The 57,671-nt window shown below is 72.6% G+C and carries 42 protein-coding genes, 1 tRNA gene and 2 pseudogenes (2 of these 45 cut by a window edge); 22 read left to right on the top strand and 23 right to left on the bottom strand.

Features of this window, described 5'->3' with window-relative positions; genetic code table 11:
* The 4 genes from trpB to lgt form a co-directional block, all read left to right on the top strand.
* Nucleotides 1–1,088 carry the 3' portion of a tryptophan synthase subunit beta gene (gene trpB, locus ACWDD7_RS15865; RefSeq protein ID WP_351873753.1) on the top strand. Its footprint begins 196 nt before the window's first position, so the window shows 1,088 of its 1,284 coding nt (coding positions 197–1,284); its start codon lies off the left edge, out of view; it ends in the stop codon at nt 1,086–1,088.
* Nucleotides 1,085–1,903, top strand: coding sequence for a tryptophan synthase subunit alpha (trpA, locus tag ACWDD7_RS15860; protein ID WP_450457724.1), 819 nt, complete (start codon nt 1,085–1,087; stop codon nt 1,901–1,903). The genes trpB and trpA overlap by 4 nt, the downstream gene beginning before the upstream one ends.
* 98 nt (nt 1,904–2,001) lie before the next feature.
* Nucleotides 2,002–2,778 carry a DsbA family protein gene (locus ACWDD7_RS15855; protein ID WP_450457723.1) on the top strand — a complete coding sequence of 259 codons (777 nt, stop codon included), beginning with the start codon at nt 2,002–2,004 and terminating at the stop codon, nt 2,776–2,778.
* Nucleotides 2,779–2,860: 82 nt separating this feature from the next.
* Nucleotides 2,861–3,823 (top strand): prolipoprotein diacylglyceryl transferase, encoded by a 963-nt coding sequence (gene lgt, locus ACWDD7_RS15850; protein WP_450457722.1) that lies wholly within the window; start codon nt 2,861–2,863, stop codon nt 3,821–3,823.
* 97 nt (nt 3,824–3,920) lie between these two features.
* Here lgt and ACWDD7_RS15845 read toward each other — a convergent pair whose 3' ends face one another.
* From ACWDD7_RS15845 to ACWDD7_RS15815, 7 genes are all read right to left on the bottom strand, one after another.
* Entirely contained in the window at nt 3,921–4,727 is an 807-nt protein-coding gene (locus ACWDD7_RS15845; RefSeq protein WP_450457721.1) for an HpcH/HpaI aldolase/citrate lyase family protein, read from the bottom strand.
* Nucleotides 4,724–5,851 carry a CaiB/BaiF CoA transferase family protein gene (locus ACWDD7_RS15840; protein ID WP_450457782.1) on the bottom strand — a complete coding sequence of 376 codons (1,128 nt, stop codon included), beginning with the start codon at nt 5,849–5,851 and terminating at the stop codon, nt 4,724–4,726. Before ACWDD7_RS15840 ends, ACWDD7_RS15845 begins: the two co-directional genes overlap by 4 nt.
* A gap of 77 nt (nt 5,852–5,928) precedes the next feature.
* A complete protein-coding gene (gene rbsK / locus ACWDD7_RS15835; protein WP_450457720.1) occupies nt 5,929–6,825 on the bottom strand; it encodes a ribokinase in 897 nt (298 codons plus the stop codon).
* Nucleotides 6,822–8,183: an ADP-ribosylglycohydrolase family protein gene (locus ACWDD7_RS15830; RefSeq protein WP_450457719.1), complete on the bottom strand. Its 1,362-nt coding sequence runs from the start codon at nt 8,181–8,183 to the stop codon at nt 6,822–6,824. Before ACWDD7_RS15830 ends, rbsK begins: the two co-directional genes overlap by 4 nt.
* Nucleotides 8,171–9,349 (bottom strand): ADP-ribosylglycohydrolase family protein, encoded by a 1,179-nt coding sequence (locus tag ACWDD7_RS15825; protein ID WP_450457718.1) that lies wholly within the window; start codon nt 9,347–9,349, stop codon nt 8,171–8,173. The genes ACWDD7_RS15830 and ACWDD7_RS15825 overlap by 13 nt, the downstream gene beginning before the upstream one ends.
* A gap of 7 nt (nt 9,350–9,356) precedes the next feature.
* A complete protein-coding gene (locus ACWDD7_RS15820; protein WP_450457781.1) occupies nt 9,357–10,451 on the bottom strand; it encodes an ADP-ribosylglycohydrolase family protein in 1,095 nt (364 codons plus the stop codon).
* A 20-nt stretch (nt 10,452–10,471) separates the two neighbouring features.
* Entirely contained in the window at nt 10,472–11,950 is a 1,479-nt protein-coding gene (locus ACWDD7_RS15815; RefSeq protein WP_450457717.1) for an ADP-ribosylglycohydrolase family protein, read from the bottom strand.
* 273 nt (nt 11,951–12,223) lie between these two features.
* On the opposite strand from ACWDD7_RS15815, the gene ACWDD7_RS15810 reads away from it, so the two are divergent.
* From ACWDD7_RS15810 to ACWDD7_RS15800, 3 genes are all read left to right on the top strand, one after another.
* Nucleotides 12,224–12,955 carry a VIT1/CCC1 transporter family protein gene (locus ACWDD7_RS15810; RefSeq protein WP_450457716.1) on the top strand — a complete coding sequence of 244 codons (732 nt, stop codon included), beginning with the start codon at nt 12,224–12,226 and terminating at the stop codon, nt 12,953–12,955.
* Nucleotides 12,956–13,473: 518 nt separating this feature from the next.
* Nucleotides 13,474–17,985 (top strand): glutamate synthase large subunit, encoded by a 4,512-nt coding sequence (gltB, locus tag ACWDD7_RS15805; protein ID WP_450457780.1) that lies wholly within the window; start codon nt 13,474–13,476, stop codon nt 17,983–17,985.
* Nucleotides 17,978–19,441, top strand: a complete 1,464-nt coding sequence (locus tag ACWDD7_RS15800) for a glutamate synthase subunit beta (protein ID WP_351876078.1) — start codon at nt 17,978–17,980, stop codon at nt 19,439–19,441. The genes gltB and ACWDD7_RS15800 overlap by 8 nt, the downstream gene beginning before the upstream one ends.
* Nucleotides 19,442–19,598: 157 nt before the next feature.
* Here the strand turns inward: ACWDD7_RS15800 and ACWDD7_RS15795 are convergent, their stop codons facing one another.
* On the bottom strand, nt 19,599–20,465 hold the full coding sequence (locus ACWDD7_RS15795) for a rhomboid family intramembrane serine protease (protein WP_450457715.1): 867 nt from the start codon (nt 20,463–20,465) through the stop codon (nt 19,599–19,601).
* Nucleotides 20,466–20,613: 148 nt separating this feature from the next.
* Here ACWDD7_RS15795 and ACWDD7_RS15790 point away from each other — a divergent pair, with 148 nt between their 5' ends.
* Nucleotides 20,614–21,339 (top strand): vWA domain-containing protein, encoded by a 726-nt coding sequence (locus ACWDD7_RS15790; protein ID WP_450457714.1) that lies wholly within the window; start codon nt 20,614–20,616, stop codon nt 21,337–21,339.
* 10 nt (nt 21,340–21,349) lie between these two features.
* Here the strand turns inward: ACWDD7_RS15790 and ACWDD7_RS15785 are convergent, their stop codons facing one another.
* The 3 genes and pseudogenes from ACWDD7_RS15785 to ACWDD7_RS15775 all read right to left on the bottom strand — a co-directional run.
* Nucleotides 21,350–21,550: an acyl-CoA dehydrogenase family protein gene (locus tag ACWDD7_RS15785; RefSeq protein ID WP_450457713.1), complete on the bottom strand. Its 201-nt coding sequence runs from the start codon at nt 21,548–21,550 to the stop codon at nt 21,350–21,352.
* Nucleotides 21,551–21,641: 91 nt separating this feature from the next.
* Nucleotides 21,642–22,523 (bottom strand): hypothetical protein, encoded by an 882-nt coding sequence (locus ACWDD7_RS15780; RefSeq protein ID WP_450457779.1) that lies wholly within the window; start codon nt 22,521–22,523, stop codon nt 21,642–21,644.
* Nucleotides 22,512–23,225 (bottom strand): annotated as a pseudogene (locus tag ACWDD7_RS15775) (beta-galactosidase); the annotation flags it as partial. The pseudogene ACWDD7_RS15775 and the gene ACWDD7_RS15780, both read right to left, overlap by 12 nt.
* 256 nt (nt 23,226–23,481) lie before the next feature.
* Between ACWDD7_RS15775 and ACWDD7_RS15770 the strand changes: the two are divergent.
* From ACWDD7_RS15770 to ACWDD7_RS15760, 3 genes are all read left to right on the top strand, one after another.
* Entirely contained in the window at nt 23,482–23,814 is a 333-nt protein-coding gene (locus ACWDD7_RS15770) for a chorismate mutase (RefSeq protein WP_392211267.1), read from the top strand.
* 96 nt (nt 23,815–23,910) lie between these two features.
* The gene (gene pepN / locus ACWDD7_RS15765) at nt 23,911–26,403 is read left to right on the top strand and encodes an aminopeptidase N (protein ID WP_450457712.1); all 2,493 of its coding nucleotides are present in this window, start codon (nt 23,911–23,913) and stop codon (nt 26,401–26,403) included.
* A gap of 113 nt (nt 26,404–26,516) precedes the next feature.
* On the top strand, nt 26,517–27,341 hold the full coding sequence (locus ACWDD7_RS15760; RefSeq protein ID WP_450457711.1) for an SDR family oxidoreductase: 825 nt from the start codon (nt 26,517–26,519) through the stop codon (nt 27,339–27,341).
* Between the two features lie 518 nt (nt 27,342–27,859).
* On the opposite strand, the gene ACWDD7_RS15755 is transcribed toward ACWDD7_RS15760, so the two are convergent.
* Entirely contained in the window at nt 27,860–28,456 is a 597-nt protein-coding gene (locus ACWDD7_RS15755; protein WP_450457710.1) for a GNAT family N-acetyltransferase, read from the bottom strand.
* Nucleotides 28,457–28,604: 148 nt separating this feature from the next.
* On the opposite strand from ACWDD7_RS15755, the gene ACWDD7_RS15750 reads away from it, so the two are divergent.
* The 3 genes from ACWDD7_RS15750 to pyk all read left to right on the top strand — a co-directional run bounded on the left by ACWDD7_RS15750 (nt 28,605) and on the right by pyk (nt 32,994).
* Nucleotides 28,605–29,963: a pyridoxal phosphate-dependent decarboxylase family protein gene (locus tag ACWDD7_RS15750; protein ID WP_450457709.1), complete on the top strand. Its 1,359-nt coding sequence runs from the start codon at nt 28,605–28,607 to the stop codon at nt 29,961–29,963.
* A complete protein-coding gene (locus tag ACWDD7_RS15745) occupies nt 29,960–31,414 on the top strand; it encodes a lysine N(6)-hydroxylase/L-ornithine N(5)-oxygenase family protein (protein ID WP_450457707.1) in 1,455 nt (484 codons plus the stop codon). Before ACWDD7_RS15750 ends, ACWDD7_RS15745 begins: the two co-directional genes overlap by 4 nt.
* 140 nt (nt 31,415–31,554) lie before the next feature.
* A complete protein-coding gene (pyk, locus tag ACWDD7_RS15740; protein ID WP_392211276.1) occupies nt 31,555–32,994 on the top strand; it encodes a pyruvate kinase in 1,440 nt (479 codons plus the stop codon).
* 94 nt (nt 32,995–33,088) lie between these two features.
* Here the strand turns inward: pyk and ACWDD7_RS15735 are convergent.
* Nucleotides 33,089–33,163, bottom strand: a tRNA-Leu gene (locus tag ACWDD7_RS15735).
* A 100-nt stretch (nt 33,164–33,263) separates the two neighbouring features.
* Between ACWDD7_RS15735 and ACWDD7_RS15730 the strand changes: the two genes are divergently transcribed.
* On the top strand, nt 33,264–33,917 hold the full coding sequence (locus tag ACWDD7_RS15730; protein ID WP_351876050.1) for an ANTAR domain-containing response regulator: 654 nt from the start codon (nt 33,264–33,266) through the stop codon (nt 33,915–33,917).
* Nucleotides 33,918–33,983: 66 nt separating this feature from the next.
* Here ACWDD7_RS15730 and ACWDD7_RS15725 read toward each other — a convergent pair whose 3' ends face one another.
* The 7 genes from ACWDD7_RS15725 to ACWDD7_RS15695 all read right to left on the bottom strand — a co-directional run bounded on the left by ACWDD7_RS15725 (nt 33,984) and on the right by ACWDD7_RS15695 (nt 43,111).
* A complete protein-coding gene (locus tag ACWDD7_RS15725; protein WP_351869588.1) occupies nt 33,984–34,700 on the bottom strand; it encodes an ABC transporter ATP-binding protein in 717 nt (238 codons plus the stop codon).
* Nucleotides 34,697–35,638, bottom strand: coding sequence for an ABC transporter ATP-binding protein (locus ACWDD7_RS15720; RefSeq protein WP_450457706.1), 942 nt, complete (start codon nt 35,636–35,638; stop codon nt 34,697–34,699). The genes ACWDD7_RS15725 and ACWDD7_RS15720 overlap by 4 nt, the downstream gene beginning before the upstream one ends.
* Before the next feature lie 6 nt (nt 35,639–35,644).
* Entirely contained in the window at nt 35,645–37,417 is a 1,773-nt protein-coding gene (locus ACWDD7_RS15715) for a branched-chain amino acid ABC transporter permease (protein ID WP_351869706.1), read from the bottom strand.
* Nucleotides 37,418–37,422: 5 nt separating this feature from the next.
* Complete coding sequence (locus tag ACWDD7_RS15710) at nt 37,423–38,352, bottom strand: branched-chain amino acid ABC transporter permease (protein WP_351869594.1); 930 nt, start codon at nt 38,350–38,352, stop codon at nt 37,423–37,425.
* A 108-nt stretch (nt 38,353–38,460) separates the two neighbouring features.
* On the bottom strand, nt 38,461–39,669 hold the full coding sequence (locus ACWDD7_RS15705; RefSeq protein ID WP_351869709.1) for a branched-chain amino acid ABC transporter substrate-binding protein: 1,209 nt from the start codon (nt 39,667–39,669) through the stop codon (nt 38,461–38,463).
* A gap of 590 nt (nt 39,670–40,259) precedes the next feature.
* Nucleotides 40,260–40,748 carry a hotdog fold thioesterase gene (locus ACWDD7_RS15700; RefSeq protein WP_351869596.1) on the bottom strand — a complete coding sequence of 163 codons (489 nt, stop codon included), beginning with the start codon at nt 40,746–40,748 and terminating at the stop codon, nt 40,260–40,262.
* A gap of 59 nt (nt 40,749–40,807) precedes the next feature.
* Nucleotides 40,808–43,111 (bottom strand): FdhF/YdeP family oxidoreductase, encoded by a 2,304-nt coding sequence (locus tag ACWDD7_RS15695; protein ID WP_450457705.1) that lies wholly within the window; start codon nt 43,109–43,111, stop codon nt 40,808–40,810.
* Between the two features lie 957 nt (nt 43,112–44,068).
* Between ACWDD7_RS15695 and polA the strand changes: the two genes are divergently transcribed.
* From polA to ACWDD7_RS15675, 4 genes are all read left to right on the top strand, one after another.
* Nucleotides 44,069–46,795, top strand: a complete 2,727-nt coding sequence (polA, locus tag ACWDD7_RS15690; protein WP_450457704.1) for a DNA polymerase I — start codon at nt 44,069–44,071, stop codon at nt 46,793–46,795.
* A 254-nt stretch (nt 46,796–47,049) separates the two neighbouring features.
* The gene (locus ACWDD7_RS15685; RefSeq protein ID WP_450457703.1) at nt 47,050–47,460 is read left to right on the top strand and encodes a hypothetical protein; all 411 of its coding nucleotides are present in this window, start codon (nt 47,050–47,052) and stop codon (nt 47,458–47,460) included.
* A gap of 303 nt (nt 47,461–47,763) precedes the next feature.
* A complete protein-coding gene (locus ACWDD7_RS15680; RefSeq protein ID WP_450457702.1) occupies nt 47,764–49,527 on the top strand; it encodes a lytic transglycosylase domain-containing protein in 1,764 nt (587 codons plus the stop codon).
* Nucleotides 49,528–49,690: 163 nt separating this feature from the next.
* A complete protein-coding gene (locus ACWDD7_RS15675) occupies nt 49,691–49,891 on the top strand; it encodes a hypothetical protein (RefSeq protein ID WP_450457701.1) in 201 nt (66 codons plus the stop codon).
* On the opposite strand, the gene ACWDD7_RS15670 is transcribed toward ACWDD7_RS15675, so the two are convergent.
* Both ACWDD7_RS15670 and ACWDD7_RS15665 read right to left on the bottom strand, forming a co-directional pair.
* The gene (locus ACWDD7_RS15670) at nt 49,881–52,760 is read right to left on the bottom strand and encodes an ATP-dependent helicase C-terminal domain-containing protein (protein ID WP_450457700.1); all 2,880 of its coding nucleotides are present in this window, start codon (nt 52,758–52,760) and stop codon (nt 49,881–49,883) included. The two genes, ACWDD7_RS15675 and ACWDD7_RS15670, sit on opposite strands and share 11 nt — an antisense overlap.
* A 90-nt stretch (nt 52,761–52,850) precedes the next feature.
* Nucleotides 52,851–53,696 (bottom strand): class I SAM-dependent methyltransferase, encoded by an 846-nt coding sequence (locus ACWDD7_RS15665; protein ID WP_351869712.1) that lies wholly within the window; start codon nt 53,694–53,696, stop codon nt 52,851–52,853.
* Between the two features lie 364 nt (nt 53,697–54,060).
* Between ACWDD7_RS15665 and rpsA the strand changes: the two genes are divergently transcribed.
* Nucleotides 54,061–55,551, top strand: coding sequence for a 30S ribosomal protein S1 (rpsA, locus tag ACWDD7_RS15660; RefSeq protein ID WP_180331553.1), 1,491 nt, complete (start codon nt 54,061–54,063; stop codon nt 55,549–55,551).
* A gap of 141 nt (nt 55,552–55,692) precedes the next feature.
* Here rpsA and ACWDD7_RS15655 read toward each other — a convergent pair.
* A pseudogene (locus ACWDD7_RS15655) lies at nt 55,693–56,150 on the bottom strand (right-handed parallel beta-helix repeat-containing protein); the annotation flags it as partial.
* Nucleotides 56,151–56,345: 195 nt separating this feature from the next.
* Here ACWDD7_RS15655 and ACWDD7_RS15650 point away from each other — a divergent pair.
* Nucleotides 56,346–57,284 (top strand): PAC2 family protein, encoded by a 939-nt coding sequence (locus tag ACWDD7_RS15650; protein ID WP_351869618.1) that lies wholly within the window; start codon nt 56,346–56,348, stop codon nt 57,282–57,284.
* Nucleotides 57,285–57,380: 96 nt separating this feature from the next.
* Nucleotides 57,381–57,671: the beginning of a dephospho-CoA kinase gene (gene coaE / locus ACWDD7_RS15645; protein ID WP_351869621.1), read on the top strand. 336 nt of this gene lie beyond the right edge of the window; only the first 291 of its 627 coding nucleotides appear in the window; its start codon is at nt 57,381–57,383; its stop codon lies beyond the right edge, outside the window.

Raw genomic sequence — 57,671 nt, 5'->3', positions numbered from 1 at the left:
GACGCCCCTCGGCGCTCACCGAGGTGCCCCGGTTCGCCGAACACGCCGGTGGCGCCCGGGTGTTCCTCAAGCGCGAGGACCTGAACCACACCGGTTCCCACAAGATCAACAACGTGCTCGGCCAGGCGCTGCTCACCAAGCGCATGGGCAAGACCCGCGTCATCGCCGAGACCGGCGCGGGCCAGCACGGCGTCGCCACCGCCACCGCCTGCGCGCTGTTCGGCCTCGACTGCACCATCTACATGGGCGAGATCGACACCGAGCGCCAGGCCCTGAACGTGGCCCGGATGCGCATTCTCGGTGCCGAGGTCGTGGCCGTGAAGTCCGGCAGCCGCACCCTCAAGGACGCCATCAACGAGGCGTTCCGCGACTGGGTCGCCAACGTCGACCGCACCCACTACCTGTTCGGCACCGTCGCGGGCCCGCACCCCTTCCCGGCCATGGTCCGCGACTTCCACCGGGTCATCGGCGTCGAGGCCCGCCGCCAGATCCTGGAGCGCGCGGGGCGCCTCCCGGACGCGGCCGTCGCCTGCGTCGGTGGCGGCTCCAACGCCATCGGTCTCTTCCACGCCTTCATCCCCGACCCGGATGTCCGCCTCATCGGCTGCGAACCGGCGGGCCACGGCATCGAGACCGGCGAGCACGCGGCGACCCTGACCGCGGGCGAGCCCGGCATCCTGCACGGCTCCCGCTCCTACGTCCTCCAGGACGAGGAAGGCCAGATCACCGAGCCGTACTCGATCTCGGCCGGTCTGGACTACCCCGGCATCGGGCCCGAGCACGCCTACCTCAAGGACTCCGGGCGCGGGGAGTACCGCGCGGTCACCGACGACGCCGCCATGCAGGCCCTGCGCCTGCTGTCGCGCACCGAGGGCATCATCCCGGCCATCGAGAGCGCCCACGCCCTCGCCGGCGCCCTGGACGTCGGCAAGGAGCTGGGTCCGGACGGGCTGATCGTCGTCAACCTCTCCGGGCGCGGCGACAAGGACATGGACACCGCGGCCCGCTACTTCGGGCTGTACGACACCGACGCCGAGGTGGCCGCGGACGCCGCCGCCACCGCCGAGATCGAGGGGGACGCCAAGTGAGCGGGAATCTTCAGCTGTTGACGGACACCCTCGCCGCCGCCAAGGCCGAGGGCCGGGCCGCGCTCATCGCCTACCTGCCGGCCGGGTTCCCGACCGTGGACGGCGGCATCGAGGCGATCAAGAACGTCTTCGACGGCGGCGCCGACGTGGTCGAGGTGGGCCTGCCGCACAGCGACCCGGTCCTGGACGGCCCGGTCATCCAGACCGCCGACGACATCGCCCTGCGCGGCGGCGTCAAGATCGCGGACGTGATGCGCACGGTCAGGGAGGCCCACGCGGCCACCGGCAAGCCCGTGCTCGTGATGACGTACTGGAACCCCGTCGACCGCTACGGCGTCGAGCGGTTCACCGCCGAGCTGGCCGAGGCGGGGGGCGCGGGCTGCATCCTGCCCGACCTGCCGGTGCAGGAGTCGGCGCTGTGGCGCGAACACGCCGAGAAGCACGGCCTCGGCACGGTCTTCGTGGTGGCGCCGAGCAGCAAGGAGGCGCGGCTCGCCGAGATCACCGCGGCGGGCAGCGGCTTCGTCTACGCCGCCTCGCTCATGGGCGTCACCGGCACCCGGGAGTCCGTCGGCGCGCAGGCCCAGGACCTGGTGGAACGCACCCGCGCCACCGGCACCCCCCTGCCCGTCTGCGTCGGCCTCGGCGTCTCCAACGCGGTCCAGGCCGCCGAGGTCGCCTCCTTCGCCGACGGTGTGATCGTCGGCTCGGCCTTCGTCAAGCGGATGCTGGACGCCCCGGACCACGCGTCCGGCATGGCGGCGGTGCGCGAGCTGGCCGGGGACCTGGCGAAGGGCGTGCGCGGGCAGGCGTAACCGCTCGGGACGTCGCATACCAGGTCATTACGGTCACTCGAACGGGTGGACCTCGGGTCGGGGAGGCGCGCTGCGCCTCCCCGGTTCGTTCTGGGGGTGTGAGCGAGAAGAACCGTGACGGAAAGCGGACCGCCCGGGAGCGGCTGGCGGTCGAGCGCGAGAAGCAGAAGTCCGCGGAGAAGCGGCGGCGCACCCTGATCGTGGGCGCCGGCGTCTTCTGCGTGCTGGCCCTGGCGGCGGTGATCGGCGTGATCGCCGCGAACGCGGGGAAGAACAAGTCGAGCAGTGACGCCGGCCCGGTCGTGGCCCCCTCCGGCGCCCAGGGCAAGGACAGCCTCGCGATCCCGGTCGGCCAGGACGGCGCAAAGTCGACGCTCACGGTCTGGGAGGACTTCCGCTGCCCCGCCTGCCAGGCCTTCGAGGCGGCGTACCGGCCCACGCTGCATGAACTGGTCGACTCCGGCAAGCTCCGGATCGAGTACCACCTGGTCCGGCTGATCGACGGCAATCTCGGCGGCACCGGCTCCCTGCGCTCGGCCAACGCGGCGGCGTGCGCCCAGGACGCCGGGAAGTTCCGTGACTTCCACGACGTGCTGTACTCGAACCAGCCCAAGGAGACCGACGACGCCTTCGCGAGCAACCCCAAGCTGATCACGCTGGCGGGCAAGGTCGGCGGCCTGGACACGCCGGTGTTCCGCACGTGTGTGAACACGGGGACGCACGACGGCTGGGTGGACCGCTCCCAGAAGGCATTCCAGAGCGGCGGCCTCACCGGCACGCCCACGGTGCTGCTCGGCGGGAAGAACATCTACCAGGACCAGACGATGACCCCCGCCAAGCTCAAGCAGATGGTGGAGTCGGCGGCCCGCGGGTAAGCGATTCTCACGTCCCTGTTACGGACCCGTAGCCAGGCGGCTTGGTGTCGCCGGGGCCCGGCACGGTAGCGTCGGACCTGCCATGGAACTTGCCTACATCCCCAGCCCGTCCCGCGGGGTGCTGTATCTCGGCCCCATCCCGCTGCGCGGTTACGCCTTCTGCATCATCATCGGCGTCTTCATCGCCGTCTGGCTCGGCAACCGGCGCTGGATCGCCCGGGGCGGCCAGTCCGGCACGGTCGCCGACATCGCGGTGTGGGCCGTGCCGTTCGGTCTGGTCGGCGGCCGGCTCTACCACGTGATCACCGACTACGAGCTGTACTTCAGCCCCGGCCGTGACTGGGTGGACGCGTTCAAGGTGTGGCAGGGCGGCCTGGGCATCTGGGGCGCGATCGCGCTGGGCGCGCTGGGCGCGTGGATCGGGGCGCGGCGGCGGGGCATCCCGATGCCCGCGTACGCCGACGCCGTCGCCCCCGGCATCGCCCTCGCGCAGGCCATGGGGCGCTGGGGCAACTGGTTCAACCAGGAGCTGTACGGCAGGGAGACCCACGTCCCCTGGGCCCTGCACATCACCTCCTCCGAGGGCGGCCGGGTGCCGGGCTACTACCACCCGACCTTCCTCTACGAGTCCCTGTGGTGCATCGGCGTCGCCTTCCTGGTCATGTGGGCCGACCGCCGCTTCAAGCTGGGCCACGGCCGCGCGTTCGCCCTCTACGTCGCCGCGTACTGCGTCGGCCGCGGCTGGATCGAGTACATGCGGGTGGACGACGCCCACCACATCCTCGGCCTGCGCCTGAACGACTGGACCGCCCTGATCGTCTTCCTCCTGGCGGTCACCTACATGATCGTCTCGGCCCGCCTCCGCCCCGGCCGCGAGGAGATCGTCGAACCCCTCGCCTCCGAAGCCTCCGAAGCCTCCGAAGCCTCCGGCGGTTCGGCGGAGGGCGCGAAGACGGACGCCGAGCCCGGGGAGTCCGCCCCGGAGCCGGCGGACGAACCGGAGACGGCCGCCGAGGAGACCGAGTCGGCGACGAAGAAGAGCTGACGAGCGGTTCGTACGACGCGGAGGGCGCCCGGAGATCCCCGGGCGCCCTCCGCGCGTGTCCGGCGGTGTCCGACCGGCGTCGGCCCCGCCGGAGCCCTCATCCGCGCCGGGCCAGCGAGAGCGTCCGGCGGGCCATGGCCACCACCGCCGCGTCGATGAAGCGGCCGTCGGGGAGCGCCTGGGCGCCGGGGTCGGTGGCGGCGGCCTCGACGACGGTCTCGGCGTGGTCCAGCTCCGCGGGGGTGGGGAGGTAGGCGCGCTCGATGACCGGGAGCTGGCGCGGGTGGATCGCGGCGCGGCCGAGGAAACCGAGGGCCCGGCCGTGGGCGCAGGAGGCGGCGAGGCCGTCGAGGTCGCGGATGTCGGGGTGGACCGTCTGCGGGGGCGGCGGCAGCCCGGCCGCGCGGGCCGCGACGACCACCCGGGAGCGCGGCCAGTCGAGCCCCGCGTCGGCCCGTACCCCGAGGTCCGCCCGGAGATCCGCCTCGCCCAGGGAGATGCCCCGCAGGGACGGATGCGCACCGGCGATGGCGTACGCGTGCTCGACGGCCAGCGCCGACTCCAGCAGCGCGTAGAGGGGGAGGGGGACGGCGGCCGCGACATGGCGCACCTCCGACGGGCCCGTCACCTTCGGCAGCCGCAGGCCCGACAGCCCCCGCAGACTCCTCAGTGCCGCCAGGTCCGCCGCCGCCCACGGCGTGTCCAGGGCGTTCACCCGCACATGCACCGGCACCGGCTGCGGCTGTACGAGGAGGTCCGCCGCGACCGCGCGCGCGTACTCCTTGCGGTCGGGCGCCACCGCGTCCTCCAGGTCGATCACCACCACGTCCGCGCCCGCCACCAGCGCCTTGGCGATCACATGCGGCCGGTCCCCGGGGACGTACAGCCAGGTCAGCGGGGTCACAGGGCGCCCTCCGCGCGCAGGGCGGCGATGTCGGCCGGGGCGAGGCCCAGCTCGGCGAGGACCGCGTCGGTGTCCGCGCCGTGCGGCCGCCCGGCCCAGCGGATCGCGCCCGGAGTGGCGGACAGGCGGAAGAGGACGTTCTGGAGTCGCAAGGGACCCAGCTCGGGGTCCGGCACGGTCGTCACCGTGTCCAGCGCCTGGTACTGGGGGTCCTCGAACACGTCCCGCACGTCCTGCACCGGCGCCACCGCGGCCTCCGCCTTCTCGAAGGCCGCCAGCACCTCCGTACGGGTGCGGGCGGCGATCCAGGAGCCGACCGCCTCGTCCAGCACCTCCGCGTGCGCGGCCCGCTCCGCGCCCGTGGCGAACCACGGCTCCTCGATCAGCTCCGGCCGCCCCACCAGCCGCATCACCCGCTCCGCCACCGACTGCGCGGACGTGGAGACGGCCACCCATGTGCCGTCGGCGGTGCGGTAGGTGTTGCGCGGGGCGTTGTTCGCGGACCGGTTGCCGGTGCGTTCCTGGACGTAGCCGAGCTGGTCGTACCAGGTGGGGTGCGGGCCGAGCACCGACAGGATCGGCTCGATGATCGCCATGTCCACGACCTGTCCGGCGCCGGTGCGCTCCCGTGCGGCCAGCGCCGTGAGCACGGCGTACGCCGTGGCGAGGCCCGCGACCGAGTCGGCGAGCCCGAACGGCGGCAGGACCGGTGGCGCCTCCGGCTCCCCGGTGAGCGCGGCGAACCCGCTCATCGCCTCCGCGAGCGTCCCGAAGCCGGGCCGGTGCGCGTACGGCCCGAACTGCCCGAACGCGGTGACCCGGGCGAGCACCAGCCGCGGGTTGGCCGCGGACAGCTCCGCCCAGCCCAGGTCCCACCTCTCCAGCGTGCCCGGCCGGAAGTTCTCGACCACGACGTCGGCGGTGGCCGCGAGCCGCAGCAGGGTGGCGCGGCCGCCCGGCCGGGACAGGTCCAGGGTCATGGTGCGCTTGTTGCGGCCGAGCACCTTCCACCACAGGCCGACCCCGTCCTTCGCCGGACCGTGTCCGCGGGACGGATCGGGGCGCGACGGGTGTTCCACCTTGATCACCTCGGCGCCGAAGTCGCCGAGCAGCGTCGCGGCCATGGGCCCGGCGAAGAGCGTCGCCAGGTCCAGCACCCGCAGCCCGTCCAGCGCCGCCGTGCGGGCCGCCGTGCCCCCGCTCACGAGGTGAACCGGGCGTCGATCTCCGGGCGGTACGGCATCGACGCCGACGCCCCGGCCCGCTCGACCGAGAGGGAGGCCGCGGCGGCGGCCCAGGACAGGGCCTCCCGTACGGGTTTCTCCTCGGCGAGGGCCACCGCGAGCGCCCCGGTGAAGGTGTCGCCCGCGCCCGTGGTGTCCACCGCCTCGACCCGGGGCGCGGGCACCACCAGCGGCTCGGCGGCGTCCCGGGCCACGTACAGACAGCCGGTCGCGCCCAGGGTGACCACCGCGCGCGGCACCAGCTCCAGCAGCGCGGCGGCGGCCTCGCGCGGGTCGGTGCGGCCGGTGAGGGTGATCGCCTCGTACTGGTTGGGCACCAACAGATCGGTGGCGGCGAGGAGTTCGGGCGGCAGCGGCTGGACCGGGGAGGGGGTGAGGACCGTACGGACCCCGTGCCGACGGGCGGCCTCGGCGCCCGCGACCACCGCGCCCGCCGGGATCTCCAGCTGGAGCAGCAGGGTGTCGGCGGAGGCGATCAGCCCCTCGTCGCCGGGCGAGAGATGGTCGACGGTGCCGTTGGCGCCCGGGATGACGACGATGGAGTTGCCGCCCTCGTCGTCCACCACGATGTGCGCGGTGCCGGAGGGGCCCTCGACCGTGCGCAGGAAGTCGGTGTCGACGCCGGAGTGTTCGAGGGTGTCCCGCAGCCGCGTCCCGAACGCGTCGTTGCCCACCGCGCCGATCATCGAGACGGTGGCGCCGGCCCGCGCGGCGGCGATCGCCTGGTTGGCACCCTTGCCGCCGGGGATCGTGCGGAACTCCCGGCCGGTCACGGTCTCGCCGCGCTGCGGGGCCTTGGCGACGAAGGTGACGAGGTCCATGTTCGTGCTGCCGAGGACGGTGATGTGGGTCATGTGCGGTTCGCCTCCAGGCGGGTGAGGTGGGCGAGGGTGTCGAAGCCGGTGCCGTCGAGGTCGGCGACGGTGGTGGCGAGCCGGTTCTTCAGCGGGGCCCGCCAGTGCTCGGGAAGCGCGGCGGGGGAGCCCGCGAGCAGCCCGGCGACGCTGCCCGCGGTCGCGCCGACCGAGTCGGTGTCCAGACCGCCCGCCACCGCCCGCCGGATCGAGCCGGTGAAGTCGCCGTCCGCGTGGGTGAGCGCGGCGGCCAGCAGGGCGGTGTTGGGGAGGGCGTGCACCCAGTGGTGGGTGGGGGCGTAGACGGCGTGGAGTTCGTCCACCACGGTGTCGAAGTCCTCGTGCGCCGCGGCCAGTCGGACGGCGTGATCGACGGCCCGGGCCAGCCGGGAGCGGTGCGGGACGACCGACCGGCCCGCGCGCAGGCAGGTGTGGACGTCGTGGTCGCCGGTGGCGGCCGTGGCGAGGGTGGCGGCGGCGAACATGGCCGCGTAGACGCCGTTGGCCGTGTGGGTCAACACCGCGTCCCGGTAAGCCTGTTCGGCCGCCGCGGCCGGGTCGCCCGGGTTGGTCCAGCCGTGCACGTCGGCACGGATCAGGGCGCCGATCCACTCGCGGAACGGGTTGCGGTGGCGCGCGGTGTGCGGGGGTTCCACGCCGGTGAGGAGGTTGCGGTAGGCGAGGCGTTCCGCGGTGAACGTGCGGCCGGGCGGCAGCTCCTCCAGCCACAGCCGGGCGACGTCCGTCGTGGTGAAGCTCTTGCCGTGCCGCTGGAGCAGCAGCAGGTTGAGCAGCGGGTAGTCGAGGTCGTCGTCCTCGGGCATGCCGTCGATGTTCTCGGCGAGCGAGGTGGCGGCCGAGCGGCGGTTCCACGGGTGCGCGGCGAGCAGGTCCGCGGGGACGCCCCGAGCGGTGAAGTAGCCGGTGAGCGGCCAGTTCCCGCTCGCGCGGGCGAGGGCGCGGACGGCTTCCAGGGGCAGCTTCTCGACCGGCTTGCCCAGCAGGCAGCCGATGGCCCGGCCCAGCCAGGACGCCTCGAAGGCGAGCGCCCCCGGCGTTCCGGACAGCCGTGTGGTGGGCCAGTCGGGGCAGGCGGCCTTGATCGCGGCCAGATCGGTCGGCTCGTCGTCGGCCAACCGGCTGGGCAGATCGGCGAGTTCGTCCAGCAGGTCCTCGGCGAGCAGCCGCAGATAGCGCGAGACGCGATGCGGGGAGGCGCCCGCGCGCTCGGGGGCGTCCGGGCCGCCCGCCGCGCGCCAGCGCTCCTCGATCCGGGACGGCTCACGGCCGTCGAGGCGGGCCTGGCGCAGTTCGTGGCCGAGCAGGTCCTCGGGCTGGACCCAGGTCAGTCGGAGCACGGCGCACCTCCCAGGACGGCGAAGGCCCGCTCATGGGCGCGGCGCCGGCCGCGGTCGAGGGCGAAGACCTCCCGGGCGACCTGGGCGAGGGTGCGGGCCGGCTGCCACAGGTCCAGGCGGCTGGCCTCCGCGACCGCCTTCGCCCACTCCTCGGGCACCGGCGAGCCGAGCGCGCCCGCGAGGGCACCGGCCATGGTGGCGATCGAGTCGCAGTCGCGGCCGTAGTTGACCGAACCGAGTACCGCGTGCCGGTAGTCGCCGCCGGACACCACCAGCATGCCGAGCGCGACGGGCAGTTCCTCGACGGAGTGCAGCCGCGAGGGGCGGCGGGCGCCGAGCGAGGGGGCGCGGTAATCCGGGCCGACGGTGTCGTACGGCGCGACCGCGGTGCGCAGCGGACCGAGCGCCGACTCGAAGTCGTCGTGTTCGTAAGCCACTTCGCAGACCCTCTCGATCGCCTCCCGGGTGCCGTCCTTGGCCAGCGCCAGGCACGCGGTCACCACCGAGTCCGGGGTCGCGTCCGGCGCGGTGGCGGCGGCGACGGCCGCGGCGAGGACACCGGCCGCCTCCCGGCCGTACGAGGACTGGTGGGCGCCGGCGATGTCCAGGGCCTCGGCGTAAGCGGCCTGCGGATGGGCGGCGTTGACCAGGCCGACGGGGGCCATGTACATCGCGGCTCCGCAGTTGACGATGTTGCCGACGCCCGCCTCCCGCGGATCGGCGTGCCCGTAGGCGAGCCGGGCCACCAGCCACTTCTCGGCGAGGAAGAGGCGGTGCAGCGGCAGCGCCTCCGCCTCCAGCTCGGGGATCCAGCGGGGGTTGGTCATCAGGTCCGGGACCAGGTGCTCGGCGAGCGCGTAGGCGTCGAGGTGGTCGCGGACGCGGTCGTAGACCCGGATCAGCGCGTGCGTCATCAAGGTGTCGTCGGTGACGTGGCCGTCGCCCTTGTGGTACGGCGCGAGGGGGCGGGCGGTGCGCCAGGCGTCGCCGTGCCAGGGGCCGACGATGCCGTGCACGGGGCCGCCGTGGCGCTCGGCGATCTGGTCGGGGGAGTACCCCTCGACCGGTCCGCCGAGGGCGTCGCCGACGGCGGCGCCGACGAGGGCGCCGGTGATCCGTTCGTCCAGATCGGGTTGTCCGGTGCCTTTGAGTTGCTTGGGCGTCATGCCCGAATCATCCTCCCGGGTGGGCCGGTTGCGCGGCTTCCAGGAGTCCGGCGAGTTCCACCAGGTCGGTGCCGGTGAGGCGGGGCAGGGCGCAGCCGGGCAGGATGCGGCAGGCGTCCCGCCAGGGCTCCGGGATCGCCGCGGCGCCGCCGAGCGCGCCGGTGAGGGCGCCCGCGAGGGCGGGGGCGGAGTCGGCGACCCGGGACAGGCACGCGGCGGCGGGTACGGCCTCGGCGAGGCGCCCGCCGGCGGCGGTGGCCAGCGCGAGGGTGACGGGGACGGTCTCGGCGGCGGCGATGCCGTAGCTGTAGACGTGGTCCACGATCTGGTGTTCGAGGAGCGGTACGAGGGCGAAGGCGGAGGCGCCGTCCTCGGCGAGGGCGAGCGCGTGCCGGGCGTTGCGGCCGATCTCCGTGTGGGCCGGGAGCTGGGCCAGGGCGGCGGTGACGCAGGTGTCGGTGTCCGCGCCGGAGAGGGCGAGCGAGACGGCCGCCGCCATGGCCCGGGCGCCGTGCACGCCGTCGCCGTCCTGGGTGTAGCGGGCGTCGAACTCGGCGAGGGCGGCGGCGCGTTCGGGGTCCCCGGGGTGGGCCACGGCGAGGGCGCAGGCGCGGACGCAGGCGGCGTCGTCGAAGTAGTGCGGGTTGTCGTGGCCGGTGGCGGGCGGGCGCAGGCCGGTGGCGAGGTTGCCGAGACCGGCTCGCACGGAGATGCGGGCGCGCAGCGGCAGTACGGCGGACTCGATCTCCGGCGCGCGGTCCGCGGCGGCGGCGACCTCGCAGGCGACGGCGGTCCAGGTGAGGTCGATGGCGGCGCGGGTACGGCGGTCGCGGCTGAGGTCGTCGAGGGCGTCGTCGGCACCGGCGCGCAGCACCGCCTCCGCGGCGAAGGCCGCCCATTCCGCGTCGTCGGAGGGGCCGAGGCGCAGGGGCTCGGGGGGTTGGTTGAGGGCGATCGGCACGGGGAGGGTGGTGGTCGCGTTCTGTTCCGCGAAGGTGTCCAGTTCGCGGGTGAGACGGCGGGTCCACTCGGGCATGCGGGCGGCGCGGTGCCGGGCGGCCGGCCAGCCCGCGGCGTCCCCCGCGGCGAGCCCCAGCAGCATCCCCTCCACACGTCCCGCCCTCACGCCCGCGCCTCCCTGTCCGCCCCGACCAGGGGACTTTGCCCGCCGGACCCCCGCTCCACCGGCCGCCCGCCGCCCGACTCCGTCGGCTTGAGGGGTGGGACGGAGGGCGGCGGCGGGTCCATCGGCTGGAGGGACGGGGGAAGGGATGAGGGCGGCTCGGTGGGCTGCGGGGTGAGGTCGAGGGGCGGGGGCGGCTCGGTGGGCTGCGAGGCGAGGCCGAGGGACGGGGAGGGTTCGGGCGCCGGGAGTGGGGCGGAGGTGAGTGCGGCGGGCTCGGTCGGCCGGAGGGGCGGGGAGGCCGGCGCGGGTGCGGTGGCGCCGCCCGGCGAGTCCGGCCCTCGTGGCGGCGTCGGCAGGAGCACGTCCGCCGCTTCCCGCTCGCGCGCCGTCTCCCGCTCGCGCGCCGCTTCCCGCGCGCGCCCCGTCCCCCGCCCGTCCTCCGCACGCCGTTCGCCACCCGCTTCCGCCACCAGCAGATCCGCCACCTCCAGCACGTGCCGCCCGCCCATCGACGGCAGGCACCTCCCCCGCGCCGGGCCGATGGCGTTCGCCCAGTCGGCCGGGATCGCCGAGGCACCCTGGGTCGCTCCCGAGAGCGCGCCCGCGACCGCCGCCGTCGTGTCGGCGTCGCGGCCCATGTTGACGGCCGTGAGGACCGCCTCCCGGAAGTCGCCGTCGGCGGTCGCGTACGCGCCGAAGGCGAGGGCGACGGCCTCCGGGGCGAGGTCGGTCCAGGGATAGCCGCCGATGACGACGGCGGAGCGGACCGCGCGTTCGCCGCGGTGGGCCACGGCCACGGCGCGGCGCAGGGAGCGGGCGGTCCAGGAGTCGTCCGGGATCACCGCGAGGGCGGCGGCGATCACCACCGGGACCGGGGCGCCGGCCATCGCCGCCGCGACGCCCGCCGCGACCGCCTGGCCGCCGTAGATGCCCTCGCCCTCGTGGCTGACGGAGCCGTCGATCGCGACCAGGCGGGCCGCTTCACCCGGGCGTCCGGCGGCGAAGACCCCGAAGGGGGCCGCGCGCATCGCGAGGCCGTCGCTCCAGGCGTGCCGGTGCTGGGCGGAGACCGGCGCGGTCAGGCCCCGGCGCAGGTTCTCCAGCGTGCCGCGCTCGCTGAAGCCCGCGCCGCGGAACGTGCCCTCGGCCCGGTCGGCGATCCACTCGTGCCAGGCCGCCTCCGCGTGCGCGGGGGTGAGCGCCGAGCCGTGCCGGGCGAGCAGCAGGCCGGAGAAGAGCGCGTACTCGGTGTCGTCCGTGCCCTGCGGCTGGTCCGTGACGTAGCCCGTGATGCGGCCCCAGCGGGCCCGGATCTCGGAGGGCTTCAGGTTCTCCGCGGGGGCGCCCAGCGCGTCGCCGACGGCCAGGCCGAGCAGCGCGCCCCGGGCCCGCGCGCGCCGACCGGCGAGGTCTCCGGGCGCCCGGAGCGGACCCTCGGCCGCCGGGAGCGGGGGAGTGCAGGCGGTCGATGCCATGGGCGGCCTCCTTCGGCGGGGCCCAGCTGGGCCCGCGGACCCTTTGCGGATGTGTCCCACGACGGGCCGTCGGACGTGCCTCGGAAGCGCCCCTGTCACCCGCTCGGCAACCCGGGCGGCGAGTGGTGCGGAGGAGCGTAAAAAACCGTAAAGCCGCAGGTTAGCCCAGCCTTCCCTTGCTGGCGGCGAGGTCTGGGACGGCGTACGTTCTGTGGTGTCGAAAAGTAGATCTCGTCCAAAGTTAGCTTTGGCTAAGCTAAATCGGGGAAGTTCATGGCCCTCATCGAAACCGAGGCCGCGCTGCACGAAGCGCACCGCGACAACCACACGCACCGCGATGTCAACGGCGGCTGGCTGCGTCCCGCCGTCTTCGGCGCGATGGACGGCCTGGTCTCCAACCTCGCCCTGATGACCGGCGTGGCCGGCGGTTCCGTCAGCCCCCACACCATCGTCATCACCGGACTCGCGGGGCTCGCCGCCGGCGCCTTCTCCATGGCGGCCGGCGAGTACACCTCCGTCGCCTCCCAGCGCGACCTGGTCGAGGCCGAGCTGGACGTCGAGCGCCGTGAGCTGTGCCGGCACCCGCAGGACGAGGAGGACGAGCTCGCGGCACTCTACGTGGCCCGGGGCGTGAACCCCGAACTGGCCCGCGAGGTCGCCCGGCAGCTGTCCAAGGACCCCGAGCAGGCCCTGGAGATACACGCCCGTGAGGAGCTGGGCATCGATCCCGGCGAACTGCCCTCGCCCCTGGTCGCGGCCGTCTCCTCCTTCGGCGCCTTCGCCCTCGGCGCGCTGCTGCCCGTGCTGCCGTACCTGCTCGGCGCGACCGTCCTGTGGCCCGCCCTGGTGCTCGCGCTGATCGGCCTCTTCGGCTGCGGCGCAGTCGTGGCCAAGGTGACCGCCCGCACCTGGTGGTTCAGCGGCCTGCGGCAGCTCGCGCTGGGCGCCGCCGCCGCCGGTGTGACGTACGCCCTGGGCACCCTGTTCGGAACGGCCGTAGGATGACGCGGCCGGTACTTATACGCGAAGGCGAATAAGTAGCCGTTACCCGCTGGTTTCGGATGCGTGACCACGGGGCATGAGCCGTAAGCGCTGTGGGCAATGACGCCTGCCGCACCCCGCGGGGTGGGCCGACGAAGACCCCCCTGTTTCCCTGGACCGATGGACACCGATCCGACCGATGGTGTCGCAGCGGCCACCCACGCGTTCGCCGCCATCGCGGCGGTCGGCCGTCGCGCGCGGCGGCCCCGGCCGTCGCTTCGCGCGGTACCCCGGCACCCCCGCCACGGACCCCGTGGTGTCCGCATGATGAAACGGACTATCCGCTTCCCGAGAACCGGGCCATCATGTAACCTGCACGAAATTTAGCCATCTCCGCAGAGGGCCAACGTCGTCCCTCGGCACACGCCACATGCCACATGACGACGACGGGAGAGCCGATGCGTACGCCGCGCCAGCCGTCCCAGCATTCCGAGAACGGCCAGAACTGGTCGTTCATGGATGCTCGCCCTGCTGCGCAGGGTATGTACGACCCCCGCAACGAACACGACGCCTGCGGCGTCGGTTTCGTCGCCACCCTCACCGGCGAGGCCTCCCACGCCCTGGTCGAGCAGGCCCTCACCGTGCTGCGCAATCTGGAGCACCGCGGCGCCACCGGCTCCGAGCCGGACTCGGGTGACGGCGCGGGCCTGCTGTCGCAGGTCCCGGACGCCTTCCTCCGCGAGGTGGCCGGATTTGAACTGCCCGCCGCCGGCTCGTACGCCGTCGGCATCGCCTTCCTGCCCGAGGAGGGCACCGAGGACGCCGTCGCGGCGATCGAGGCGATCGCCCACGAGGAGGGCCTCACCGTCCTCGGCTGGCGCGAGGTTCCGGTCGCCCCCGAGCTGCTGGGCGCCACCGCCCGCTCCACCATGCCGGTCTTCCGGCAGGTCTTCGTGACCGACGGAGCCAGCGAGGGCATCGTCCTCGACCGCAAGGCGTTCGTGCTGCGCAAGCGCGCCGAGCGCGAGGCGGGCGTCTACTTCCCGTCGCTGTCCGCGCGCACCATCGTCTACAAGGGCATGCTGACCACCGGCCAGCTGGAGCCCTTCTTCCCGGACCTGTCCGACCGCCGCTTCGCCTCCGCGATCGCGCTCGTGCACTCCCGGTTCTCCACGAACACCTTCCCGTCGTGGCCGCTCGCACACCCGTACCGCTTCGTCGCCCACAACGGTGAGATCAACACCGTCCAGGGCAACCGCAACTGGATGCGCGCCCGCGAGTCCCGGCTGGCCTCCGACCTGTTCGGCCCCGCGGAGAAGCTGGACCGCATCTTCCCGGTCTGCACCCCCGGCGCCTCCGACTCCGCCTCCTTCGACGAGGTCCTGGAGCTGCTGCACCTCGGCGGCCGTTCGCTGCCGCACGCCGTGCTGATGATGATCCCGGAGGCCTGGGAGAACCACGCCTCCATGGACCCGGCCCGGCGCGCCTTCTACGGCTACCACTCCACGCTGATGGAGCCCTGGGACGGCCCCGCCTGCGTCACCTTCACCGACGGCACCCAGGTCGGCGCCGTGCTCGACCGCAACGGTCTGCGCCCCGGCCGCTACTGGGTCACCGACGAGGGCCTCGTCGTCCTCGGCTCCGAGGTCGGCGTCCTCGACATCGACCCCGCCCGCGTCGTCCGCAAGGGCCGCCTCCAGCCCGGCCGGATGTTCCTCGTGGACACCGCCGAGCACCGCATCGTCGAGGACGACGAGATCAAGGCCGCCCTCGCCGACGCGCAGCCGTACGGCGAGTGGCTGGAGACCGGCGAGATCGAGCTGGGCGACCTGCCCGAGCGCGAGCACATCGTGCACACCCACGCCTCGGTCACCCGCCGCCAGCAGACCTTCGGGTACACGGAGGAGGAGCTGCGCGTCATCCTCGCCCCGATGGCCCGCACCGGCGCCGAGCCGATCGGCTCCATGGGCACGGACTCGCCGATCGCGGCCCTGTCCGAGCGCCCCCGGCTGCTCTTCGACTACTTCACCCAGCTCTTCGCCCAGGTCACCAACCCGCCGCTGGACGCCATCCGCGAGGAGCTGGTCACCTCCCTGCGCAGCGCGCTCGGCCCCCAGGGCAACCTGCTCGACCCGACCGCCGCCTCCTGCCGGTCCGTCACGCTGCCCTTCCCGGTGATCGACAACGACGAGCTGGCCAAGCTCATCCACATCAACGCCGACGGCGACATGCCCGGCTTCAAGGCCGCGACCCTCTCCGGCCTGTTCCGGGTGAGCGGCGGCGGCGAGGCGCTGGCCGCCCGCATCGAGGAGATCTGCGCCGAGGCCGACGCGGCCATCGAGAACGGCGCCCGGCTGATCGTCCTCTCGGACCGGCACTCCGACGCCGAGCACGCGCCGATCCCCTCGCTGCTGCTCACCGCGGCCGTCCACCACCACCTCATCCGCACCAAGCAGCGCACCCACGTGGGCCTGCTGGTCGAGGCCGGCGACGTCCGCGAGGTCCACCACGTCGCCCTGCTGATCGGCTTCGGCGCCGCCGCGGTCAACCCGTACCTGGCGATGGAGTCGGTGGAGGACCTGCTGCGCGCGGGCACCTTCATCGAGGGCGTCGAGCCCGAGAAGGCCATCAAGAACCTGATCTACGCCCTCGGCAAGGGCGTCCTGAAGGTCATGTCCAAGATGGGCATCTCCACCGTCGCCTCCTACCGCGGCGCCCAGGTCTTCGAGGCCGTCGGCCTGGACGAGGCCTTCGTGGAGAAGTACTTCAACGGCACCGTCACCAAGATCGGCGGCGTCGGCATCGACGTCATCGCCGCCGAGGTCGCCGCCCGCCACGCCAAGGCCTACCCGGTCTCCGGCATCGCCCCGGCGCACCGCACCCTCGACATCGGCGGCGAGTACCAGTGGCGCCGCGAGGGCGAGCCGCACCTGTTCGACCCGGAGACGGTCTTCCGCCTCCAGCACTCCACGCGCACCGGCCGCTTCGACGTCTTCAAGAAGTACACCTCGCGCGTGAACGAGCAGTCCGAGCGCCTGATGACGCTCCGCGGCCTGTTCGGCTTCACCTCCGACCGGGCGCCGATCCCGGTGGAGGAGGTCGAGCCGGTCAGCGAGATCGTCAAGCGGTTCTCGACCGGCGCGATGTCGTACGGCTCCATCTCCAAGGAGGCGCACGAGACCCTCGCCATCGCCATGAACCAGCTGGGCGGCAAGTCCAACACCGGTGAGGGCGGCGAGGACCCGGAGCGCCTGTACGACCCGGCGCGGCGCAGCGCGATCAAGCAGGTCGCCTCCGGCCGCTTCGGCGTCACCTCCGAGTACCTGGTCAACGCGGACGACATCCAGATCAAGATGGCCCAGGGCGCCAAGCCCGGCGAGGGCGGCCAGCTGCCCGGCCACAAGGTCTACCCGTGGGTCGCCAAGACGCGTCACTCGACGCCGGGCGTGGGCCTCATCTCCCCGCCGCCGCACCACGACATCTACTCCATCGAGGACCTGGCCCAGCTGATCCACGACCTCAAGAACGCCAACCCCCAGGCGCGGATCCACGTCAAGCTGGTCTCCGAGGTGGGCGTCGGCACGGTCGCGGCCGGTGTGTCCAAGGCGCACGCGGACGTCGTGCTGATCTCCGGTCACGACGGCGGCACCGGTGCCTCCCCGCTGACCTCGCTCAAGCACGCGGGCGGCCCCTGGGAGCTGGGCCTGGCCGAGACCCAGCAGACGCTGCTGCTCAACGGCCTGCGCGACCGGATCGTCGTCCAGACCGACGGTCAGCTCAAGACCGGCCGCGACGTGGTCATCGCCGCGCTGCTCGGCGCCGAGGAGTTCGGTTTCGCGACCGCGCCGCTCGTCGTCTCCGGCTGCGTCATGATGCGCGTGTGCCACCTGGACACCTGCCCGGTCGGCATCGCCACCCAGAACCCGGTGCTGCGCGAGCGCTTCGCCGGCAAGGCCGAGCACATCGTGAACTTCTTCCGGTTCATCGCCGAGGAGGTCCGCGAGCTGCTGGCCGAGCTGGGCTTCCGCTCCATCGAGGAGGCCGTCGGCCATGCCGAGGTGCTGGACGTGCGGCGCGCCGTCGACCACTGGAAGGCGCAGGGCCTGAACCTGGAGCCGCTGTTCCACGTGCCGGACCTGCCCGAGGGCGCCGTCCGCCACCAGGTGGTCGCCCAGGACCACGGTCTGCAGAAGGCTCTGGACAACGAGCTGATCAAGCTCGCCGCCGACGCCCTGGCCGCGAACGACGCGACCGAGGCCCAGCCGGTGCGCGCCCAGGTCGCCATCCGCAACATCAACCGCACGGTCGGCACCATGCTCGGCCACGAGGTGACCAAGAAGTTCGGTGGCGCGGGCCTGCCCGAGGACACCATCGACATCACCTTCACCGGTTCCGCGGGCCAGTCCTTCGGCGCCTTCCTGCCGCGCGGCGTCACGCTGCGCCTGGAGGGCGACGCCAACGACTACGTGGGCAAGGGCCTCTCGGGCGGCCGCATCGTCGTCCGCCCGGACCGCGCCGCCGACCACCTCGCCGAGTACTCGACGATCGCGGGCAACACCATCGCCTACGGCGCCACCGGCGGCGAGCTGTTCCTGCGTGGTCGTAGCGGTGAGCGGTTCTGCGTGCGCAACTCCGGCGCGCTGGTCGTCTCCGAGGGCGTGGGCGACCACGGCTGCGAGTACATGACCGGTGGTCACGCGGTCGTCCTCGGCCCGACCGGCCGCAACTTCGCGGCGGGTATGTCCGGCGGCATCGCCTACGTCATCGACCTCGACCGCGCCAACGTCAACGCGGGCAACGCGGACGCGGTCCAGGAGCCGTCCGAGTCGGACAAGGCGTGGCTGCACGACGTGGTGCGCCGGCACGCCGAGGAGACCGGCTCGACGGTCGCCGAGAAGCTGCTCGCCGACTGGGACGCGGCCGCGGCCCGGTTCAGCAAGATCATCCCCAGCACGTACCAGGCAGTGCTCGCCGCCAAGGACGCCGCCGAGCGAGCCGGTCTCTCCGAGACCGAGATCACCGAGAAGATGATGGAGGCGGCGACCAATGGCTGATCCGAAGGGCTTCCTCAACCACGGCCGCGAGGTCGCCAGGACCCGTCCCGTCGGTGAGCGTGTCAAGGACTGGAACGAGGTCTACGTCCCCGGCTCCCTGCTGCCGATCATCGGCAAGCAGGCCAGCCGGTGCATGGACTGCGGCATCCCGTTCTGCCACAACGGCTGCCCGCTCGGGAACCTGATCCCCGAGTGGAACGACTACGCCTACCGCGACGACTGGGCCGCCGCCTACGAGCGGCTGCACGCCACCAACAACTTCCCGGAGTTCACCGGGCGGCTGTGCCCGGCGCCCTGCGAGTCGGCGTGCGTGCTCGGCATCAACCAGCAGCCGGTCACCATCAAGAACGTCGAGGTCTCCATCATCGACAAGGCGTGGGACAGCGGGCACGTCGCCCCGCGCATCCCCGAGCGCCTGTCCGGCAAGACGGTCGCGGTCATCGGCTCGGGCCCCTCCGGCCTCGCCGCCGCCCAGCAGCTGACCCGCGCCGGCCACACGGTCGCCGTCTACGAGCGCGCGGACCGCATCGGGGGCCTCCTCCGGTACGGCATCCCCGAGTTCAAGATGGAGAAGCGGCACATCAACCGCCGTATCGAGCAGATGCGCGCGGAGGGCACCCGCTTCCGCACCGGTGTCGAGATCGGCCGCGACCTGAACGCGCGCGACCTGAAGAAGCGCTACGACGCGGTCGTGATCGCCGCGGGCTCCACCACCGCCCGTGACCTCCCCGTCCCCGGGCGGGAGCTGAAGGGCATCTACCAGGCGATGGAGTACCTGCCCCTGGCCAACAAGGTCCAGGAGGGCGACTACGTGGTCTCGCCCGTCTCGGCCGAGGGCAAGCACGTCGTCGTGATCGGCGGCGGTGACACCGGCGCCGACTGCGTGGGCACCGCCCACCGGCAGGGCGCGGCCTCGGTCACCCAGCTGGAGATCATGCCCCGCCCGAACGAGGAGCGGAACCCGATCGGCCAGCCCTGGCCGACCTTCCCCATCCTCTACAAGGTCACCTCGGCCCACGAGGAGGGCGGCGAGCGGATCTACTCCGCCTCCACCACCCGCTTCGAGGGCGACGAGGACGGCAATGTGCAGTGGCTGCACCTGGCCGAGGTCGAGTTCGTGGACGGCAAGCTGACCCAGAAGCCGGGCACCGAGCGCCGCATCCCGGCGCAGCTGGTCACCCTGGCGATGGGCTTCACCGGCACCGACCGGGAGAACGGCCTGGTGGAGCAGTTCGGCCTGGACCTGGACGAGCGGGGTAACATCGCCCGCGACGCCGACTTCCAGACCAATGTGCCGGGTGTGTTCGTCGCCGGTGACGCCGGCCGCGGCCAGTCCCTGATCGTCTGGGCGATCGCGGAGGGCCGCTCGGCCGCCCGCGGCGTCGACCGCTACCTGACCGGGGCCAGCGACCTGCCGGCCCCGATCCGCCCGACCGACCGCGCGCTCGCGGTCTGACGGCACCCACGAGACGTCCCGCACAAAGGCGTGCAGGAACACTGACGGCGCCTGCCCATCTGTCCCCGACCGGACGACCGGGCAGGCGCCGTCGACTTTCTTCCGCGCGCCGGCTTCCCGCCGGGCGCGGGGCCCGTCGGGCGCGGGGCCCGTCGGCTCAGGCGGTCAGCGAGGTCGCCTTCAGCCAGGCGAGCACGACCAGCAGGGCCAGCAGGGCCACGCACGCCCCGGCCTGTACCAGGGCGCGCCGCTCGTCGCGGGGCGCGTAGGCGTACGCCAGCGTCACCACGGCGCCCGCGAGCAGCCCGCCGAGATGGCCCTGCCAGGAGGTCAGCCCCGCGGAGATCACCAGCCACAGCAGCAGGCCCGCCATGTACCGGTTGACCTCGCGCATGTCGTGGCCGAGGCGGCGGCCCATGACCCAGTAGGCGGCGCCGAGGCCGAAGATCGCACCGGAGGCGCCGACCGTGTACGACTCGGGGACCAGCAGCAGCTCCAGCACGGAGCCCCCGAGGGCCGACAGCAGGTACAGGGCGAGGTAGCGCAGCCGGCCCAGCTGGGTCTCCACGACCCGGCCGATGTTCCACAGCGCCACCATGTTGAACAGGATGTGCGTGATGCCGAACGTGCCCTCGCCGGGCGTCAGATGGAGGAACGCACCGGTCAGCAGCCGGTACCACTCCCCGTGCGCCACCCCCTCCGGGACATAGCCGGCGGGCGTGGTGCCCAGCATCGCGAAGCGGTACTCGAACGACGGCCGGGCCAGCTCCACCAGATAGGCCACCACGTTCAGCCCGAGCAGCACGTAGGTCACCAGCGGGACCGCGGCGATCCGGCCCCCGAACACGGTCCGCGCCTGCCGGATCGAGCGGGCGCCCTCCTTCACACACTCCACGCACTGGTGCCCGACGGACGCCTCCCGCATGCAGGACGGGCAGATGAAGCGGTCGCAGCGGGTGCAGCGGACGTACGACTCCACCTGCGGATGACGGAAGCAGGTGGTCACGACGGACTCGGCGGCCACAGGCCGGCTCCTCGAAAAGGGATGAACGAAGGGATCAGAACGAGCCGGTGGGGCGGCAGCGAACAAAATAGCGAACCGGTGTGACAGGCGCGTCGCCCGGTGCGCGTGATCACGTAGGCTCGGCCCCTCGGGACAGCCGGAGGGGGCCATGGCCGCGATCAGTCTGCGCAAGGTGGAGGAGACCGCGCCCGCGCTCGTCGGAGCCTACCGCTCGGCCGGGGTCAGCCTGCGCAAACACGGCCTGGACGGGCTGCGGGCCGCCGTCTACCTCGTCCTCGACCACTCCGGCTCGATGCGGCCGTACTACCGGGACGGCAGCGTCCAGGCGCTCGCCGACCGGGTGCTGGGGCTGTCGGCGCACCTGGACGACGACGGCCGGGTGCCGGTGGTGTTCTTCTCCACGGACGTCGACGCCGTCACCGACATCGCCCTCGCCCGTCACGAGGGCAGCGTCGAGCGGATCGCCGCCGGGCTCGGCCACATGGGCAGGACCAGCTACCACCTGGCGATGGACGCCGTCCTCGACCACTACCTGGACAGCGGCGCCACGGACCCCGCCCTGGTCGTCTTCCAGACCGACGGCGGCCCGATCGACAAGCCCGCCGCGGAACGCTATCTCTGCAAGTCGGCCAGGCTCCCCCTGTTCTGGCAGTTCATCGGCTTCGGCGACCCGGACAGCAGGCAGTTCGACTTCCTGCGGAAACTGGACGAACTCCCGGTGCCCGGCCAACGGATCGTGGACAACGCCGGTTTCTTCCACGCGGGCCGGGACCCCCGGAGCGTCCCCGACACCGTGTTGTACGACCGTCTCGTCGGCGAGTTCCCCTCCTGGCTGTCGGCCGCCCGCGCCGCGGGAATCGTCCGCCCCTCCTGAAGCGGCCGGCTCACCGGATCGCCTCCGCAAGCACCAGGTCAAGGCACTCCTCGGTCTTCGCGTCCGCCAGCCGGTGCCTGACCGCCTGGAAGGAGCCGACGGGCACCCCGAACCGGGTGCGCCGGTGGACGTGGGCGACCGTACGGTCGAGCAGGGCCAGGCCGCGGGCGGCGGTGGAGGCGTACGGGCGGCTCGACACGCTCGTCGACAACGCCGGGTTCCTGCGTGACCGGATTGCTGAAGGCGGGCCGGCGGACCGAGCCGGCCGTCGTACGCGCGGGTGGGCGAAGGCGGTCGGGCCGTTACGTGTCGCACTCCAGTACCGCCCCGCACAATCCGCACCGCGCCCGGACCCGTCCCCGTACCGGGACCCGGATCCGTTGGTGGCAGGTCGGGCAGGGGAAGGTGACGTGGAGGCGGCCGGAGGGGTCGGGGGCGAAGGCGTAGGGGGTGCCCGGCGGCAGGGAGGAGGCGTGCCGGCGGTCGTGGGCGTAGCGGTGGCGGCCCGTCCAGCCGGCGCCGGTCAGCGGGGGCTGCTGGGTGTCGCGGCGGGCGCGGGCCAGCCCTTTCGTGTAGGCGGTGTAGGCCTGTGGACTGGTGAACCAGATCGAGGGGTCCTCCTGGAAGAGCAGGGCCCGTTTGGCAAGGACGTACCCGAACTCCTCCGGGGTGAGATAGCCCAGCTTCTGCGAGGAGACCTTGTCCTCCCGGTAGGCGTCCAGCAGCAGCCACCCCGCGCCCAGGTACGTCGTCACCGTGTCCGTGAGGATCTCGTTCTCCGCCGTCGTGGGGAACGCGAGGTCCAGCCGGTGCAGGTACACGTGCGCCACCTCGTGCGCGAGCGCCGCGCCGATGTCCTCGCGGTGGGTGCGGAAGCGGTCGTTCAGCTCCACGAAGTACTCGGGCCCCGCCGCCAGTTCGATGTTCGCCGCGTGGGTCATCTCCCGGAAGCCGACGATCAGCCGCGCGTCCGGCAACCGGAAGTGCCGCACCATCTCCCGGGCCACCCGCTGCGCCCCCAGATACAGGTCGTCGGTGTCGCAGAACGCCACGTCCGCCGGGGCCACGCTGGTCGAGAACGTCTGCACGGTGGTCGGCGACAGCCGCCGGTACAGCGCGGTGATCGCCGCCCGCACCGTCTCCAGGTGCGGGAACCCGTGCTCCACCGGTCCGCCGTTCGCCACGCCGGCACCCCCAAAGCCCCCGATGAGCCTCAATGACCGCCCCTCCAGGGTATGCGCCCCGCCACCCGCCGCGCCCCGCGCCGCCGCTGTCCGCAGACCCCGCCCCACCGCGGGCAGCGGCGCCACGGGCCCCTCGGACCACCCCCAGGTGAGCACCCCTGCCCGCACCCCGTCGACGTGGACCACCGCCAGATCCCGCAGCCCCCGCACCGTCAGCGGGTACGGCCCGCGCGGTCCGGGCACGTCCAGCTCGCAGCGCGGCCGGACTCTCCACGGGAGCGTCGTAGTCGTACGACGTCACATCCGGCCGCAGCGCGCCCACGTGCAGCTCACCGCTCCGGTTCGCGCCCGCCCAGCCGCCGAAGCCGGTGGTCGAACCAGCCGCACCAGAACTCCGCGCGCATCAGCGGGCCTTCGGGGCGATGCCGGCGCAGCGCGGCGAATGCCTCGCGCGCGGGAGCCGAAGTTCGCCGTGGCGAGAACCCCGGGCAAGGACCCGCCGGTCAGCATGTGGTCCTCGGGGCCGTCGGAGGTGAACAGCGGGACGGTGACGCCCTCGGCGCGCAACAGGGCGGCCAGTTCGGCGAGATGTCCCGGGTCGGAGCCGTGACTGCCGTACGCGTTCTCGACCTGCACCAGGATCACCGGGCCGCCGCGGTCGGCCTGCCGGGGCACGACCTCGGGCGGCAGCCGGCGGAACCAGTCGCCCTCCCCGATCCCCGTCCCGGACGCGTCCCCGATTCCCGTCCCGGGTCTTCCCCCGATCCCTGTCCCGGGAGCCTCCGCCGGGGCCGACCCCGTCGCGCCCCGGCGCCCCGCCCGGACCACCCGGCCGACGCCGACCACCCGGTCCACCCCGTCCACCGGGACCGTCTCGACCACCCTGAGGTCTCCCCGGTGATCCACCCCTCGGACACCGCATGAGCCCCACCCCGTCGACCACATAGGGTGGGCGCCCATGACCATCAGCAACACCGGCACGGGTGACGTGGACCCCGCGGTCCGCCAGGAACTGGAGCGGCTGCGCGACAGCATCGACAACATCGACGCGGCCGTCGTCCACATGCTCGCCGAACGCTTCAAGGCCACCCAGCAGGTCGGCCGGCTCAAGGCCGTGCACCAGCTGCCGCCCGCCGACCCGGCCCGCGAGGCCCGCCAGATCGAGCGGCTGCGCCGGCTCGCCGAGAACGCCAAGCTCGATCCCGCGTTCGCCGAGAAGTTCCTGAACTTCATCATCGCCGAGGTGATCAGGCACCACGAACGCATCGCCGAGGACACCAACGGGAACTGAATTCCGAACAAGGGGAAGGAAAAGGGCGGGTCGGATAATAGTCGTGTAACGCTCCTCCTCTGTGCGCTGTCAGTCCCATCAGGCAGCATGGCGTGTATGTCCGTACTCACGCGCGATGAAGCGCAGCTCCGAGCTCAGCTCCTCGATGTCCACCGCTACACGGTCGAACTGGACCTCACCACCGGGGACGAGACCTTCGACTCCCGTACCGTGATCCGGTTCACCGCGCGGTCCGACGGGGACACGTTCGTAGAGGTGAAGCCCGCCGAGCTGCGCTCCGTGACCCTCGACGGACAGCCCCTGGACCCGCGGTCGCTGCACGAGGACCGGCTGTCGCTGAAGGACCTCACCGCGGGCGAGCACGAACTGCGCGTCGACGCGTCCATGCACTACTCGCGCACCGGCGAGGGCATGCACCGCTTCACCGACCCGGTCGACGGCGAGACCTACCTCTACACGCAGCTCGCCATGGACGACGTCCCACGCGTCTTCCCCGCCTTCGACCAGCCCGACCTGAAGGCCGTCTTCGAGGTCTCGGTCAAGGCGCCCGAGGGATGGACCGTGCTCGCCAACGGCATCACCGAGCGCGGCTCGGACGGCGTCTGGCGGGCCGCGCCCACCCCGCCGATCTCCACCTACCTGGTCGCCGTCGCCGCCGGTCCCTGGCACTCGGTGCGCACCGAGCACCGCGGGCTGCCCTTCGGCATCCACTGCCGCCGCTCGCTCGCGCCCTACCTCGACGTCGACACCGAGGAGATCTTCGAGGTCACGCGCGCGTGCTACGACCGCTACCACGAGAAGTTCGAGGAGCCGTACCCCTTCGACTCCTACGACCAGGCGTTCGTGCCCGAGTTCAACGCGGGCGCCATGGAGAACCCGGGCCTGGTCACCTTCCGCGACGAGTTCGTCTACCGCTCCGCCGTCACCGACACCGAGCGCCAGATGCGCGCCATGGTCATCGCGCACGAGATGGCCCATATGTGGTTCGGCGACCTGGTCACCCTCAAGTGGTGGGACGACATCTGGCTGAACGAGTCCTTCGCCGAGTACATGGGCTACCAGACCACCGCCGAGGCCACCCGCTTCACCGACCCCTGGACCGAGTTCGGCGTCACCCGCAAGGCGTGGGGGTACGAGGCGGACCAGCGCCCCACCACCCACCCGGTCGCCCCCGAGGGCGTGGAGGACGCGGCCTCCGCCCTGCTCAACTTCGACGGCATCTCGTACGCCAAGGGCGCCTCCGCGCTGCGCCAGCTGGCCGCCTGGCTGGGTGAGAAGGACTTCCTCGCGGGCATCAACACCCATTTCGCCCGGCACAGGTTCGGCAACGCGACCCTCGCCGACTTCCTCGACTCCCTCGCCTCCGTGACCGACCGCGACGTGCGCGCCTGGGCCGACAGCTGGCTGCGCACCACCGGCGTCGACACCCTCACGCCCGTGATCGAGGCCGCCGACGGCACCTGCGCGCTGACCGTCGATCGCAAGGGCAGCCGCCCGCACCGCGTCATCGCCGGGCTGTACGACCACGACGTCGCCGACGAGGGCCGGCTGATCCTGCGCGAGCGCCTCGAACTCGACATCCCGCAGGACGCCCCGCGCCCCATCGGCAAGCGCCCCGCACTCCTCCTGCTGAACGACGGGGACCTCACCTACGCCAAGGTCCGCTTCGACGCGGAGTCCTTCGAGGCGGTCCGGAGCAGCCTGTCCGGGCTGCCCGAGCCGCTCACCCGCGCGATCGTGTGGAACTCCCTGCGGGACGCGGTGCGCGACGGCGAACTCGCGCCCGCCGCCTACCTGGAGATCGCCCGCGCCCATCTGCCGCGCGAGACCGACCTCGCCATCGTGCAGGGCGTGCTGGTCTTCGCCTCCGGGCAGATCGCCGACCAGTACCTGCCCGCCGAGGAGCGCCCGGCCGCGCTCGGCACGCTCACCGCCCTCTGCCGCGACCTGCTGCGCCGCACCGAGGACGGCGACCACCCCGGCCTGCGCCTGATCGCCGTCCGCCATCTGATCAACGTGGCCGCGCACCCGGACACCATCGCCGCCTGGCTCGCCGACGGCACCGTGCCCGGCGGTCCCGAACTCGACCCCGACCTGCGCTGGCGCATCCTCGCCCGGCTCGCCGTGCTCGGCGCCACCGACGAGGCCGCCATCGCCGCCGAGCTGGCCCGCGACCCCAGCGCCACCGGCCAGGAAGGCGCCGCCCGCTGCCGCGCCGCCCTGCCCGACCCGGAGGCCAAGCGCGCGGCCTGGGAGGCGATGTTCACCGGCGACGACCTGTCCAACTACCTGTTCACGGCCACGGCCCACGGCTTCTGGCAGCCCGAACAGGCCGATCTGGTACGGGAGTACGTGCCGCGTTTCTACGAGGACGCGGTCCCGCTCGCCGCACGCCGCGGCCCCGCCATCGCCGCCGCCGCCGGCCGCTGGTGCTTCCCCGCCCACGCCGTCGACGCCGAGCACGTGCGCCTGGGCGAGGCCTGCCTGGACCGCGAGGACCTCATCCCGTCCCTGCGCCGCGCCCTGGCCGACCGCCTGGACGACCTGGGCCGCGCGCTGCGGGCCCGCGGGGGAGAGGCACAGGGGTAAGTAGGTCCGACGACCTAGGGCGTGGCTGGTCCTCGGCGACGATGCGGCGCCCCGGGTCACCCTCCTAGGCTCGGTGGTCCGAAAGCGAACAGCCGAGCCGGGAGGCAACCATCGTGATCGCAGTGACCGGCGCGACCGGCAACGTGGGCCGCGCCCTGGTGGACCGACTTCTCGCCGCGGGCCGGCCGGTACGCGCGCTGACCCGCGACCCGGAGCGCGCCGCCCTGCCCGGACGGGCCGAGGTGGTGCGCTTCCGGGCCGACGACCCCACCGCCGTGTTCGACGGGGCGACCGGGGTCTTCCTGTACGCGCAGGCCGTCACCGCGCCCCTGCTGGCGGCGGCCCGCGCGGCCGGTGTCCGGCACGCCGTCCTGCTCTCCAGCGGCATCGTCCGGGAGGGCGCCGACAAGACCCACCCCATCCACGTACTGCACGCCACCGCCGAGCGGCTGATCCGGGACAGCGGTCTGGCCTGGACCTTCCTGCGGCCCAACGGGTTCGCCACCAACGCCCTCCAGTGGGCGCCGCAGGTCCGCGCCGGGAACACCGTCCGGGGTGTCTACGCGGACGCGGTGTCCGCGCCGATCCACGAGGACGACATCGCCGCCGTCGCCGAGCGCTCCCTCCTGGACGAGGGCCACGAGGGCGCCGTACACCGGCTGACCGGCCCGGAAGCGACCACCAACGCCGACCAGATCGCGGCGATCGGCGCGGCCGTCGGCCGGGACCTGGCCTTCGTGGAGGTCGACCCCGGCAAGGCCGGTCCCGAGCTGTTCCCGCACCTGGACCCGCAGATGCTCGAACGCCTGCTCAAGACCTTCGAGGACACCATCGGCGTACCCCCGGAGATCACGACCACGGTCGAGGAGATCACCGGCACCCCGGCCCGCACCTTCACCCGGTGGGCCCGGGACCACGCGGCGGATTTCGGGGCCTAGGAAGCGGACCTCGGGCCCGGGGGGCGAACTCCGGGCCCGGGGAACGGTGTTCGGCGGAGTGCGAGGCCGTCGAGCAGCCGTCCGTCCGGCCGCCCCGCCGAGTCCCCGTGCGCCGGAACACCGGGCGAGCACGGCCCGGCCCCGCCTCCCCGGACCACCGCACAGCGCGCCGCTCGGCCGAGCGCGCCCGGGCACCGGTCCCGGACCCGGCAGGGGCCACGGGCCGTCCTTTGCCGTAGCCCCGCCCCCTGTCGAGCGCGGTCGTGCGCCGGTCCCGGGCCCGGCCGGGGCCAGGTCTGTCCCCGGCGGTAGCTTCGCCCGCGTGCCGTGGCCGCGTTCCGTCGTGTCCCCGCCTCGGCCAGGGGCTGTTCGGGCGAGCGCGGTCGTGCGCCGGCCCCGGACCCGGGCCCGGCCGGGGCCACGGGCCGTCCTTTGCCGTAGCCCCGCCCCCTGCCGTAGCCCCCGCCGGGCTCCCGGCCACGCTCCCCGCCTCAGGACTCCCGCTTCAGGACTCTGCTTCAGGACTCCGGCTTCAGGACCCTCGCCTCAGGCCCTCCACCCCGCCGCAGCTCCGCCCGTCGTACTCCGCCTTCCCGTGGGCCCGTCCGGCGGTTGGCGCCGTTCGGGCGGGGCTCCGGGGACAGGGTGAAGCCGAGCCGCTCCAGGAAGCGCTCGCCGGGACGCCAGCCGGGCGGGACCGTCGCCGCCACCAGGGGTGTGTCCCCGGCCCGCGTCAGCAGGGTCTCGGCCAGGGCGCGGCCGAGGCCCCGGCCCCGGGCCCAGGGCGCCAGCAGGAACAGGCCGACGGCCACCGCGCCCGGCTCCGGATGGTCGCGCACCGCGTCCACCACGCCCGCGACCACCCCTTCCCGCTCCATCACCAGCAGCACCTTGTCGTCAAGGTGCGCGCCCTCGGGCAGGGCGTAGCACAGGCTCTGCACATCGCCCGGCGCCGACGGCAGCCCCGTGGCCGCCAGGAACCAGTCCTCGCACTCCTCGAACAGCCGGATCAGCGGCGCCTCGTCCGCCGGGGCCGGCTCACGCACCAGCACCCGTTCGCCGGGCACCTCGATCGTCCACGCGTCCACCATCCGGCCGACGTTAGTGGCGGCCACCCCCCCCGCTCCAACAAGTTTTCCCCGTACGGCAGTACCCACGTCCGGGCCTCGCTCGTTGGACCTGAGGGACACACGCCCCTCTTCCCGTACCACCCGGAGCCCACGCGGCGCGCCCCCGAGCAGCCCCGAGAGCGGAGGCCAGCCCATGTCCACCCAGCCCCTCGCGTCCGGCCCGTACGGCCCCGACGCCCTGCGCCCGCTCCTCGACACGGTGCTGGACGCGCTGGCGGAAGGCCGGAAGGCGCGCGGCGGCCCCCTGCCCGCCGGCGGACCCGAGGCCACCGCCCGGCAGGTCGCCGACGCGCTCGGGGACGTACTGCCGGACGAGGGCGACCCGGACGCCCTGCGCGTTCTCGTACGGCTCCTCGCCGAGGGCGCCGCCGACCCCGCCGACCCGCTGTGCGCGGGCCATCTGCACTGCCCGCCCCTCGCCGTGGCCACCGCCGCCGACCTCGCGGTCAGCGCCCTCAACCCCTCCCTGGACTCCTGGGACCAGGCCCCCGGCGCGACCGCCCTGGAAGCCGTCGTCACGGAGGCGCTCGCACGGGCGGCCGGACTGGCCGACGCCCTGGTCACCACCGGCGGCACCGAGTCCAACCAACTCGCCCTGCTGCTCGCCCGCGAGGCGCAGGGCGGCGGCGTCCAGCTGGTCTGCGGCGCCGCCGCCCACCACTCGCTCGCCCGCGCCGCCTGGCTGCTGGGACTGCCCGACCCGGTGCTCGTCCCGGCCCCCCGCGGCACCCTCGACCCGGCCGCCCTCGACGACGCCCTCACCACCCTCCCCGGCCCCCTGCTGGTCGCCGCCACCGCCGGCACCACCGACGCCGGACTCATCGACCCGCTGCCCGAGATCGCCGCCCTGTGCGAAGCCCATGGCGCCCGGCTGCACGTCGACGCCGCCTACGGGGGCGGGCTGCTCTTCAGCGACCGGCACCGCGGCCGACTCGCCGGACTCGACGCCGCCCACACCGTGACCCTCGACCTGCACAAACTCGGCTGGCAACCGGTCGCCGCCGGCCTGCTCGCCGTGGCCGACCCGGGCGAACTCGCCGTACTCCACCACCGCGCCGACTATCTGAACGCCGACGACGACACCGAGGCCGGCTACCCCGACCTGCTCGCCCGTTCCCCGCGCACCACCCGCCGCCCCGACATCCTCAAGACCGCGGTCACCCTGAAGACCCTCGGCCGCCGCGGCCTCGGCGCCCTGGTCGACCAGGTCTGCGACCTGGCCCGCGAGTTCGCCGCCCGCGTCGAAGCGCACCCCGGCTTCGAGCTGTACGACGCCCCCGTCATCAGCACGGTCCTGTTCCGCCCCGCCGAGGCGCCCGACGCCGCCGTGGCCGGCGCCCGCCGGGAGCTGCTGCGCGAAGGCCGGGCCGTCCTCGGCCGCGCGCGGCTCGACGGCCGCCTCTGGCTCAAGGCCACCCTCCTCAACCCCCACACCCGGCCGGACGACCTGGCCCACCTGTTGAAACTCGTCGAAGGAAGCATCCCCAGATGACCCCTCACCCGGCTCCGCAGACGGCCCCGCGCACCCCGCTCCTCCCGCGCCGCGACCCCGACGCCCCCCGCGACCTGGTCGGCATCGGCATCGGCCCCTGCAACCTCTCCCTCGCCGCCCTCGCCCAGCCGCTGTCCGGACTCGACGCCGTCTTCTACGAACAGCGGCCCGGCTTCAGCTGGCACCCCGGCCTGCTCATCGAGGGCTCCACCATCCAGGTGCCCTTCCTCGCCGACCTGGTGACCCTCGCCGACCCCACCAGCCCCTGGAGCTTCCTCAACTACCTCAGAACCCGCGAACGACTGTTCCCCTTCTACTTCGCCGAGCGCTTCCACGTCGAGCGCGCCGAGTACGACGCCTACTGCCGCTGGGTCGCCCGGAGCCTGCCCGGACTGCGCTTCGGCCACCAGGTCGACGCCGTCCGCTGGAACCCCGAACGCGAGCTGTTCGAGGTCGACTTCACCCAGCTCGACGCCGACGGCGAGGCCGACGCCCTCGGCCGCGCCTACACCCGCAACCTCGTCCTCGGCGTCGGCACCGTCCCCCATGTGCCGGCCCCGCTCAAGCCCATGGTCGACGCCGAGGGCCTGCCCGTCGTGCACGCCGCCGACTACCTCGACCACCGCGACACCCTCCTCGCCGCCGGGCACATCACCGTCGTCGGCTCCGGACAGTCCGGCGCCGAGATCTTCCTCGACCTGCTGCGCCGCCGCCCGGTCGGCGAGGAGCGACTGCACTGGATCGGCCGCAGCCCCGCGTTCTCGCCGATGGAGTACTCCAAGCTCGGCCTGGAGCACTTCACCCCCGACTACACGCGCTACTTCCACGCCCTGGCCGAACCCGTCCGCGACCGGCTGGTCGGCGCCCAGTGGCAGCTCCACAGGGCCGTCGACGCCGACACCCTGGCCGCCATCCACGACGAGCTCTACCGGCGGACCGTGAACGGCGGTTGGCCCGACGCCGTCCTCACCCCGGGCGTGCGGGTGCGCACCGCCGGCCGGATCGCCAACAGCAAGATCGAACTCCATCTGGAGCACCTCGAAGAGGACAGCCGCTCCCGGCTCGCCACCGACGCCGTCGTGCTCGCCACCGGCTACCACCAGCGCCCCCTCGACCGGTTGCTCGCCGGGCTCGACCCCTATGTGCGCCGCGACGCCGGCGGCCGCCCGCGCGTCGACGCGGACTTCCGGCTGGTCCTCGACCGGTCGGTCAAGGGCTCGGTCTACGTCCAGAACGCCGAACTGCACACCCACGGCGTCGGCGCCCCCGACCTCGGCCTCGCCGCCTGGCGCGGCGCCACCATTCTCAACTCGCTGACCGGCAAGGAGTCGTACCCCCTGCCGACCCGTACGGCCTTCACCACCTTCGGACTGCGCGAACCGCGATCCGCCGTCCCGGGGGCCCGGCACGCCACCACCAGGCAGCTCACCCCTCTCGTCGAAGAGCGGTGAGGCCTTTCGTGCCGCCGCATTCGCTCATAGGAGCGGCCATCCGCACAATTCAACACTTGTCAATAAGGCTTCATGTAAAGGTTGTTGAGTGGTCATGCGGCCCGGAATCTCTACCAGCGGGTAAGCCCTAGGCTCGAACCATGCGCCGAGCAAAGATCGTCTGTACATTGGGGCCCGCCACCGACTCGTACGACCAGATCAAGGCACTGGTCGAGGCCGGAATGGACGTCGCCCGGTTCAACCTCAGCCACGGCACCCGCGCCGAACACGAGGAGCGTTACCAGCGCGTGCGCAAGGCCGCCGACGAATCCGGCCGCAGCGTCGGCATCCTCGCCGACCTTCAAGGTCCGAAGATTCGCCTCGGCCGTTTCGCCGAAGGGCCGGTACTGCTTGAACGCGGCGACGAGTTCACCATCACCGTCGAGGACGGCGTGGCGGGCGACCGCCACCGGTGCGGCACCACCTACGCGGGGCTCGCCGAGGACGTCACCCCCGGCGAGCGCGTCCTCGTGGACGACGGCCGGGTCTGCCTGGAGGTCACCGCCGTCGACGGCCCCCGGGTGCGCACCCGGGTGGTCGAGGGCGGCATGGTCTCCGACCACAAGGGCCTCAACCTGCCCGGCGTCGCCGTCTCCGTGCCCGCCCTGTCCGAGAAGGACGAGGAGGACCTGCGCTGGGCGTTGCACACCGGGTTCGACATCGTTGCCCTCTCCTTCGTGCGCAGCGGCGACGACGCCCGTGCGGTGCACCGCATCATGGCCGAGGAGGGCCGCCGCCTCCCGGTGATCGCCAAGATCGAGAAGCCGCAGGCGGTCGCGAACCTGGACGACATCGTGGCCGCCTTCGACGGGCTGATGGTCGCGCGCGGCGACCTCGGCGTGGAGATGCCGCTGGAGCAGGTGCCGATCGTCCAGAAGCGGGCCATCAAGCTCGCCCGGCGCAACGCCAAGCCGGTCATCGTCGCCACCCAGATGCTCGACTCCATGGTCGACAACGCCCGCCCCACCCGGGCCGAGGCCTCCGACGTGGCCAACGCCGTCCTCGACGGCACCGACGCGGTGATGCTCTCCGGCGAGACCAGCGTCGGCAAGTACCCGGTCGAGACCGTGCGCACCATGGCGAAGATCGTCACGGCGGCCGAGGAGGACATGCTGGCCAAGGGGCTGCCGCCGCTGACCGAGCGGAACAAGCCGCGCACCCAGGGCGGCGCGGTCGCACGGGCCGCCGCCGAGATGGGCGACTTCCTCGGCGCCAGGTTCCTCGTGGCCTTCACCCAGTCCGGCGACACCGCCCGCCGGCTGTCCCGCTACCGTCCGCCGATCCCGCTGCTCGCCTTCACCCCCGAGCCGGCCACCCGCTCCCAGCTCAGCCTCACCTGGGGCGCCGAGACCTTCCTCGGCCCGCACGTCGACTCCACCGACGCCATGGTCGACCAGGTGGACGAACTGCTGCTGCGCTACGGCCGCTGCGAGAAGGGTGATGTCGTGGTGATCACGGCCGGCTCCCCGCCCGGGGTCTCCGGCTCCACCAACATGGTCCGCGTCCACCGCATCGGCGAGGACGACGACCCGGAGGGCTGAACCGGGCCGAGCATGAGAAAAGGGCCCCTTCACGAAGGGGCCCGCACAAACCGGCGATCAAGGAACCCGGTGACCTTGGAAAACAAGGAAAAAGTGCCCCGGGTCGGACTCGAACCGACACTGTACGGGTTTTGAATCCGTTGCCTGCTGCCAATTGGGCTACCGGGGCTCGCAGAATCCAAGGTTTCCCCCGACCCTCCGCGCGTCCACCATACCGTAGCTAGGTAGGCTCTTGTCAGCAGTACCCCTGCACCGAACGAGGAGCCCCCGTGACCGCCGAGTCGCCCCAGCCCGTAGACGCCGACGAGGACAAGTCGCACGTGCCTCCCCTGACGACCCGTGTCGTCATCGCCGAGGACGAGGCCCTGATCCGCCTCGACCTCAAGGAGATGCTGGAGGAGGAGGGCTACACCGTCGTCGGTGAGGCCGGCGACGGCGAGCAGGCGATCGAGCTGGCCCGCGAGCACCGGCCGGACCTGGTCATCCTGGATGTGAAGATGCCCAAGTTGGACGGCATCTCCGCGGCCGAGAAGATCGCCGAGGAGTCCATCGCCCCGGTCCTGATGCTCACCGCCTTCTCCCAGCGCGACCTGGTGGAGCGCGCGCGGGACGCCGGCGCGATGGCGTACCTGGTCAAGCCGTTCAGCAAGAGCGACGTGGTGCCGGCGATCGAGATGGCCGTCTCCCGCTTCACCGAGCTGAGGCAGCTGGAACAGGAGGTCGCCGACCTCACCCAGCGCCTGGAGACCCGCAAGCTGGTCGACCGCGCCAAGTCCATCCTCCAGACCGAGTACGGCCTGACCGAGCCGGCCGCCTTCCGCTGGATCCAGAAGACCTCCATGGACCGCCGCATGTCGATGCAGCAGGTCGCCGAGGCCGTGATCGCGGACAACGAGGAGAAGAAGGCCGCGAAGAACGGCTGAGCGCTTCGCGTACGGAACAGGCCCGCGCCCCCTCGACGGGGGGCGCGGGCCTGTTCCGTACGGGCGTCAGTCCTCGCCCAGGTACGCCTTGCGGACCGACTCGTCGTGCAGCAGGTCCTGTCCGCTGCCGGACAGCACGATCGAGCCGACCTCCATCACATGCCCCTGGTCGGCGAGCGAGAGCGCCGCCTGGGCGTTCTGCTCGACCAGCAGGATGGTGGTGCCCTGGGACTTCAGCTCGGCGATCGTCGCCATGATCTTCTGCATCATGATCGGCGACAGACCCATGGACGGCTCGTCCAGCATCAGCAGCTTGGGCCGGGACATCAGCGCCCTGCCCATGGCCAGCATCTGCTGCTCGCCGCCCGAGAGGGTGCCCGCCGCCTGCTTGCGCCGCTCGCCCAGGATCGGGAAGAGGTCGTAGGCGCGCTGGATGTCCTGCTCGATGCCGTCCTTGTCCTTGCGCAGGAAGGCACCGAGCTGGAGGTTCTCCGCGATGCTCAGGCGCGGGAAGATGTGCCGGCCCTCGGGGGAGTGGGCGAGCCCCAGCGCGACGATCTTGTGCGCCGGTACCCCGGCGAGCGGCTTGCCGTCGAACAGGATCGTGCCGCCGACCGGCTTGAGCAGCCCGGACAGGGTGCGCAGCGTGGTCGTCTTGCCGGCGCCGTTGGTGCCGATGAGGGTCACGACCTGGCCGGCCTCGACGCTGAACGAGATGCCCTTGACGGCCTCGATCTTGCCGTAGGCGACCCTGAGGTCCTCGACCTCCAGCAGTGCGGTCACTGGGCCTCTCCCTCCGTGCTGTCGGCGGACCCGGCCGCCTCGGCCTCGGCCGCGTCGGCCTCCGCCGCTTCCGGCCTTTCGGCCTCCGCCTCCGCCGCCTGCGGCCTCTCGGTCCCGGTCGCCTCGGCCTCCGCGGCCTCGACCTCCGCGGCCTCCGCCGCGCCCGGCTCGCCCTCGAAGGGCTCGCCCAGGTAGGCGGCGATGACCCGCTCGTCGGCCTGGACGATCTCGGAGGTGCCCTCGATCAGCTTCTCGCCCTGGACGAGCACCGCGACGCGGTCGCACAGGTTGAAGATGAACCGCATGTCGTGCTCGATGACGAGGACGGCGATGCCCTTGTCCCGGATGGCGAAGACCAGTTCCTCGGTGGCCCGGGTCTCCTGCGGGTTCATGCCCGCCGTGGGCTCGTCCAGGAGCAGCAGGCCGGGCTCGCTGGCCAGCGCCCGCGCGATCTCCAGCTTGCGCTGCTCGCCGTAGGGCAGATTGCGCGCCAGGTGCTCGCGCTTGCCCGCGAGGCCGACGAACTCCAGGAGCTCCATCGCCCGCGCCTCGGAGTCGCGTTCGGCCTTGCGGAAGCCGGGGCCGCGCAGCAGCGCCGACCACAGGCCCTCCTTGGTCCGCGTGTGGCGGCCCACGAGGACGTTCTCCAGCACGGTCATGTTGGCGAAGAGCCGGATGTTCTGGAAGGTACGGGCGATGCCCGCCTGCGTCACCAGGTGCGGCTTGGGCGGCAGCACCTTGCCCTTGTAGGCGACGGTGCCCTCGGTGGGGACGTACAGGCCGGTGAGGCAGTTGAAGAAGGTGGTCTTGCCGGCGCCGTTCGGCCCGATCAGGCCGACGATCTCGCCGCTGTTCACCGTGAAGTCCACGGACCGTACGGCGGTCAGACCGCCGAACCGCATGGTGACGTCACGGGCTTCGAGTACAGGTGTCGTCATGGTTCCTTACGCCCCTGCCTTGGTGACGGCCGCGTCGTCGGACAGGGTCGTCTGTGCCGGTACGTCGAGCTGGCCGGTCTCGTGGAACTCCAGCTTGCGGCGCCGGTTGGCGATGATGCCCTCCGGCCGGAACCGCATGAGCAGGATCAGCGCGACACCGAAGGCGAGCAGCTCGTAGTTCTGCATGAACTGGAGCTTCTCCGGGATGAGGTAGAGCAGGCTGGCGCCGAGCAGCGGGCCGCTGACGGTGCCCATGCCGCCGAGGACGACGGCGGCCAGCAGGAAGGCCGAGTTGGGCGGGGCGGCGCCGGCGAACTGGTACGGCTGCGGGTTGACGCTGTAGTTCACGTGCGCCATCACGGTGCCGGCCAGACCCGCGAGGGAGGCGCCGAGCGCGAACGCGATCAGTTTGACCCGGAAGCCGTTGATGCCCATGGCGGTCGCGGCGGTCTCGTCCTCGCGGATCGCGATCCAGGAGCGGCCGATACGGGAGTCGGCGGCGCGGGTGAAGACCAGGACGACGATCGCCGTCACGATCAGCATCAGGAACAGGTAGTTGGCGAACCGGCCCAGCGTGAACGAGCCGAAGGTGTGGGCGTCGCCCAGGTTGAACCCGAAGAGCTTGATGTCGGGGATCTGGGTGATGCCGTTGGGGCCGCGGGTGATGTTCGGACCGGAGTCGCCGTCCAGGTTGTTGACGGTGATGCGGAAGATCTCTCCGAAGCCGAGCGTCACGATGGCCAGGTAGTCGCCGCGCAGCCGCAGCGTCGGACCGCCGATCAGGACGCCGAAGACCAGGGAGGCGGCCATGCCGGTGAGGGCGGCGGCCCAGAAGGGGAACTGGACCTGGAGGGGCGAGTACTCGGAGCCGGAGACCAGGGCGGCCGCGTAGGCGCCGACGCCGAGGAAGGCGACGTAGCCGAGGTCGAGCAGGCCGGTGAGGCCGACGACGATGTTCAGACCGAGGGCGACGGTGGCGAAGATGAGGATGTTCACGCCGATGTTGGCGTTGTGGTCGTCGCTCTGGGTGAACGGGAAGATCACGGCGGCCAGGAACGCCAGCGCGGCCGCGAAGCCCTTGTGGCGGGTGGACATGACCGAGTACCGGTCGAGGAGTCCGGAGTGCAGCAGACCCCAGGCGGCGAAGCTCACCACGAGCAGGAAGCCGATGAAGGTCTCGCTGTCGTCGTCGTTGATGCCGATGCCGTAGGTGAAGACCACCAGGCCGAGGGCGGTGCCGACGGTGACGACGGCGCGCTCCGCGAGCGGCGACAGGGTGCCGGGGCGGGGCTGTTCGGGCTTGGTGAGGTAGCCCTTGAGGCCGGTGCCCGGGGCGGGGTGGGGCAGGGCGAGGGCGCCGATGACGGGCAGCGCCGAGGCGACCATCGCGACGTACGCGCCGGGGTCGAGGTTGACCAGGCCGCCGAGGTCGACGGCGATGGCGATGCCGGTGAACCAGCAGACGGCGAACGCCGAGAGGCCGGTCAGCAGCACCGGGCTGGTGGCGCCCGACGGGTTCAGCCAGCCGAGGCCCTTCACCCGCCACAGGGCGAGCACGTACAGCAGGGTGAGCGCGCCGGCGACCAGGGCCAGGATCTGGAGCCCGGCCGGGTAGCCGTAGATGGTCAGGTTGCCGGGGAAGTCGGGCGTCCAGGTCCAGCTCATGAAGGCGCTGGCGATGGTGCCGACGGCGCCGACGGCGATGAGCGGCCGGGCCACGGCGGCCGGGAGCGGCAGCAGCCCGCGCTCCGCCGGGGTCTGGAGGGTGGTGTCGGTCATGCTGCTCACGCCCTGTCCGCGACGCGTTCGCCGAGCAGGCCCTGTGGCCTGAAGAGGAGTACGAGGATGAGGAGGACGAAGGCCCACACCGCCGCCCAGCCCTGGCCGCCGAGCTGCTGCATGCCGGGGATGTCCGCGATGTAGGCGGTGGCCATGGCCTCGGCCAGGCCCAGGACGAGGCCGCCGAGCATCGCGCCGTAGATGTTGCCGATGCCGCCGAGGACGGCCGCGGTGAAGGCCTTGAGGCCGGCCAGGAAGCCCATCGTGTACTCGACGTTTCCGTACTTGAAGCCGTACGCCGTGCCCGCGACCGCCGCGAACACGCCGCCGATGGCGAACGCGATCACGATGATGCGGTTGGTGTCGATGCCCATCAGCTGGGCGGTGTCCGGGTCCTGCGCGGTGGCCTGCATGGCACGGCCGGTGCGCGAGAGCCGCACGAAGAAGGCGAGGACCGCCATGCACAGCGGGGCGGCGATGATCAGGAAGATGTCGCCGCTCTGGATGGTGATCGAGCCCAGGTGGTAGGGCCCGAAGGGGAGCTGGGGGAAGACACGGGAGGTCTTGGCGTTCGGGTACAGGTTGAAGACGAGCTGCTGGAGCGCGAGCGAGAGACCGATGGCCGTGATCAGCGGCGCCAGACGTGGCGCGCCGCGCAGCGGCCGGTAGGCGAAGCGTTCGGCGCCGACGGCGATGAGGACGGCGACCAGGGCGCCGCCGACGAGCATCGCCGGCAGGGCTATCCACATGGATATGCCATCCGGCAGGGCGAGGTACACCGTGAGGGCGCCGAAGCCTCCCGTCATGAAGATCTCGCCGTGTGCGAAGTTGATGAGCTGGACGATGCCGTACACCATCGTGTATCCGATGGCGATCAGGCCGTACATCGAGCCGAGGAACAGCCCGTTGGCCAGCTGCTGCGGCAGGGTGTTCACCGCATGGCCTCCATGTGGTGGGGAGAGTCAAGGGGGCGGTAGAAGGCGGGCCGCGCGGTGACGGTGGTCAGTGCCGCGCGGCCCTGGTGTCGCGAGGTGTGCCGCGGGCTACTTCGGGTTGGCGACGCCGCTCTTGACGGACTTCCACGCACCGTTGACGACCTGGTAGACGGTCAGCTGCTTGTTCGTGGTGTCACCGAACTCGTCGAACGAGATCTTGCCGGAGATGCCGTCGAAGGAGTTGTGCTGGACCGCGTCGACGACCTTGGCGCGGGCGTCGTCCGGGAGCTTGCCGTCCTTGATGATCTGGCCGACGGCCTTGATGATCGCGGTGGTGGCGTCGTACGAGTAGGAGCCGTAGGTGCCGTAGTCACCGGGGTACTTCTTGGCCTTGTAGGTGGCCACGAAGTCCTTGGCGGCGGGCAGGGTGTCGACCGGGACGCCGATGGAGGTCGCGAGGTCGCCCTCGGAGGCCTTGCCGGCGGTCTTGATGTAGGTCGGGGTGAACATGCCGTCGCCGCCGAACAGCGGGATCTTGGCGCCGGCGTCCTTGAGCTGCTTGGTCAGCACCTGGGACTCGTCGTACTGGCCGCCGTAGTACAGGATGTCGGCGCCCGAGTTCTTGATCTTGGTGACGAGGGTGGAGAAGTCGCGGTCGCCCACGCTGACGTGGTCGGTGCCGATGACCTTGCCGCCCTGCTTGGCGAACTGCTCCTTGAAGATCTTGGAGAGGCCGGCGCCGTAGGTCTGCTTGTCGTCGACGACGAACGCCTTCTTCTTGTGCAGGCCGTTGTAGGCGTAGTCGGCGGCGAACGCGCCCTGGAGCGCGTCGGTGGTCGCGGTGCGGAAGTAGGTCTTGAACGGGCGGACCTTCGTGGTCTGCCAGTTCTTGCCCTGGGTCAGCTCCGGGGCGGTGTTGGACGGGGAGATCTCCACCAGGTTCGCGGTGTCGAGGACCTGCTGCATCTGCGTGGCCACACCGGAGTTGAGCGGGCCGACCACACCGAGGACGTCCTTCTGGGCGACCAGCTGGGTGGCGTTCTGCTGGCCGGTGGCCGGGATCGCCTTGTCGTCCAGCGCCTTGACCTTGAAGGTCACGCCCGGGACCGTCTTGTTCTTGTTCGCGTCGTCGACCGCTATCTGCGCGCCGTACTGGATGCCGAGGCCGGTCGCGGAGTTCTGGCCGGTCAGCGGGGCGTCCACGCCGATGGTGACCGTGATGTCGCCGCTGTCGCCGCCCTTGCTGTCATTGTTGCGGGAGCCGCAGGCGGTGAGAGTCAGAGCCCCCGTCGTCAGAACGGAGGTAAGAATCACCAGAGAACGCTGTCGCACAATCGATCCTTTCCGCAGGCATGGGCGGTCCCTGGAACGGGACGGCGGAGAGCCGCGTTGGTACCGAACTCCCGTTGGAGCGGTGACTGGCCGTGACTCTAAGCCCGCTATGGAGACCTGGGCAGCGCCGTAGGCGTCCTTGTGACTTTCTTGTTATGACGGCGTGGACGGGAAAGTTCCGCCCGGGGCACTCTCGGCCGGTTTGGCGGAATTTCCCCGCGGTCCACATTTTGAGAATGCGCACTTCCGGTTGGCCGTCGGCCCGAGGTGGCGGTCGGGCGGGCGCCGCGACCCGGGGAAGGCTGGGGAAGATCACCTACGGGCGTGCCCCCGGAGGGGAGGCGGGGGCCGCTTATTGCGTGCATGTTACGCAGCGTTACACCGGGAAAAGAAAGGTGTGCTATACAGCATTTTCGGGCGGCCGGGTGGCGATATCTTCGCCCTCGTCATGGCCCGTTCCTGCCTGGACGGCGGAATTCCGCTTTTCTGTGGGCGAAATGACGTCGTGTTGGAGACGAAAAGGCCCGGTCGCGCCCCTTTTGGGATGCGGACCGGGCCTCGGACGGTTCGGAGTGTCAGGAAGCCGCGGGCGCCTGCTCGCCGTTCGGCGCCCCGAGGTCACGCAGCAGGCAGGTCAGCCGGGCGCTGCACACCCTGCGGCCCTGCTCGTCGCTGATCACGACCTCGTACGTCGCCGTCGACCGGCCCCGGTGCACGGGCGTGGCCACACCGGTCACCAGACCCGAGCGGAGGCCGCGGTGGTGGGTGCAGTTGAGGTCCACGCCGACCGCGACCTTGGTGCTGCCGCCGTGCAGCATCGCGCCGACCGAGCCCAGGGTCTCCGCCAGCACCGCGGAGGCGCCGCCGTGCAGCAGGCCGTACGGCTGGGTGTTGCCCTCCACCGGCATCGTCCCGACGACCTTGTCCGCGGAGGCCTCCAGGATCTGCACGCCCATCCGCGTGCCGAGGTCACCGGCCGAGAACAGGGCGGGCAGGTCCACACCGAGCGCCGCGTACTCCTCGATGACCTCCTGCGGGAATTGCACCTGCTGCTGCTCGCCCATGGGCCGGCTCCGTCCTCGTACACCTGTCAAAGGCACCTGTCTGAGTGCTGAGCGAACGCTCAGTCGGTCGCCGATTGTTCCAGACGGCCTTCCGCGTGCTCCTCCAGGCGTACGATCACCGACTTGCTGGCCGGGGTGTTGCTGGTGTCGGCGGTCGCGTCCAGCGGCACCAGCACGTTGGTCTCCGGGTAGTACGCCGCCGCGCAGCCCCGGGCCGTCCGGTAGAGCACCACCCGGAAACCGGGCGCCCGCCGCTCCACGCCGTCCCGCCACTCGCTCACCAGATCCACGTACGTCCCCTCGGCGAACCCGAGCGCGCGCGCGTCCTCCGGGTGCACCAGCACCACCCGGCGGCCGCCCGTGATGCCCCGGTAGCGGTCGTCCAGGCCGTAGATCGTGGTGTTGTACTGGTCGTGCGAGCGCAGCGTCTGCAACAGCAGCCGCCCCTCGGGGAGTTCGGGGTACTCCACCGGCGCCGCGGTGAAGTTCGCCTTGCCGGTGGCGGTCGGGAAGCGGCGCTCGTCGCGCGGCGCGTGCGGCAGCGCGAAACCACCGGGCCTGGCCACCCGCGCGTTGAAGTCCGCGAACCCGGGGATCACCCGCGCGATGCGGTCACGGACGGCTCCGTAGTCCTTCTCGAACTCCGCCCACGGCACGACGCTCCTGTCGCCGAGCGCCGCGCGCGCCATCCGGCACACGATCGCCGGCTCGGACAGCAGATGGGCGCTCGCGGGCGCCAGCCGGCCGCGCGAGGCGTGCACCATGCCCATGGAGTCCTCGACGGTCACGAACTGCTCACCGCCCGCCTGCACATCGCGCTCGGTACGGCCCAGGGTGGGCAGGATCAGCGCCCGCGCGCCGGTGACCACGTGGGAGCGGTTCAGCTTGGTCGACACGTGCACCGTCAGCCGCGCCCGCCGCATCGCCGCCTCGGTCACCTCGGTGTCCGGGGACGCGGAGACGAAGTTGCCGCCCATGGCGAAGAACATCTTCGCCTCCCCGTCGCGCAGCGCGCGGATCGCCCGTACGACGTCGAAGCCGTGCTCCCGGGGCGGCGCGAACCCGAACTCCCGCTCCAGGGCGTCCAGGAAGTCGGGGGCGGGCCGCTCGAAGATGCCCATGGTGCGGTCGCCCTGCACGTTCGAATGGCCGCGCACCGGGCACACGCCCGCGCCCGGCCGGCCGATGTTGCCGCGCAGCAGCAGGAAGTTGACGACCTCGCGGATGGTCGGCACGGAGTGCTTGTGCTGGGTCAGACCCATGGCCCAGCACACGATGGTCCGCTCCGAGGCGAGCACCATCTCCAGCGCCTGCTCGATCTCCGCGCGGGTCAGACCGGTCGCGGCCAGGGTCTCCTCCCAGTCGGCGGACCGGGCGGCCTTGGCGAACTCCTCGAATCCATGCGTGTGCGCGCGCACGAACTCCTCGTCGACCGCGCCGTCCGCCTCCAGGATCAGCTTGTTGAGGAGCCGGAAGAGCGCCTGGTCGCCGCCGATGCGGATCTGAAGGAACAGATCGGTGAGGGCGGCACCCTTGAGCATGCCCTGCGGGGTCTGCGGGTTCTTGAACCGCTCCAGGCCCGCCTCGGGCAGCGGGTTGACGCTGACCACCTTCGCGCCGTTGGCCTTGGCCTTCTCCAGCGCGGACAGCATTCGGGGGTGGTTCGTGCCCGGGTTCTGGCCCGCCACGATGATCAGGTCGGCCTTGTACAGGTCCTCCAGGAGGACGCTGCCCTTGCCGATCCCGATGGTCTCGGAGAGCGCCGACCCCGACGACTCGTGGCACATGTTCGAGCAGTCCGGCAGGTTGTTCGTGCCCAGCTCGCGCGCGAAGAGCTGGTACAGGAACGCCGCCTCGTTGCTGGTACGGCCCGAGGTGTAGAAGACGGCCTCGTCCGGGGAGGCGAGGGCGGCGATCTCCTCGGCGATGATGCCGAAGGCGCGCTCCCAGGTGACCGGCTCGTAGTGCGCCGCCCCTTCGGGGAGGTACATCGGGTGGGTGAGCCGCCCCTGCTGGCCCAGCCAGTACCCGCTCCGGTTCGCCAGGTCCGTGACCGGGTGCGCGGCGAAGAACTCCGGGGTGACCCGGCGCAGGGTCGCCTCCTCGGCCACCGCCTTCGCGCCGTTCTCGCAGAACTCCGCGGTGTGCCGGTGCTCCGGCTCCGGCCAGGCGCAGCCCGGGCAGTCGAAGCCGTCCTTCTGGTTCACCCGCAGCAGCGTCAGCGCGGTGCGCCGGACACCCATCTGCTGCTGCGCGATCCGCAGGGTGTGTCCGATGGCCGGCAGCCCCGCCGCCGCGTGCTTCGGCTCCGCGACCTGCGGCGCGTCCTGCACCGGATCACCCTTGGGCGGCTTCGTCGCCATCGCACGCTCTCCTTCGACTGCGTGTACCACGTACGACGCCGATCCTCCCACGGGGCAGTGACCGTGGGTATGGCTGCCTCAGCTGCGCTTTCGCTCCGTCCTGTTTGCTCCGGGTTCCGCGGGGCGGCTGGTGTGCGGTGGGTTCGCGGCGGTGGGACGACGGAGACGTGCGGCCGGCGGGGCTGTCTTCCGCGGCGGTGGTGATCGGTCCGCGCGGCCGGGCGCCCCGTCTTTCACGGTGACGGTGACCGGTCCGCTTCCACGGTGACGGTGGCCGGTCCGCGCAGCCCGGGTGCCCCGCTTTTCGCCGGGACGGCGACCGGCCTGCCCGGCTGGGGTGCTCCCTGTCCGTCGGGAGGGGGCTCGGCCGGCTCGGCCGGTGGGCTCCTCCTCCCGTCGCGACGTCGATCGGCCACGACGGCGACGGCCGACGGCGCCGAGCCTCCCGCGCCGGCTCGTGAGCCGCCTCCGGGTTCGGCGGGGTCCGTTCGCTGCGGCCGCTCCTCGCCGGTGGCTCTGGTCGTTCCGCCGCGGCGGCGATCGGCCGCGACAGAGGTTGCCGACGGTGTGTGACCGTCCTCGGCCGCCTGCGATCTCCCGCGAGCCGCCTCACGAGGCCCCGCTCGCTGTGGTCTCGCCCACGTCGGCGTGCTCGTACGCCTGTGCCGCGACCGCCTCTGCCGCGACCGCCTCTGCCGCGACGGCTTCCGCCGCGACGGCAGCGTCCCCAGCGGTGCCGAACCGGTCCCGGCCGCCCGCGCCGCCTCGTGGGGCCGCCTCCCAGGGCCGGGCGCCCCGGTGCTGCTCCGCCGGGGGCGGTGCGCTCCTTTCCGCCGCGGCGGTGACCGGCCGCCACGGGGGTGACCGGCGGCGCCGCACCGGCCCCGCCCTCGACGGCCTCCTCGCCGAAGGCGCGGGCGGTCCTGAGTGTCAGTGGGGCGTGGCAGGATCGGTGGCGTGGCAGAGACAGCATCGAAGAAGACCGACAAGACCCCCGGCGGCACCCGTCCCCGGCTGATGCTCATGGACGGGCACTCGCTGGCCTACCGCGCGTTCTTCGCGCTGCCCGCGGAGAACTTCACCACCGCGACGGGCCAGCCGACGAACGCGATCTACGGTTTCGCGTCGATGCTGGCCAACACCCTGCGTGACGAGGAGCCCACCCACTTCGCCGTGGCCTTCGACGTCTCCCGCAAGACCTGGCGCTCCGAGCGCTTCACCGAGTACAAGGCGAACCGCTCCAAGAGCCCCGACGAGTTCAAGGGCCAGGTCGAGCTGATCGGCGAGCTCCTGGACGCCATGCACGCCCCGCGCTTCGCCGTCGACGGCTTCGAGGCCGACGACATCATCGCCACCCTCGCCACCCAGGCCGAGGCCGAGGGCTTCGAGGTGCTGATCGTCACCGGCGACCGCGACTCCTTCCAGCTGGTCAGCGAGCACACCACCGTGCTCTACCCGACCAAGGGCGTCTCCGAGCTGACCCGGTTCACCCCGGAGAAGGTTCTTGAGAAGTACGGCCTGACGCCCGCCCAGTACCCCGACTTCGCCGCCCTGCGCGGCGACCCGTCCGACAACCTCCCCGGCATCCCCGGCGTCGGCGAGAAGACCGCCGCGAAGTGGATCAACCAGTTCGGCTCCTTCGCCGAGCTGGTCGAGCGCGCCGAGGAGGTCAAGGGCAAGGCGGGCCAGAACCTCCGCGACCACCTGGAGTCGGTCAAGCTCAACCGCGTCCTCACCGAGCTGGAGCGCCAGGTCGAGCTGCCGAGGTCGGTCACCGACCTGGAGCGCGCGCCGTACGACCGCAAGGGCGTCGCGATGATCCTGGACACCCTGGAGATCCGCAACCCCTCCCTGCGCGAGCGCCTCTTCGCCGTCGACCCCGGCGCGGAGGAGGCCGACACCACCCCGGTCACCGCCGAGGGCGTCGAGATCGACGGCACCGTGCTGCGCACCGGCGAGCTGGCTCCCTGGCTCGCCGGGCACGCCGCGCAGCCCCTGGGCGTCGCCACCGTCGACACCTGGGCCCTGGGCACCGGCTCCGTCGCCGAGGTCGCCCTCGCGGCGGGCGGGGGAGCGGCCGCCTGGTTCGACCCCGCCGAGCTGGACGAGGCGGACGAGAACGCGTTCGCGGCCTGGCTGGCCGACGCCGAGCGCCCCAAGGTGTTCCACAACGCCAAGGGCGCCATGCGCGTCTTCGCCGAGCACGGCTGGAGCATCGAGGGCGTGCGCATGGACACCGCGCTCGCCGCCTACCTGGTCAAGCCCGGCCGCCGCTCCTTCGACCTGGACGCGCTGTCCCTGGAGTACCTGCACCGGGAGCTGGCCCCCGCCGCCGCGGCCGACGGCCAGCTGGCCTTCGGCACGGACGAGGCCGCCGAGGCCGAGGCCCTGATGATCCAGGCCCGCGCCGTCCTGGACCTCGGCGACGCGTTCGGCAGCCGCCTGGAGGAGGTCGGCGCCGTCGATCTGCTGCGCGACATGGAGCTGCCCACCTCCGCACTGCTCGCCCGCATGGAGCGGCACGGCATCGCCGCGGACCGCGCGCACCTCGAAGCCATGGAGCAGATGTTCGCGGGCGCGGTACAGCAGGCCGTGAAGGAGGCGCACGCGGCCGCGGGCCACGAGTTCAACCTGGGCTCGCCCAAGCAGCTCCAGGAGGTCCTCTTCGGCGAGCTGGCCCTGCCCAAGACCAAGAAGACCAAGACCGGCTACACCACGGACGCCGACGCCCTCGCCTGGCTCGCCACCCAGACGGACAACGAGCTGCCGGTGATCATGCTCCGCCACCGCGAGCAGGCCAAGCTCCGCGTCACCGTCGAGGGCCTGATCAAGACCATCGCGGGCGACGACCGTATCCACACCACCTTCAACCAGACGGTGGCCGCGACCGGCCGGCTGTCCTCCACGGACCCGAACCTGCAGAACATCCCGGTCCGCACGGACGAGGGCCGGGCGATCCGCCGCGGCTTCGTCGTGGGCGAGGGCTTCGAGTCCCTGATGACCGCCGACTACAGCCAGATCGAGCTGCGCGTGATGGCCCACCTCTCCGAGGACGAGGGCCTGATCCGGGCCTTCACCTCCGGCGAGGATCTGCACACCACGGCCGCCTCCCAGGTCTTCGGCGTGGAGCAGGCCGCGGTGGACGCGGAGATGCGCCGCAAGATCAAGGCGATGTCGTACGGACTGGCGTACGGCCTGTCCGCGTTCGGCCTCTCCCAGCAGCTGAACATCGAGGCGGCGGAGGCCCGCGCCCTGATGGACGCGTACTTCGAGCGCTTCGGCGGGGTCCGCGACTATCTGCGCCGCGCGGTGGACGAGGCCCGGGCCACGGGCTACACGGCGACCCTCTTCGGGCGCCGCCGCTATCTGCCGGACCTCAACAGCGACAACCGCCAGCGCCGCGAGGCCGCCGAGCGGATGGCCCTCAACGCGCCCATCCAGGGCACCGCGGCGGACATCGTCAAGATCGCCATGCTCAAGGTGGACGCCGCCCTGCGGGCCGCGGACCTGAAGTCCCGGATGCTCCTCCAGGTCCACGACGAGATCGTCCTTGAGATCGCCCCCGGCGAGCGCGCCCGCGTCGAGGAACTCGTCCGCCACGAGATGTCCAACGCCGTGACCCTCCGTGCCCCTCTGGACGTCTCCGTCGGCGTGGGCCCGGACTGGGAGTCCGCGGCGCACTGACGGGCGGCGGTACGCCTGGCGACCGCGCCGCACCTCGCGAGGGGCGCCGTATTCCCACGGAGTACGGCGCCCCTCGCCGTCCGGCGCCGCTGTCCGTCGTACGGCGGTCGACCCCACGGCCCGGTACCCGCCGCAAGCCGGAATCCGCCATTCCGAACCCGCGCCACAAAGACGGCTCAACCCCCGGCGGGGCCGTCACTCACGTGGCCCCCGCCAAAACGCCCCCCACCCCCCGCAGCCGCAACACTGCGGGCATGGGTATACGCATGCTTCACCGCCGGACGCCCGAGGCAGTCACCCGGGTCTGGGCGGACACCGCCTCGGCGCAGGATCAGGCACTGCCCGCCTCGCCGGTACCGGCCCTCGCGGCCGACGCAAGCACCGCCCGCATCCCCGCCGACCCGGCCACGACCGTCCGCAGGGCCGCCGGGAACATCCGGCGCGGGCTCAAGGACCGCACCGACCGGACCACCGCCGCCGCCCGCGCCGGGCGCGCCCCCGACTGGCGCCAGTGGGTCGATCTGGCCCGCGGCTATCTCGCGCTCACGCTCGCGCTGATCCCGAGATCCCGCCCCCGTCCCACGCTCACGGTCTTCGTCGCCCCCCTCGCCGCACGCCCCGCCCACCGCGAGCCCCACGACCCCGGACCGGACGCCGTCCGCTGAGGGGCCGCCTCCCCTCCTCCCCAACTCAAAAGCGGGCCAGTGTCACCGTCCTGGCGGAACGTCGGGCGTGCCCACCCCAACGACAGGTGGCCAACCGGTGAAAATCGGGCACGAACGGGTGCCCCCGCAAAGCAAGTTGCCGTAGGGTCGCCTGCGGTCCCGTGCCGGGTGCGCGGGGCGGGCACCCATCGCACAGGTGAAAGGGCGGCACAGGGGGCAACCGGAACACCGGGTCGTTCGTCACACCAGGGCGAGACACAAGGCGGAAACGGACGCACGACGTCCATGGGAGGGGTTCACTCTATGGCGGCGCATTTCGGCAGGCGGCTGCGCAAGGGGGCGGCGACCACCGCCGTGGCCGCGGCGGCGGTCGCGGCACTCTCCGCGTCCCAGGCTCCGGGAGCGACCGGCGAGGACCACGGCAGACAGACGACGGCCGGCGCCTCCGCCCCCCTACCGGACCCCACCGGTGGCGGCGCCACGGGCGACTCGCCGTACTACACGGACCTGCCACCCCTGAACAGCCCCGCTCCCAGTCCCTCGCCGAGCGCCGGCACCCCGGTCGCCCAGGGCACCGCCGAGGCCGGCATACCGGCCACGGTCCTCGACGCGTACAAGAAGGCCGAGGCGGAACTGCGCGCCTCCAAGCCCGGCTGCAACCTGCCCTGGCAACTCCTCGCCGCCATCGGCAAGGTGGAGTCCGGCCAGGCCCGCGGCGGCGAGGTGGACGCCCACGGCACCACGCTGCGCCCGATCCTCGGCCCGGTCCTCGACGGCAACGGCTTCGCGCTCATCAAGGACACCGACCACGGCGCGTACGACGGCAACGCCCAGTACGACCAGGCCGTCGGACCCATGCAGTTCATCCCGTCCACCTGGGCCTGGGCCGGCCGCGACGGCAACGGCGACGGCAAGAAGGACCCCAACAACATCTACGACGCGGCCCTCGCCGCCGGGCACTACCTGTGCCGCGGCGACCGGGACCTGTCCCGCGAGGCCGACCTGCACAGCGCGATCCTCGGCTACAACGACTCGCAGGACTACCTGAACACCGTCCTGTCGTGGATGGAGTACTACCGCAAGGGCACCTACTCCGTGCCCGACGGCACCGGCGGCCTGCCCGCCCACCGCAGCGACGGCGGCACCCCGGGCAGCACGCCCTCCGACCCGCACAAGGGCAAGCCCGGTTCGAAGGACCAGGGCGGCCAGGCGGGACCCTCGCCCTCGCCCACGAACCCCGGCGGCAAGGACGGCGGCAACCCGGCCCCGAAGCCGCCCGGGACGCCCGCCCCGCCGCCGACCACGCCGTCCACCCCCACCGACACGGTGGACCACCTGGAGGACGCGGGCACGGGCACGACCGAACTCACCGCGAAGACCGGCGACGCCTTCACGGGCACGATCAGCACCCGCGCCGAGACCAAGGCGGGCGCCTCGGTGGCCAAGGTCAGGATCCGGTTCACCATCTCCGGGGACACCGATGCCACCTTCACCGGCGGCGAGGACGTGGCCACGGTCGTCACCGACGCCAAGGGCGTCGCGAAGGCCCCCGCGCTCCAGGCGGGCGAGAGGACCGGCGACTTCAAGGTGACCGCCACCGTCGTGGGCCGTTCGGTCAAGGGCGTGGACTACCAGGCGACCGTCACCGAGCGCACCGCCGACTCGCTGACCGCCACCACCGGCAGCGACACCCCGATGACCTGCACGCCGGGCGGCGAGTTCGCCGACCAGGTCCAGGTGAAGGCGACGTACCAGGGCGCCGTCGCCGACGGGGTCGCGGCCACCGCCACCCTGATCAAGTCCGCCGTCGACCCCACCGAGAACGACAAGGGCCCCTACTTCGAGGACGCGAACGGCAAGGCCGTACGCACCCTCACCGGCCTGAAGACCGACAGCAAGGGCCTGTTGACGCTGCCGAAGCTGTACGCGGACGACACCACCGGCACGTTCCTGCTGCGCGTCACCACCCCCGGCGGCGGCACCCTCACCGTCCAGCTGACGGTGGCCGCCGACGGCACCGCCTCCGCGAGCCCGTCCCCGTCCCCGAGCGCGTCGGCCTCCTCCTGAGCCGACGAGACATCCGCGGCGCCCTTCCCGCTCCCGGCGGGGAGGGCGCCGTCGTCGGTGGGCGCACCGCTGTTCCCATCTCGCCCGCCCGTTGCTACGGTGCCCCGACCTGACGCGACGTCAGGAACACTCAGGACACCGAGCGTCCGCCGGGAGGCCCCGCATGCGCGCCCTGATCGCCGCCGCGACCGGTCTCCTCCTCGCCTTCGCCCTCGTCCTCGCGCTCACCGCCTACGTCCCCCGGGGCTCCCTGGCCCTCGGCCTGCTCCTGCTCGCCCTCTCCCTCGTCCTGGAGGCCCGCGCCCGCCGCCCCGCGGACCCGGCACCCACCGCGACGGCGGAGCCGGAGCCGGTCAGCGCCTGAGCCGCGCGTTGGTGTGCCGGGTGGGCTCGGCGGCCGCCGGGTCCTGCGGCCACGGGTGCTTCGGATAGCGGCCGCGCAACTCGGCCCGCACCGCCTGGTAGCCGCCCTGCCAGAACGACGCCAGATCGGCCGTCACGGCGGCGGGGCGCCCGGCGGGGGAGAGCAGGTGCACCAGCAGGGGAACGCCCGCCACGGACGGCGTCTCGCGCAGTCCGAACATCTCCTGGAGCTTGACCGCGAGCACCGGCCGCTCGGGGTCCCGGTAGTCGATCCGCATCCGGGACCCGCTCGGTACGGTGATCCGCTCGGGCGCCAGCTCGTCCAGCCGTACGGCCTCCCCGCTCGCCCACGGCAGCAGCCGCGTCAGCGCCTGCCCGGCGTCGATCCGCGCGAGGTCGGCCCGCCGCCGGGCCCGGCCCAGCTCCGGCTCCAGCCACTCCGCGGCGCGCGCGTGCAGCGCCTCGTCCGAGACGTCCGGCCACGGCTCCCCGAGGCGGGCGTACAAGAACGCCAGCCGCTGCCGCAGGACCTCCGCGTCCGGCGTCCACCGCAGCAGCGCCGGCCCCTCCTGCCGCAGCCCTTCGAGCAGCGCCGCCCGCACCAGCTGGGGCGCCGGGTCCTTCAACGGCCGCACCGCCAACTCGACCGCCCCGAGCCGCTCGACCCTCCGCGCCACGACGTCCCCGCCCGCCCAGCCCACCTCGTCCTCCTCGACGAGCAGGGCCCCGGCCGCCTTCCGCGCCACGTCCTCGGGCACCGCGGCCCCGAGCCGCACGCGGCCGAGCCCCTCCTTCCCCGCCACCCCGCCGACGGCCACCACCACCCACGGCACCCCCCTGAGCCCCGACCCCTCGCCGAGCTCGACCCGCCCCCCGCCCGCCATGAGGTACGAGCCCCCGACCGACCGGGCCACCCGCTCCGGAAACGCGAGCGCGGCGACCAGCCCGACCAGCCCCTCCTCCCCGGAACCGGCCCACCCGCCCGCCGTCACCGGACGCGCGGCGGAGGAACGGGCGGTCCGGCGGTCCGGGGTGCCCGTACTCGCCTGGCGGGCGGCGGGCGAGGAAGTGCTCCGGCGGTCCGAGGCGCCTGTCGCGGCGACCGCCTGCGCGGGGGAGGGAGCCGGGCGGTCCGTGGCGTCCGCGCCCGACGCGGTCCCGGCGGGCGAAAAGGCGCCCCGGAGGTCCGGTGCCGGCTGCTGGGCGCGTTCCTCTCGACGGGCGCCGGGTCCGGTGGAGGCGCCTTCCGTCCGGCTGCCGCGGGTGGGCGACTGGGCGGGGGCGCCGGGCGGAGACGGGCGGTCGCGGTCGCCGGGCCGGGGCAGTGGCCCGGCCTCGGCGTTCGCCCGTGCCCGGCCGTCATGGGCGGGCCGGTGGGAGAACTCGGCGGAGACCGAGCGCAGGCGCCGTACCTCCGCGGCCCAGCGCCCCGCGTACGCGTCGCCCCCGCGCCGCGCGCGCCGCAGCGCGCCGGCGAGGTCGTCGCCGTACTCGCGCGGCACCTCCTCCGAGAGCAGCGCGACGACCTCGGCCCCCGTCCCGGACGTGTCGAGGAGGGCCCGCCCGAGCCGGGGGTGCAGACCGAGGCGGGAGAGCCGTACCCCGCGCTCCGTCGCCCGGCCGGCGGAGTCCACCGCGCCGACCGCCACCAGCGCGGACCGCGCCGCCGCCATGGCCCCGCCCGGAGGCGGGTCCAGCAGCGCGAGACCCGAGGCGTCCGGATCGCCCCAGCAGGCGGCCTGGAGGGCGAACGACGTCAGGTCGGCCACCTTGATCTCCGGCGCCGGGAACGCCGGCAGACGACCGTCCTCGGCCTCCGCCCAGCACCGGTACACCGCACCCGGCGCCTCACGCCCGGCCCGCCCCGCCCGCTGCCGCCCGGCCGCGCGCGACGCCCGCACCGTCGTCAGCCCGCTGAGCCCGCGGGCATGGTCCACCCGGGGCTCCCGGGCCAGCCCGGAATCCACCACCACCCGCACCCCGGGCACCGTCAGCGAGGACTCCGCGACCGCCGTGGCCAGCACCACCCGGCGCCGTTCACCCGGGGACAGCACCGCCTCCTGCACGGCCGCCGGCGCCCGTCCGTGCACCTGGAGCACATCGACCCCGGCCGGCTCGCCCAGCTGCCCGGCCACCCGCGCGATCTCCCCGACCCCGGGCAGGAAGCACAGCACGTCGCCGTCCCGCTCGGCCAGCGCCCGCCGCACCACCGACGCCACGTGCGCCAGCAGTGCCGGATCCACCCGCATCCCGTGCGGCGGCCGCACCGGACGCACGGGCGGCGCCCACACCACCTCCACGGGATGGGCGGTCCCCGCCGCCTCCACCACCGGCGCCCCGCCCAGCAGCCGCGCCCACCCCTCGGCGTCCGTCGTCGCCGAGGCCGCCACCAGCCGCAGCTCGGGCCGCAGCGTCTGCCGTACGTCCCACAGGAAGGCCGCCACCGTGTCGGCGTCCAGATGCCGCTCATGGCACTCGTCGAGCACGACGACATCGACCCCGGCCAGCTCCTGATCACGCTGGAGCCGCTGGAGCAGCACCCCCGTGGTCACGACCTCCACCCGCGTGCGCCGCCCCACGGAACGCTCGCCGCGCACCGTGAAGCCCACCCTCTCGCCGGGCCGCTCGCCCAGCAGCCACGCCATCCGCCGTGCCGCCGCCCGCGCCGCGATCCGCCGCGGCTCGGCCACCACGACCCGGCGCGCGGGTCCGTCCCCCACCAGCCCCGCCAGCACCAGCGGCACCAGCGTCGTCTTGCCGGTGCCGGGCGGCGCCACCAGGACGGCGGTGCCGTCGGCCGCGAGCGCGTCGGTCAGGGCGGGCAGAGCGGAGCGCACGGGCAGCGCGTCCAGGGCGTCGTAACGGATCACGCTCTCAAGTGTCGTACGACCCCCGGACCCGCCTGGCGACCCCGGTCGGGCGAACCCGCGCCGCCTCCCGCGGACGGGGACGTGGACGTTTCAGTCCCGCTCGCAGACGAAGACGGCCGTCCCCGGGATCAGGGCGCCCCGCAGCGGGGACCAGCCGCCCCACTCGGAGCTGTTCCAGGCCGGCCACTCCGGCTCCACCAGGTCCACCAGCCGGAAACCGGAGGCCACGATGTCCCGGACCCGGTCGCCGAGCGTCCTGTGGTGCTCCACGTAGACGGCCCGGCCTTCCTCGTCCTGCTCCACGTACGGCGTGCGGTCGAAGTAGGAGGCGGCCACCGACAGGCCCTCGGGGCCCGGCTCGTCCGGGAACGCCCAGCGGATCGGATGGGTCACCGAGAAGACGAACCGGCCGCCGGGCCGCAGCACCCGCCGCACCTCGCGCAGCACCAGGCGCGGATCGGCGACGAACGGCAGCGCGCCGTACGCCGAGCACGCCAGGTCGAAGGAGCCGTCCGCGAAGGGCAGCGCGCCCGCGTCCGCGCAGACCAGCGGAAACGATCCGCCGATGCGCAGTGCGTGCTGGAGCTGCCGGTGCGAGAGGTCCAGGGCCACGGGGCGGGCCCCCTGGGCGGCCAGCCAGCGCGCGCACTGCGCCGCGCCCGCGCCGATCTCCAGGATGTCCTTGCCCTTCAGCTCCTCCGGCGGGCCGAGCAGCTCGGCCTCCACCTCGTCCAGGCCCTCCGGGCCCCACACGAACCGGTCGTCGCCGAGGAACGTGCCGTGCTCGACCTGGTACTCGTCCGCGTTGCGGTCCCACCAGCCCCGGTTGGCCCGGCTGCTCTCGGCGACATCGGCGTCACGACGGGTGGCTTCGGGCTCGAACCCCTCGGGCTCGGGCCGTTCGGACTCTTGGATGATCGGCTCCCTCGTCGTAATCTTCCGTCCGACCCACCGGATGGCGGTACGTCCCGGAAGGGGTCACGCGGCCCTGCCGCGCGGCCTTGTAGGCACTTTCTCGCGCCGGGTATGCGGCGATCCGCGCCGGGTGTCCGCCTTCGCGCATTGACCCTGTCCGGCTGCCCCCGTATGCTACAAGTTGCGCTGCGGGCCTGCGCACCTCAGACGTAGCAGGCTGCGCTCGCATCTGTATGTATGTCCCCTCGGTTGTCGAGGCGCCACCGGGCATCCGGTGTCCTTCAAGGTGGCGCTTCCTTGGCTGTCCGGCTTCTGCAGAGCGAAACGGGCTCCCGGCGTAAGCAGTACCTACGACTTCAATGTCCGTACCGGAGCCCTTTCCCACATGACGAGCAGCACCGAGACCACCGCCACCACCCCGCAGGTAGCGGTCAACGACATCGGTAACGAGGAAGCTTTCCTCGCCGCGATCGACGAGACGATCAAGTACTTCAACGACGGCGACATCGTCGACGGCGTCATCGTGAAGGTCGACCGGGACGAGGTCCTGCTCGACATCGGTTACAAGACCGAAGGTGTCATCCCGAGCCGCGAGCTCTCGATCAAGCACGACGTCGACCCGAACGAGGTCGTGGCCGTCGGCGACGAGATCGAGGCCCTGGTCCTTCAGAAGGAGGACAAGGAAGGCCGCCTGATCCTCTCGAAGAAGCGCGCCCAGTACGAGCGTGCCTGGGGCACCATCGAGAAGATCAAGGAAGAGGACGGCATCGTCACCGGTACCGTCATCGAGGTCGTCAAGGGTGGTCTCATCCTCGACATCGGCCTCCGTGGCTTCCTGCCGGCCTCCCTCGTCGAGATGCGCCGTGTCCGCGACCTCCAGCCGTACGTCGGCAAGGAGCTCGAAGCCAAGATCATCGAGCTGGACAAGAACCGCAACAACGTGGTCCTGTCCCGCCGTGCCTGGCTGGAGCAGACCCAGTCCGAGGTCCGCCAGACCTTCCTCACGACCCTCCAGAAGGGTCAGGTCCGCTCCGGCGTGGTCTCCTCGATCGTCAACTTCGGTGCCTTCGTGGACCTGGGTGGCGTCGACGGTCTGGTCCACGTCTCCGAGCTGTCCTGGAAGCACATCGACCACCCGTCCGAGGTCGTCGAGGTCGGCCAGGAGGTCACCGTCGAGGTTCTCGACGTGGACATGGACCGCGAGCGCGTCTCCCTGTCGCTGAAGGCGACCCAGGAAGACCCGTGGCAGCAGTTCGCCCGCACCCACCAGATCGGCCAGGTCGTGCCCGGTAAGGTCACGAAGCTGGTTCCGTTCGGTGCGTTCGTCCGCGTGGACGAGGGCATCGAGGGTCTGGTCCACATCTCCGAGCTGGCCGAGCGCCACGTGGAGATCCCGGAGCAGGTCGTCCAGGTCAACGACGAGATCTTCGTCAAGGTCATCGACATCGACCTTGAGCGTCGTCGCATCAGCCTCTCGCTGAAGCAGGCCAACGAGTCCTTCGGCGCCGACCCGTCGGCCGTCGAGTTCGACCCGACCCTGTACGGCATGGCCGCGTCCTACGACGACCAGGGCAACTACATCTACCCCGAGGGCTTCGACCCCGAGACCAACGACTGGCTCGAGGGCTACGAGAAGCAGCGCGAGGAGTGGGAGCGCCAGTACGCCGAGGCGCAGTCCCGCTTCGAGCAGCACCAGCAGCAGGTCATCAAGTCCCGCGAGGCCGACGCCGCTGCCGCGGCCGAGGGCGGCGAGGCTGCGGCTCCGGCCGCGACCGGCGGTTCGTACTCCTCCGAGGGTGCGGACAACTCCGGCGCCCTGGCGTCGGACGAGGCGCTGGCCGCGCTGCGCGAGAAGCTCGCGGGTGGCCAGAGCTGAGCTGATCGTCGGCCGCTGAGGCCTGGCAGTTAGCTGCTGAGGGGCCGCACCTTCCGGGTGCGGCCCCTCAGGGTTTTTCGGACGGGGTGCAGCTCCTCGGATGCTGCGGGTGGTCCGATGCTGGTGCGTGGCGCGGGCTCCCCGCGCGCCCCTCAGCCGGACACCTGGACGTTGGTCAGACCCTTGCCGCCCGTCACTGTGTTCGATGGCGTTGCCGAGGATCTGGACGCGGTCGCTCCTGTCGGACAGCGTGGCGGCGGTGCCGACGTACACGCCCTCGCCCATGCCGCCGCCGTCGTTCCCGGTGGCGTAGATCCTCGAATTCCTGATCACGCCGTCCGTGCTGGAGCGCCGGAAGTGCGGGTGATACGGGCGGACGCCGTGGCCGGCGTCGTCGCGTGGAAGTTGCCCGTGTAGGTGCCGTCCGCGAGATGGATCGTGGCGCCGGGCCGTGCGTTCGCGAGCGCGGTCTTCGGCTGGGCCGCGGTCGTCGCCTCGACGGTCGAGGCGGCAGCGGCCGGGCCTGGTGCGGCGAGGAGCAGACCGCCGGTGGCGGTGGCCGCGGTGAGCAGGGAGGTGAGCGGCATGGATATGCGCATGGGGTGCCTTCCTGTTCCGGAACGGTCTCATACATGAATCGTGGCCGCGATGGTGAACGGCGCACCGTGAAGGTACGGACCAGGTGACGGTGCGTCAAGACAGCCCCCGAGGGATCGCTGATCAGCGGCGTGTCACGGGAATGCCCCCGTTCCAGGGCGCGTTGTAGAGGGAGATCAGGAGGAGGAGCGGTCACAGTGCTTGATCCGCAGGGTTTGTACGCATGGGAGCCGAAGGGCCTCGCCGTGGTCGACATGGCGCTCGCCCAGGAGTCGGCCGGCCTTGTCATGCTCTACCACTTCGACGGATACATCGACGCGGGCGAGACCGGTGACCTCATCGTCGACCGGTTGCTCGACTCACTGCCCCACCAGGTCGTCGCCCGGTTCGACCACGACCGGCTCGTGGACTACCGGGCCCGCCGGCCTCTGCTCACCTTCAAGCGCGACCGCTGGACCGACTACGAGACCCCGGCCATCGAGGTCCACCTCGTCCAGGACACCACCGGCGCGCCCTTCCTGCTGCTGTCCGGGCCCGAGCCGGACGTGGAGTGGGAGCGCTTCTCGACGGCGGTACGGCAGATCGCCGACCGGCTCGGCGTCCGGCTGGCCGTGAACTTCAGCGGCCTGCCCATGGGCGTCCCGCACACCCGCCCCGTGGGCCTCACCCCGCACGGCAACCGCGTCGACCTGATCCCCGGCCGCACCAGCCCCTTCGAGGAGGCCCAGGTGCCCGGGAGCGTGGAGCAGCTGGTCGAGTACCGCCTCATGCAGGCGGGCCACGACGTCCTGGGCGTCGCCGCGCACGTCCCGCACTACGTCGCCCGCTCCCCGTACCCGGACGCCGCGCTGACCGTCCTGGAGGCCATCACCGCCGCCACCGGCCTGGTCCTGCCCGGCATCGCGCACTCCCTGCGCACGGAGGCGCGCCGCACCCAGACCGAGATCGACCGGCAGATCCAGGAGGGCGACGAGGAGCTGACCGCCCTCGTCCAGGGCTTGGAGCACCAGTACGACGCGGCGGCCGGCGCCGAGACCCGGGGCAACATGCTCGCCGAGCCGGTGGAGATCCCCTCCGCCGACGAGATCGGGCGTGAGTTCGAGCGATTCCTGGCGGAGCGCGAGGGGGAGGCCTGACCTTCGGGGCTCTCGTCGCCGGTCGTGGCTTCGGGTCCCGCCGTTGCCGGGCCTCGGGTCCTGCCGTTGTCGGTGGCAGGGCCTAAGCTTCCGCTCATGCTGAAAGTTGGCCTGACCGGCGGCATCGGCGCCGGCAAGAGCGAGGTGTCGCGGCTGCTCGTGGAGCACGGGGCCGTGCTGATCGACGCGGACCGCATCGCGCGCGAGGTCGTGGCGCCCGGCACGCCCGGCCTGGCCGCCGTGGTCGAGGCCTTCGGGGCGGACATCCTGGCCGGGGACGGCAGCCTTGACCGGCCCCGGCTCGGCTCGATCGTCTTCGCCGACCCCGACAAGCTCGCCGTCCTCAACTCGATCGTGCACCCCCTGGTCGGCGCCCGCTCCCGCGAG

The sequence above is a fragment of the Streptomyces sp. NPDC001056 genome (genome assembly GCF_053598955.1).
Note: the sequence above shows the minus strand (reverse complement) of the source record. Positions and strands in the feature narration are given on the sequence as shown.

Bases quoted from the DNA above. Each gene is read 5' to 3' on its own strand.
- lgt (WP_450457722.1), top strand. From the start codon at position 2,861: ATGGAACTTGCCTACATCCCCAGCCCGTCCCGCGGGGTGCTGTATCTC.
- ACWDD7_RS15840 (WP_450457782.1), bottom strand. From the start codon at position 5,851: ATGGCCGCGACGCTGCTCGGCGACTTCGGCGCCGAGGTGATCAAGGTG.
- rbsK (WP_450457720.1), bottom strand. From the start codon at position 6,825: ATGACCCACATCACCGTCCTCGGCAGCACGAACATGGACCTCGTCACC.
- ACWDD7_RS15825 (WP_450457718.1), bottom strand. From the start codon at position 9,349: ATGACGCCCAAGCAACTCAAAGGCACCGGACAACCCGATCTGGACGAA.
- ACWDD7_RS15820 (WP_450457781.1), bottom strand. From the start codon at position 10,451: ATGCTGCTGGGGCTCGCCGCGGGGGACGCCGCGGGCTGGCCGGCCGCC.
- ACWDD7_RS15815 (WP_450457717.1), bottom strand. From the start codon at position 11,950: ATGGCATCGACCGCCTGCACTCCCCCGCTCCCGGCGGCCGAGGGTCCG.
- ACWDD7_RS15810 (WP_450457716.1), top strand. From the start codon at position 12,224: ATGGCCCTCATCGAAACCGAGGCCGCGCTGCACGAAGCGCACCGCGAC.
- gltB (WP_450457780.1), top strand. From the start codon at position 13,474: ATGTACGACCCCCGCAACGAACACGACGCCTGCGGCGTCGGTTTCGTC.
- ACWDD7_RS15800 (WP_351876078.1), top strand. From the start codon at position 17,978: ATGGCTGATCCGAAGGGCTTCCTCAACCACGGCCGCGAGGTCGCCAGG.
- ACWDD7_RS15790 (WP_450457714.1), top strand. From the start codon at position 20,614: ATGGCCGCGATCAGTCTGCGCAAGGTGGAGGAGACCGCGCCCGCGCTC.
- ACWDD7_RS15770 (WP_392211267.1), top strand. From the start codon at position 23,482: ATGACCATCAGCAACACCGGCACGGGTGACGTGGACCCCGCGGTCCGC.
- pepN (WP_450457712.1), top strand. From the start codon at position 23,911: ATGTCCGTACTCACGCGCGATGAAGCGCAGCTCCGAGCTCAGCTCCTC.
- ACWDD7_RS15750 (WP_450457709.1), top strand. From the start codon at position 28,605: ATGTCCACCCAGCCCCTCGCGTCCGGCCCGTACGGCCCCGACGCCCTG.
- ACWDD7_RS15745 (WP_450457707.1), top strand. From the start codon at position 29,960: ATGACCCCTCACCCGGCTCCGCAGACGGCCCCGCGCACCCCGCTCCTC.
- pyk (WP_392211276.1), top strand. From the start codon at position 31,555: ATGCGCCGAGCAAAGATCGTCTGTACATTGGGGCCCGCCACCGACTCG.
- ACWDD7_RS15720 (WP_450457706.1), bottom strand. From the start codon at position 35,638: ATGACGACACCTGTACTCGAAGCCCGTGACGTCACCATGCGGTTCGGC.
- ACWDD7_RS15715 (WP_351869706.1), bottom strand. From the start codon at position 37,417: ATGACCGACACCACCCTCCAGACCCCGGCGGAGCGCGGGCTGCTGCCG.
- ACWDD7_RS15700 (WP_351869596.1), bottom strand. From the start codon at position 40,748: ATGGGCGAGCAGCAGCAGGTGCAATTCCCGCAGGAGGTCATCGAGGAG.
- ACWDD7_RS15695 (WP_450457705.1), bottom strand. From the start codon at position 43,111: ATGGCGACGAAGCCGCCCAAGGGTGATCCGGTGCAGGACGCGCCGCAG.
- ACWDD7_RS15685 (WP_450457703.1), top strand. From the start codon at position 47,050: ATGGGTATACGCATGCTTCACCGCCGGACGCCCGAGGCAGTCACCCGG.
- ACWDD7_RS15680 (WP_450457702.1), top strand. From the start codon at position 47,764: ATGGCGGCGCATTTCGGCAGGCGGCTGCGCAAGGGGGCGGCGACCACC.
- ACWDD7_RS15675 (WP_450457701.1), top strand. From the start codon at position 49,691: ATGCGCGCCCTGATCGCCGCCGCGACCGGTCTCCTCCTCGCCTTCGCC.
- rpsA (WP_180331553.1), top strand. From the start codon at position 54,061: ATGACGAGCAGCACCGAGACCACCGCCACCACCCCGCAGGTAGCGGTC.